Annotated in this window: 53 protein-coding genes, 2 tRNA genes, 1 pseudogene and 1 riboswitch; of the genes and pseudogenes, 23 read left to right on the top strand and 33 right to left on the bottom strand. The window is 64.8% G+C overall.

Annotation, left to right across the window (positions count from 1 at the left end; translation table 11 throughout):
- Positions 1-38: 38 nt before the first annotated feature.
- Positions 39-824: a 2-keto-4-pentenoate hydratase gene (locus SO140_RS25060; protein WP_449380307.1), complete on the bottom strand. Its 786-nt coding sequence runs from the start codon at positions 822-824 to the stop codon at positions 39-41.
- 6 nt (positions 825-830) lie between these two features.
- On the bottom strand, positions 831-1,391 hold the full coding sequence (locus SO140_RS25055; protein WP_449380306.1) for a L,D-transpeptidase family protein: 561 nt from the start codon (positions 1,389-1,391) through the stop codon (positions 831-833).
- A 201-nt stretch (positions 1,392-1,592) separates the two neighbouring features.
- On the opposite strand from SO140_RS25055, the gene SO140_RS25050 reads away from it, so the two are divergent.
- Positions 1,593-2,279, top strand: coding sequence for a response regulator transcription factor (locus SO140_RS25050; RefSeq protein WP_027525091.1), 687 nt, complete (start codon positions 1,593-1,595; stop codon positions 2,277-2,279).
- Between the two features lie 59 nt (positions 2,280-2,338).
- Positions 2,339-2,782 carry a cyclic nucleotide-binding domain-containing protein gene (locus SO140_RS25045; protein ID WP_449380305.1) on the top strand — a complete coding sequence of 148 codons (444 nt, stop codon included), beginning with the start codon at positions 2,339-2,341 and terminating at the stop codon, positions 2,780-2,782.
- Between the two features lie 131 nt (positions 2,783-2,913).
- Here the strand turns inward: SO140_RS25045 and SO140_RS25040 are convergent, their stop codons facing one another.
- The 4 genes from SO140_RS25040 to SO140_RS25025 all read right to left on the bottom strand — a co-directional run bounded on the left by SO140_RS25040 (position 2,914) and on the right by SO140_RS25025 (position 8,581).
- On the bottom strand, positions 2,914-3,729 hold the full coding sequence (locus SO140_RS25040) for an exodeoxyribonuclease III (protein WP_449380304.1): 816 nt from the start codon (positions 3,727-3,729) through the stop codon (positions 2,914-2,916).
- A gap of 138 nt (positions 3,730-3,867) precedes the next feature.
- A complete protein-coding gene (locus SO140_RS25035; protein WP_449380342.1) occupies positions 3,868-4,623 on the bottom strand; it encodes an outer membrane lipoprotein carrier protein LolA in 756 nt (251 codons plus the stop codon).
- A gap of 267 nt (positions 4,624-4,890) precedes the next feature.
- Positions 4,891-7,362, bottom strand: coding sequence for a DNA translocase FtsK (locus tag SO140_RS25030; protein WP_449380303.1), 2,472 nt, complete (start codon positions 7,360-7,362; stop codon positions 4,891-4,893).
- Positions 7,363-7,366: 4 nt separating this feature from the next.
- Positions 7,367-8,581 (bottom strand): aminotransferase class I/II-fold pyridoxal phosphate-dependent enzyme, encoded by a 1,215-nt coding sequence (locus tag SO140_RS25025; RefSeq protein ID WP_449380302.1) that lies wholly within the window; start codon positions 8,579-8,581, stop codon positions 7,367-7,369.
- Between the two features lie 299 nt (positions 8,582-8,880).
- On the opposite strand from SO140_RS25025, the gene SO140_RS25020 reads away from it, so the two are divergent.
- The gene (locus SO140_RS25020) at positions 8,881-9,666 is read left to right on the top strand and encodes a GGDEF domain-containing protein (RefSeq protein WP_449380301.1); all 786 of its coding nucleotides are present in this window, start codon (positions 8,881-8,883) and stop codon (positions 9,664-9,666) included.
- 230 nt (positions 9,667-9,896) lie between these two features.
- On the opposite strand, the gene SO140_RS25015 is transcribed toward SO140_RS25020, so the two are convergent.
- The 7 genes from SO140_RS25015 to SO140_RS24985 all read right to left on the bottom strand — a co-directional run bounded on the left by SO140_RS25015 (position 9,897) and on the right by SO140_RS24985 (position 14,594).
- The gene (locus SO140_RS25015) at positions 9,897-10,301 is read right to left on the bottom strand and encodes a GFA family protein (protein ID WP_449380300.1); all 405 of its coding nucleotides are present in this window, start codon (positions 10,299-10,301) and stop codon (positions 9,897-9,899) included.
- 206 nt (positions 10,302-10,507) lie between these two features.
- Complete coding sequence (locus SO140_RS25010; protein ID WP_254101585.1) at positions 10,508-11,956, bottom strand: ammonium transporter; 1,449 nt, start codon at positions 11,954-11,956, stop codon at positions 10,508-10,510.
- A 37-nt stretch (positions 11,957-11,993) separates the two neighbouring features.
- On the bottom strand, positions 11,994-12,332 hold the full coding sequence (locus SO140_RS25005; protein ID WP_280709846.1) for a P-II family nitrogen regulator: 339 nt from the start codon (positions 12,330-12,332) through the stop codon (positions 11,994-11,996).
- Positions 12,333-12,718: 386 nt separating this feature from the next.
- On the bottom strand, positions 12,719-13,321 hold the full coding sequence (locus SO140_RS25000; protein ID WP_449380299.1) for an ATP-dependent Clp protease proteolytic subunit: 603 nt from the start codon (positions 13,319-13,321) through the stop codon (positions 12,719-12,721).
- A gap of 41 nt (positions 13,322-13,362) precedes the next feature.
- On the bottom strand, positions 13,363-13,716 hold the full coding sequence (locus SO140_RS24995; protein WP_449380298.1) for an SRPBCC family protein: 354 nt from the start codon (positions 13,714-13,716) through the stop codon (positions 13,363-13,365).
- Positions 13,713-14,027 (bottom strand): ArsR/SmtB family transcription factor, encoded by a 315-nt coding sequence (locus tag SO140_RS24990; protein ID WP_449380297.1) that lies wholly within the window; start codon positions 14,025-14,027, stop codon positions 13,713-13,715. Before SO140_RS24990 ends, SO140_RS24995 begins: the two co-directional genes overlap by 4 nt.
- 228 nt (positions 14,028-14,255) lie before the next feature.
- Entirely contained in the window at positions 14,256-14,594 is a 339-nt protein-coding gene (locus tag SO140_RS24985) for a P-II family nitrogen regulator (RefSeq protein ID WP_449380296.1), read from the bottom strand.
- 247 nt (positions 14,595-14,841) lie between these two features.
- Here SO140_RS24985 and SO140_RS24980 point away from each other — a divergent pair, with 247 nt between their 5' ends.
- Positions 14,842-15,738 (top strand): DUF4339 domain-containing protein, encoded by an 897-nt coding sequence (locus SO140_RS24980; RefSeq protein ID WP_449380295.1) that lies wholly within the window; start codon positions 14,842-14,844, stop codon positions 15,736-15,738.
- Positions 15,739-15,874: 136 nt separating this feature from the next.
- Here SO140_RS24980 and tesB read toward each other — a convergent pair whose 3' ends face one another.
- Positions 15,875-16,738 carry an acyl-CoA thioesterase II gene (tesB, locus tag SO140_RS24975; RefSeq protein WP_449380294.1) on the bottom strand — a complete coding sequence of 288 codons (864 nt, stop codon included), beginning with the start codon at positions 16,736-16,738 and terminating at the stop codon, positions 15,875-15,877.
- Between the two features lie 219 nt (positions 16,739-16,957).
- On the opposite strand from tesB, the gene SO140_RS24970 reads away from it, so the two are divergent.
- Positions 16,958-18,178, top strand: coding sequence for a ubiquinone biosynthesis hydroxylase (locus SO140_RS24970; RefSeq protein WP_449380293.1), 1,221 nt, complete (start codon positions 16,958-16,960; stop codon positions 18,176-18,178).
- Positions 18,179-18,316: 138 nt separating this feature from the next.
- On the opposite strand, the gene SO140_RS24965 is transcribed toward SO140_RS24970, so the two are convergent.
- The gene (locus SO140_RS24965; RefSeq protein WP_254101600.1) at positions 18,317-18,514 is read right to left on the bottom strand and encodes a Trm112 family protein; all 198 of its coding nucleotides are present in this window, start codon (positions 18,512-18,514) and stop codon (positions 18,317-18,319) included.
- A 261-nt stretch (positions 18,515-18,775) separates the two neighbouring features.
- On the opposite strand from SO140_RS24965, the gene SO140_RS24960 reads away from it, so the two are divergent.
- Together SO140_RS24960 and SO140_RS24955 are read left to right on the top strand one after the other, a co-directional pair.
- A complete protein-coding gene (locus tag SO140_RS24960) occupies positions 18,776-19,123 on the top strand; it encodes a cupredoxin domain-containing protein (protein ID WP_449380292.1) in 348 nt (115 codons plus the stop codon).
- A gap of 10 nt (positions 19,124-19,133) precedes the next feature.
- Positions 19,134-19,964 carry an FTR1 family iron permease gene (locus SO140_RS24955; protein ID WP_449380291.1) on the top strand — a complete coding sequence of 277 codons (831 nt, stop codon included), beginning with the start codon at positions 19,134-19,136 and terminating at the stop codon, positions 19,962-19,964.
- Between the two features lie 152 nt (positions 19,965-20,116).
- On the opposite strand, the gene SO140_RS24950 is transcribed toward SO140_RS24955, so the two are convergent.
- Positions 20,117-20,650 carry a TetR/AcrR family transcriptional regulator gene (locus SO140_RS24950; RefSeq protein ID WP_449380290.1) on the bottom strand — a complete coding sequence of 178 codons (534 nt, stop codon included), beginning with the start codon at positions 20,648-20,650 and terminating at the stop codon, positions 20,117-20,119.
- Positions 20,651-20,742: 92 nt separating this feature from the next.
- Between SO140_RS24950 and SO140_RS24945 the strand changes: the two genes are divergently transcribed.
- Positions 20,743-21,093, top strand: a complete 351-nt coding sequence (locus SO140_RS24945) for a hypothetical protein (protein ID WP_449380289.1) — start codon at positions 20,743-20,745, stop codon at positions 21,091-21,093.
- A gap of 32 nt (positions 21,094-21,125) precedes the next feature.
- Positions 21,126-21,938 (top strand): SDR family oxidoreductase, encoded by an 813-nt coding sequence (locus tag SO140_RS24940; protein WP_449380288.1) that lies wholly within the window; start codon positions 21,126-21,128, stop codon positions 21,936-21,938.
- A 6-nt stretch (positions 21,939-21,944) separates the two neighbouring features.
- Here the strand turns inward: SO140_RS24940 and SO140_RS24935 are convergent, their stop codons facing one another.
- Both SO140_RS24935 and trxA read right to left on the bottom strand, forming a co-directional pair.
- Positions 21,945-22,622, bottom strand: a complete 678-nt coding sequence (locus tag SO140_RS24935) for an LON peptidase substrate-binding domain-containing protein (RefSeq protein WP_449380287.1) — start codon at positions 22,620-22,622, stop codon at positions 21,945-21,947.
- A 114-nt stretch (positions 22,623-22,736) separates the two neighbouring features.
- Positions 22,737-23,660, bottom strand: a complete 924-nt coding sequence (trxA, locus tag SO140_RS24930; protein ID WP_449380286.1) for a thioredoxin — start codon at positions 23,658-23,660, stop codon at positions 22,737-22,739.
- 275 nt (positions 23,661-23,935) lie between these two features.
- Between trxA and SO140_RS24925 the strand changes: the two genes are divergently transcribed.
- The 4 genes from SO140_RS24925 to SO140_RS24910 all read left to right on the top strand — a co-directional run bounded on the left by SO140_RS24925 (position 23,936) and on the right by SO140_RS24910 (position 27,469).
- Positions 23,936-24,010: transfer RNA gene (locus SO140_RS24925), tRNA-Gly, on the top strand.
- Between the two features lie 77 nt (positions 24,011-24,087).
- A complete protein-coding gene (locus SO140_RS24920; protein WP_449380285.1) occupies positions 24,088-25,074 on the top strand; it encodes an NAD-dependent epimerase/dehydratase family protein in 987 nt (328 codons plus the stop codon).
- Between the two features lie 278 nt (positions 25,075-25,352).
- Positions 25,353-26,627 (top strand): PQQ-dependent sugar dehydrogenase, encoded by a 1,275-nt coding sequence (locus SO140_RS24915; RefSeq protein WP_449380284.1) that lies wholly within the window; start codon positions 25,353-25,355, stop codon positions 26,625-26,627.
- Positions 26,628-26,881: 254 nt separating this feature from the next.
- The gene (locus tag SO140_RS24910) at positions 26,882-27,469 is read left to right on the top strand and encodes a c-type cytochrome (protein WP_449380283.1); all 588 of its coding nucleotides are present in this window, start codon (positions 26,882-26,884) and stop codon (positions 27,467-27,469) included.
- Positions 27,470-27,549: 80 nt separating this feature from the next.
- On the opposite strand, the gene panE is transcribed toward SO140_RS24910, so the two are convergent.
- The 3 genes from panE to SO140_RS24895 all read right to left on the bottom strand — a co-directional run bounded on the left by panE (position 27,550) and on the right by SO140_RS24895 (position 29,861).
- On the bottom strand, positions 27,550-28,473 hold the full coding sequence (gene panE, locus SO140_RS24905) for a 2-dehydropantoate 2-reductase (RefSeq protein WP_449380282.1): 924 nt from the start codon (positions 28,471-28,473) through the stop codon (positions 27,550-27,552).
- A gap of 99 nt (positions 28,474-28,572) precedes the next feature.
- A complete protein-coding gene (locus SO140_RS24900) occupies positions 28,573-29,181 on the bottom strand; it encodes a 2-hydroxychromene-2-carboxylate isomerase (RefSeq protein WP_449380281.1) in 609 nt (202 codons plus the stop codon).
- A gap of 104 nt (positions 29,182-29,285) precedes the next feature.
- Positions 29,286-29,861, bottom strand: a complete 576-nt coding sequence (locus tag SO140_RS24895) for a DUF2239 family protein (RefSeq protein WP_449380280.1) — start codon at positions 29,859-29,861, stop codon at positions 29,286-29,288.
- 151 nt (positions 29,862-30,012) lie between these two features.
- Here SO140_RS24895 and SO140_RS24890 point away from each other — a divergent pair, with 151 nt between their 5' ends.
- Positions 30,013-30,678 (top strand): glutathione S-transferase family protein, encoded by a 666-nt coding sequence (locus tag SO140_RS24890; RefSeq protein ID WP_449380279.1) that lies wholly within the window; start codon positions 30,013-30,015, stop codon positions 30,676-30,678.
- A gap of 11 nt (positions 30,679-30,689) precedes the next feature.
- Here SO140_RS24890 and SO140_RS24885 read toward each other — a convergent pair whose 3' ends face one another.
- Positions 30,690-32,324: a serine hydrolase domain-containing protein gene (locus SO140_RS24885; RefSeq protein WP_449380278.1), complete on the bottom strand. Its 1,635-nt coding sequence runs from the start codon at positions 32,322-32,324 to the stop codon at positions 30,690-30,692.
- Entirely contained in the window at positions 32,278-34,029 is a 1,752-nt protein-coding gene (gene ggt / locus SO140_RS24880) for a gamma-glutamyltransferase (protein ID WP_449380277.1), read from the bottom strand. The genes SO140_RS24885 and ggt overlap by 47 nt, the downstream gene beginning before the upstream one ends.
- A gap of 115 nt (positions 34,030-34,144) precedes the next feature.
- Here ggt and SO140_RS24875 point away from each other — a divergent pair, with 115 nt between their 5' ends.
- On the top strand, positions 34,145-35,533 hold the full coding sequence (locus tag SO140_RS24875) for an MFS transporter (RefSeq protein WP_449380276.1): 1,389 nt from the start codon (positions 34,145-34,147) through the stop codon (positions 35,531-35,533).
- Positions 35,534-35,678: 145 nt separating this feature from the next.
- Here SO140_RS24875 and purH read toward each other — a convergent pair whose 3' ends face one another.
- The 3 genes from purH to SO140_RS24860 form a co-directional block, all read right to left on the bottom strand.
- Positions 35,679-37,271 carry a bifunctional phosphoribosylaminoimidazolecarboxamide formyltransferase/IMP cyclohydrolase gene (gene purH / locus SO140_RS24870; RefSeq protein WP_449380341.1) on the bottom strand — a complete coding sequence of 531 codons (1,593 nt, stop codon included), beginning with the start codon at positions 37,269-37,271 and terminating at the stop codon, positions 35,679-35,681.
- A 36-nt stretch (positions 37,272-37,307) separates the two neighbouring features.
- A riboswitch (ZMP/ZTP riboswitch) is annotated at positions 37,308-37,389 on the bottom strand.
- Positions 37,390-37,448: 59 nt separating this feature from the next.
- The gene (locus tag SO140_RS24865) at positions 37,449-39,164 is read right to left on the bottom strand and encodes a heparinase II/III family protein (RefSeq protein WP_449380275.1); all 1,716 of its coding nucleotides are present in this window, start codon (positions 39,162-39,164) and stop codon (positions 37,449-37,451) included.
- A gap of 157 nt (positions 39,165-39,321) precedes the next feature.
- On the bottom strand, positions 39,322-40,668 hold the full coding sequence (locus tag SO140_RS24860; RefSeq protein WP_449380274.1) for an RsmB/NOP family class I SAM-dependent RNA methyltransferase: 1,347 nt from the start codon (positions 40,666-40,668) through the stop codon (positions 39,322-39,324).
- 194 nt (positions 40,669-40,862) lie between these two features.
- On the opposite strand from SO140_RS24860, the gene SO140_RS24855 reads away from it, so the two are divergent.
- Positions 40,863-41,063 (top strand): DUF1674 domain-containing protein, encoded by a 201-nt coding sequence (locus SO140_RS24855; protein WP_449380273.1) that lies wholly within the window; start codon positions 40,863-40,865, stop codon positions 41,061-41,063.
- A gap of 49 nt (positions 41,064-41,112) precedes the next feature.
- Positions 41,113-41,706, top strand: a complete 594-nt coding sequence (locus SO140_RS24850; protein WP_449380272.1) for a thermonuclease family protein — start codon at positions 41,113-41,115, stop codon at positions 41,704-41,706.
- A gap of 46 nt (positions 41,707-41,752) precedes the next feature.
- On the opposite strand, the gene SO140_RS24845 is transcribed toward SO140_RS24850, so the two are convergent.
- Together SO140_RS24845 and acs are read right to left on the bottom strand one after the other, a co-directional pair.
- Positions 41,753-42,268, bottom strand: coding sequence for a L,D-transpeptidase (locus tag SO140_RS24845; RefSeq protein ID WP_449380271.1), 516 nt, complete (start codon positions 42,266-42,268; stop codon positions 41,753-41,755).
- Positions 42,269-42,715: 447 nt separating this feature from the next.
- A complete protein-coding gene (gene acs / locus SO140_RS24840) occupies positions 42,716-44,668 on the bottom strand; it encodes an acetate--CoA ligase (RefSeq protein ID WP_449380270.1) in 1,953 nt (650 codons plus the stop codon).
- A gap of 391 nt (positions 44,669-45,059) precedes the next feature.
- Here acs and SO140_RS24835 point away from each other — a divergent pair, with 391 nt between their 5' ends.
- Positions 45,060-46,229: a DNA topoisomerase IB gene (locus tag SO140_RS24835; protein WP_449380269.1), complete on the top strand. Its 1,170-nt coding sequence runs from the start codon at positions 45,060-45,062 to the stop codon at positions 46,227-46,229.
- Positions 46,230-46,368: 139 nt separating this feature from the next.
- On the opposite strand, the gene SO140_RS24830 is transcribed toward SO140_RS24835, so the two are convergent.
- Complete coding sequence (locus SO140_RS24830; RefSeq protein ID WP_449380268.1) at positions 46,369-46,827, bottom strand: SRPBCC family protein; 459 nt, start codon at positions 46,825-46,827, stop codon at positions 46,369-46,371.
- 114 nt (positions 46,828-46,941) lie between these two features.
- On the opposite strand from SO140_RS24830, the gene SO140_RS24825 reads away from it, so the two are divergent.
- Positions 46,942-48,024, top strand: a complete 1,083-nt coding sequence (locus SO140_RS24825; RefSeq protein WP_449380340.1) for an adenylate/guanylate cyclase domain-containing protein — start codon at positions 46,942-46,944, stop codon at positions 48,022-48,024.
- Positions 48,025-48,167: 143 nt separating this feature from the next.
- Here the strand turns inward: SO140_RS24825 and SO140_RS24820 are convergent, their stop codons facing one another.
- From SO140_RS24820 to tsaD, 3 genes are all read right to left on the bottom strand, one after another.
- Positions 48,168-48,581, bottom strand: a complete 414-nt coding sequence (locus SO140_RS24820) for an EVE domain-containing protein (protein WP_449380267.1) — start codon at positions 48,579-48,581, stop codon at positions 48,168-48,170.
- Positions 48,582-48,695: 114 nt separating this feature from the next.
- Complete coding sequence (locus tag SO140_RS24815; RefSeq protein ID WP_449380266.1) at positions 48,696-49,676, bottom strand: NAD(P)H-dependent glycerol-3-phosphate dehydrogenase; 981 nt, start codon at positions 49,674-49,676, stop codon at positions 48,696-48,698.
- A gap of 2 nt (positions 49,677-49,678) precedes the next feature.
- Positions 49,679-50,752: a tRNA (adenosine(37)-N6)-threonylcarbamoyltransferase complex transferase subunit TsaD gene (gene tsaD / locus SO140_RS24810; RefSeq protein ID WP_449380265.1), complete on the bottom strand. Its 1,074-nt coding sequence runs from the start codon at positions 50,750-50,752 to the stop codon at positions 49,679-49,681.
- Positions 50,753-50,899: 147 nt separating this feature from the next.
- On the opposite strand from tsaD, the gene SO140_RS24805 reads away from it, so the two are divergent.
- The 4 genes from SO140_RS24805 (at position 50,900) to SO140_RS24790 (ending at position 55,025) form a co-directional block, all read left to right on the top strand.
- On the top strand, positions 50,900-51,646 hold the full coding sequence (locus tag SO140_RS24805; protein ID WP_449380264.1) for a uroporphyrinogen-III synthase: 747 nt from the start codon (positions 50,900-50,902) through the stop codon (positions 51,644-51,646).
- Between the two features lie 74 nt (positions 51,647-51,720).
- On the top strand, positions 51,721-52,974 hold the full coding sequence (locus SO140_RS24800) for a COG4223 family protein (RefSeq protein ID WP_449380263.1): 1,254 nt from the start codon (positions 51,721-51,723) through the stop codon (positions 52,972-52,974).
- A gap of 21 nt (positions 52,975-52,995) precedes the next feature.
- Positions 52,996-54,837, top strand: coding sequence for a heme biosynthesis protein HemY (locus SO140_RS24795; RefSeq protein WP_449380262.1), 1,842 nt, complete (start codon positions 52,996-52,998; stop codon positions 54,835-54,837).
- A 112-nt stretch (positions 54,838-54,949) separates the two neighbouring features.
- Positions 54,950-55,025 (top strand) — tRNA-Thr (locus SO140_RS24790).
- A gap of 43 nt (positions 55,026-55,068) precedes the next feature.
- On the opposite strand, the pseudogene SO140_RS24785 reads toward SO140_RS24790, so the two are convergent.
- Positions 55,069-55,225, bottom strand: a pseudogene (locus SO140_RS24785) (IS481 family transposase); the annotation flags it as partial.

The raw sequence follows: 55,225 nt of genomic DNA, 5'->3' as shown, positions 1-55,225 counted from the left end.
TCGCTTCGCTCCTCGCAATGACGGCGCAGTGTGAGTGACTACCCGAATCTCACCGAGACCTTTCCCAGCGCACCGAAATCGGCGGCGAGATGATCGCCGGCCCCAATCGGCAGCGGCGGATGGCAGGTGCCGGTCGTCACCACCTCCCCCGCTCTTAGTGTGATCCCGAGCGCGCGCAGCTCGTTGGCGAGCCAGGCGAGTGCGACACGGGGATCGCCAAGCACGTTCTTGCCATGGCCGACGTAGCGCTGGCCACGCAGCGTGATCTCTGGCCGCTCCTCCACGAGATCACGCGCGCGCCAATCCACCGTGGTCGGCGCGCCCAGCACGAACAGATGGGCGCACGCATTGTCGGCGATGAGCTGCGCCTCGCCGGCGCTGGCGAAATCGGCAAAGCGCGAATCGGGAATCTCGATCGCGGGATGCAGGCTGGCGACGGCAGCAAGGACCTCTTCGACGCCATAGCTTGAGGATCTCGGCGGCAGGTCGCGCGCCATGCGAAAGGCGAATTCCGGCTCGCCCACCCGCATCTCGTTGCCCTTCATCGAGGCCGTGCCGCCATCGGCGATGACGGTGTCGCTCAGGATGCGCCCGGCCATCGGTCCCCTGACGTTGATGTGCTTTTGCCCGGCCTCGCTGGTTGCCGCGATCTTCCAGCCGAACAGCTTGCCGCCTGAAGCGGATTCGAGCGCGGCCTGGATGGCATAGCCCTCGCTGCGCGTATGCGGCCGCAAGGAGTTTTCGAGCGCGTCAAGCTTGGTGCCGGCGCTCCAATGGCCTGCGAGCACCCGCGAGGCAGCCTTGATCTGGTTCTCGTCGAGCATGGTCCCTCACCCGATGATGATCCTGGTCCGTGGTCCAAGGCGCCGCAACAACTGCACCATCGCTGCTTGCCTCATGGAGACGCAGCCGGCCGTCGGCCCAAAATTGTCGCGCGCCAGATGCAGGAATACGGCACTGCCGCGCCCGGGAATGCGTGGCCGCGTATTGTGGTCGATCTCGACGATGAAGTCATAGAGGTGGTCGGCGCGCGTGAGCCGATCGCCGCCCTGCCCCGCCCCGCGCCGGATCGGCCGGTTGTAATGGCGGTCGGCGGGGTCTTCGCACCAGGCATCGTCGGGCTGAATGGCGCGGGTCGGCAGGAAGGTCTGCGGCCGGTTGTGGCGGTCGCCCCGCCACCAGAGCTGCCGCGGCCGAAAGCTGCCCTTCGGCGTGCCGCCGTCGCCCTCGCGCTTGTCGGCGCGAATGCCGCCACGGCCGAGCGCGACGGGAATCGTCAGGGGTCCGGCGGTCAGCCAGCCCCGCCGCGGATTGCCAGCCGACGCTCTCACCCGGATCGTGGAAAGCGGTCTGTTCTTGGCGTAAGTAATTGAGGAATAAGAATTTTTCATGTGAAGGCGCGGTGTCGGCTTCATTACAGGACATTCATCGAAAAGCCCTGCTATTCTGAGTTAAAGTAGTTCTGGCTTGAGAATCGGTAACAGCCCACTACTTCAACACGAACAACAATAATAACGGCGACCTCTAACTTACCAATCGCAGCTCTGAGGCGGCATGCGCGCGTCGGAGTTCGACCCCAAAAGGATGACCCCATGGCCAATGCCCGCAAGATCCTGATCGTGGATGACGATTCCGATCTGCGCGATACGTTGGTGGAGCAATTATCGCTGCACGAAGAGTTCGAAGCCTCCGCCGTCGATACCGGTGCGAAGGGCGCGAGCGCCGCAAAGGCCAATTCCCCCGATCTGGTACTGATGGATGTCGGCCTGCCCGACACCGACGGCCGCGAGGTGGTGCGTAGCTTGCGCAAGGGCGGCTTCAAGGCCCCGATCATCATGCTGACCGGGCACGATACGGATTCCGACACGATTTTGGGCCTGGAATCCGGCGCCAACGATTATGTCGCAAAGCCCTTCCGCTTCGCGGTGCTGCTGGCGCGCATCCGCGCCCAGCTTCGTCAGCACGAAGCGAGCGAAGACGCGGTGTTCTCGGTCGGGCCCTACAGCTTCCGTCCGGGCTCGAAGATGCTGACCGCGGCCAATGCCCGCAAGGTGCGGCTGACCGAGAAGGAAACCGCCATCCTTCGCTTCCTCTACCGGGCCGGCCAGATGCCGGTCTCGCGCGAGACGCTGCTCCAGGAGGTCTGGGGCTATAATTCCGGTGTCACTACGCACACGCTGGAAACCCACATCTACCGTCTCCGCCAGAAGATCGAGAAGGACGCTGCCAACCCGGAAATCCTGGTCACGGAAGCCGGTGGCTACAAGCTGGTGCCGTGATACGCTCCCAAGGTCCCGCGAATCGTTTGAGATCGCGGGCCTTTGAGCCACGGACCTGAATGTCAATCGACGACGACGTAGCGCTGCTCGAGCGTGTCCCGACACTGCGGCTGTTGGGAGACGCTTCGCTGCGCATGTTGGCGATCGGCTCCGAGCAGCGCGATTTCGTGCGCGGCGACGTCCTCTTCAATCAGGGCGACGACGCGGACGCCGGCTTCGTGGTTCAGCGCGGCGCCTTTCGCGTCGAGGACGGCGCCGGCGCCGAGATGATCGCCGGCCCCGGCACGCTGATCGGCGAGCTCGCGCTGGTGGTGCCGATGAAGCGTCCCTCGAGTGCGATCGCGCTCGAGCACTCCTCCGTCATCCGCGTCGCCCGCAGCCTGTTTCAGCGCGTTCTGGAGAGCGATCCGGCCGCCGCTCTCCGCCTGCGCGATGAGTTCGCGATCCGGTCGAGCCAGATCGCAAGCGATATTCTGACGGCGGGCTCGAAGCTGAATAACTAGCTGCTCCTCATGGTGAGGAGGCGCGTCAGCGCCGTCTCGAACCATGAAGGCCCGAGTGTTGCCCGCGGCTCATCCTTCGAGACGCGCGCGAGCGCGCTCCTCAGGATGAGGGCTTCGGTTGTGGTTGGCGACTACACCTCCAGCGTCACCGTTACCGGCACGTGGTCGGACGGACGCTCCCAGCTCCGCGCATCGCGAAGAATCCTGAAGTCGCTGACCGCATCCTTGAGCGCGCGCGAGACCCAGATGTGGTCGAGCCTGCGGCCGCGGTCGCCGACGGTCCAGTCGGCGGCGCGGTAGCTCCACCACGTATAGACCTTCTCCGACATCGGAATGCGCTCGCGCGCGACGTCGACCCATTCGCCGGCGGAGAGCGCTGCCAGCAGCTTCTCGCATTCGATCGGCGTGTGCGAGACCACCTTCAGAAGCTGCTTGTGCGACCAGACGTCGTTCTCATGCGGTGCGACGTTGAGATCGCCGACCAGGATGTGGCGATCCTCCCCGCGCGGGTGCAGCGGCTCGCACGCCTTCATCTCGTCGAGGAAGCGAAGCTTGTGGTCGAATTTCTCGTTCAGCGCGGGATCGGGAATGTCGCCGCCGGCGGGGACGTAGAAATTGTGCAGCACCAGCGGCTTTGCGATGTTTGCTTTCTCGCCGAACGACACCGAGATGTGGCGTGAATCGATCTTGTCGCAGAAGGTGCGGATGTCGGTTGCCTCGAACGGCAGCTTCGAGACGATGGCGACGCCGTGATAGCCTTTCTGCCCGTTCAGTGCGATGTGCTCATAACCGAGCCGCTTGAAGCGCTTGAGCGGAAAGGCATCGTCGATGCACTTGGTCTCCTGCAGGCACAGCACGTCCGGCCGTGCGCTCTTGAGGAATTTGGCGACGAGATCGATGCGCAGCCGCACCGAATTGATGTTCCAGGTTGTCAGGGAGAGACGCATGAGGGATGCGTCATAGCAAGCTCTCGTGGGGTGGGCAAAGGCGCATGGCGCCGTGCCCACCATCTTCTCTCAATTTCGTACAAAAATGGTGGGCACGCTTCGCTTTGCCCGCCCTACGACACCTACAGCAGCGGAGATCTATCCCGGCGACGGGACGTTGTAGTTGGTGAAGTCGATCTTGAACATGTTCGGATCGAGCTTCTTGGTGCTGTCGAGATTATAGACCGCGAAGGTGGTGTCGTAGCCCTGCGGGTCGGTCACCGTCCATTGCTTCAATTGGCCGTCCTTGGCGCCGACCATCAGCAGCAGGCGGCTGGTGCCGATCAGCGCCTGCTTCTCCTCGATGGTGACGCTGACGAAGAGATCGTCCGCGGTGACGTTGACGACGTTGGTGTCCTTCATCAGGTCGATGCGGTCCGAGAGCAGGAAGCGCAGCGGCGTCTGCGACAGCGGATAGACGTCCTGCGTCGCGAGCTTGCGGTCGCGCACCACGAGCGAGGATCCGTCGGCGATGATGTCGATCGGATTGGGCGGATCGTATTCGACGCGCATCTTGCCGGGCTTCTGGATGTAGAAGTCGCCCTGCGTCTTGCTGCCGTCCGGCCCGACCTGCACGAAATTGCCGACCAGAGTCTGCAGCGACGACAGATAGGCGCTGACCCTGGCGGCCTGTGCCTTCTGCTTGTCGTCAAAGGTCTGGAAAATGCTGCTCGGCACGTTGCGGCGCGGATCCGGGATGATCGGATTGGGCGGCGTCTGGGTGGCGCCGGTCGTGGCGGGCCCGCCGCTCATCTGTCCGCCGTCGCGGCCCTTCGGCGCCGGTTTCGGAACGGGGACGGTCTGCGCGAACGACGTCGCGCTGGCGGCAGCCATCGAGGCGGTGATGACAAGCATGCCCACAAGCCGCGCGCTGCGCGCGGCGAAGGAGGCAGCAAATCGAATATCTGAATTTCCGGTCAACGCGACGTCCTGTGTGGCTTGGCGCCCTTTTACCGTGGTTTCGGGCAAAAGCGGAGATCGTTTTTGCGTGAAAAACTCATTGTGAGGCCAAAGCGCGATGAGATTGGGACGAATCGTCATCGCGCTTAGGTTATTGTTTGAGCATGATCTTTTCGGAAAACCGCTCACACTTTTCCGGATCATGCTCCGGCGCCTTGCGCCTCACATATGGCTGTCCTCTTCCTCGACCAGAATCTCGCGTTTGCCGGCATGATTGGCCGGTCCGACAATACCTTCCAGTTCCATGCGCTCCATCAGCGAGGCGGCGCGGTTGTAGCCGATCTGGAGCCGGCGCTGGATGTAGCTGGTGGAGGCCTTGCGGTCGCGTTTGACGATCGCGACGGCCTGCGAGAACAGGTCGCCGCCGCCATCCGCACCCATGCCGGTGGCGTCGAAAACCGCGCCGTCTTCGCCCTCGGCAGGTTCTTCCGCGGTGACCGCTTCGAGGTATTCCGGCTGTCCCTGCGTCTTGAGGTGACGCACCACCTTCTCGACTTCCTCGTCGGAGGCGAACGGGCCATGCACGCGGCTGATGCGGCCGCCGCCGGCCATGTAGAGCATGTCGCCCTGGCCGAGCAGCTGCTCGGCGCCCATCTCGCCGAGGATGGTGCGGCTGTCGATCTTGGAGGTGACCTGGAAGGCGATGCGGGTCGGAAAGTTCGCCTTGATGGTGCCGGTGATGACGTCGACCGACGGACGCTGCGTCGCGAGAATCACGTGCAGGCCGGCGGCACGCGCCATCTGCGCGAGGCGCTGCACCGCGCCTTCGATGTCCTTGCCGGCGACCATCATCAGGTCGGCCATTTCGTCGACGATGATGACGATGTAGGGCAGCGGATCGAGCGCGAGCTTCTCGTCCTCGTAGATCGCCTTGCCGGTCTCCTTGTCGAAGCCGGTGTGCACCGTGCGGGTGAGCTCCTCGCCCTTGCCCTTGGCTTCGAGCAGGCGCGCATTGTAGCCGTCGATGTTGCGCACACCGAGCTTGGCCATGTTCTTGTAGCGCTCTTCCATCTCGCGCACCGCCCATTTCAGCGCGACCACCGCCTTCTTCGGGTCGGTCACGACCGGGGTGAGCAGATGCGGGATGCCGTCATAGACGGAGAGTTCGAGCATCTTCGGATCGACCATGATCAGCCGGCACTGATCGGGCCGCAACCTGTAGACCAGGCTGAGAATCATGGTGTTGATGGCGACCGATTTGCCCGAGCCCGTGGTGCCGGCGATCAGCATGTGCGGCGTGCGCGCCAGATCGATGATGACGGGGTCGCCGCCGATGGTCTTGCCGAGGCAGAGCGGCAGTTTTGCCACCGTCTCGGTCGCCTCCTTCGCCACCAGCAGCTCGCGCAGGTACACCTTTTCGCGATGCGCATTCGGCAGCTCGATGCCGATGGCGTTGCGGCCGGGCACGACGGCGACGCGCGCCGACAGCGCGCTCATGGAGCGCGCGATGTCGTCGGCAAGGCCGATCACGCGCGACGACTTGATGCCGGGCGCCGGCTCCAGCTCGTACAGCGTGACGACCGGACCCGGATTGGCTTTGACGATCTCGCCGCGCACGCCAAAGTCCCCGAGCACGCCTTCGAGCGAACGCGAATTGGTTTCCAGCTCGGCCTTGCTGAGTGGCTGGCGATCGCCGGCCTTTGGCGCGGCAAGCATGGAGACAGACGGAAGGTCGAACTTGTCGGAGGATTTCTTGGCAGCGGCCTTCGGTGCAGCCTTCTTGCGCGGGGCGCGCGCGGCCGGCGCCTCCTCCTCTTCGTCCTCCTCTTCCTCGCTCTCCTCCTCGTAGTCCTCGTCCTCGGCATGCGGCGAAATCGGGGGTGCCGTGCGGCCGCCAAGACTGGGCTCCTGGCGATCGAAAGTCGCGGCGCGAGGCTTTGACCCGCTCGAGACCAACGAGCGATAGGCGGCACCACAGAGCCAGACGATCCGCGCCTTCGTGCTCATCAGCGCATGGAACAGCCAGCCGAGCGATACCGAGCCGCGCTCCTCTTCTTCCACTTCCTCGAACGGGGTGTCGTCGTCCTCGATCGGCGTCAGCTCGTCGTCGTCACGCTCGCGCGCGCCGAGACCGCAGGCAATCAGGAACGTCGTGGCCATCGCGACGAACAGGATCGTCCCCAAAACCATGCGATAGATGGCGCCCGCGGGTCCGAAAATCACGGCCGGTGCGCGCACCAGCGCGTCGCCGACCACGCCACCGAGCCCGGTCGGCAGCGGCCATGCGCCGCCATGCGGCCAGCAGCTCGCAAAACCCGACGCGATCACCGTGCAGAGGATCCAGCAGCCGAGCCGCAGCGCCTCGCGATCGAACGGGCGGTGGGTCATCATGCGCCAGCCCCACACCGCGACGGTGAGAATCAGCATGATGGCGCCGAGACCGAGAATCTGCATCGCGAGATCGGCGCCGATCGCGCCGGCATAGCCGAGGATGTTGCGGATCGGCCGCGAGGTGGCGTGGCTCAGACTGGGGTCCTGGACCGACCAGGTCATCAGCGCGGTTGCGGCGACGCCCGACAACGCGATCAGGCCAAGACCTGTCAGCTCGCGCACACGGCGCGTCAGCGCGTCACGGATCGAGGGCGGCAGGTGTCCGACCAGTGGGATGACACGTTCGATTGCCGACATGCTCATCCGCCTAACCCAACGTCGCGACGAGCCGGTGCAGCGCTTCGGCGGTGACCTCGCCGTTCTGCACCAGCGCCAGGCGAATGAAGCCTGCGCCCGGATTGAAACCGTCCGGCTGGAGCCGCGCCAGGTAGCTGCCCGGCACGACCCGCACGCCGGCTTCCTTCCAGAGTTTCAAGGTCACGGCCTCGTCGCTGCCGAGCGGCGAGGTATCGAGCCAGACGCAAAAGCCACCTTCGGGCCGGCGATAGCCGTAGCGGTTGCCGAGGATCTGGTCGGCGAGATCGAACTTGATGCGGTAGAGCCTGCGGTTCTCCTCGACATGCGCCTCGTCGCCATAGGCGACGGTGGCGACATGCTGGAGCGGGACCGGAACCTGAGGCGCGGCCACGTTGCGCAGCTCGAGAAACAGGCTCAAGAATTTCTTGTCGCCGGCGGCGAAGCCGACACGCAGGCCCGGCAGGTTCGAGCGCTTGGAGAGCGACTGGAAGGCGACGACGCGGGTGAAGTCGGGGCCGGCGCATTCGAGCGCGCTGCCCGGCGCTTCCCGCGTATAGATCTCCGAGTAGCACTCGTCGCTCAGGATGACGAAGCCATAGCGATCGGCGAGGCCCTTCAGGCGGGTGAAGTAGTCGCGCGAGGCGATCGAGCCCTGCGGGTTGGCGGGCGAGGCGATATAGAACGCCACGGTGCGCGCCAGCGTCGCTTCGTCGATCGCGTCGAGATCGGGCAGGAAACCGTTTTCGACCGTCGTTGGCAGATAGACCAGCTCGCAAGCTGCTGCGCGGGTGCCGGCGCCGTAGACCGGATAGAACGGGTTCGGCATCAGGATCGCTGGCTTGCCGGGGCGCGGGCCGACATAGCGTGCAGCCGTGATCGCGGCGAAGAACAGCCCTTCGCGGCTGCCATTGAGAACCAGGACCTCGTTCTCGGGATCGATCGGCCGGGGCAGCTTGAAGCGATGGCCGAGCCAGCTTGCGGCAGCTTTGCGGAACGGCTCGATGCCCTTGGCCAGCGGATAGCGGCCGAATTCGGCAATGTGCTTTGCGAGCACCGGTCCTACGAAGTCGGGCACCGGATGCTGCGGCTCGCCAACCGCGAGCGTAATCAAGGACTTGCCCGGCTGGTGCGGGGCCAGGAGCTCGTTCAGCCGGATGAAGGGCGAGCGTTCGGTCTCAGAGCTTCCACTGCCCTGCGGCGCACGGGATGAAGCGGTCATAGCCATACGTTGGGGCGCCAGCACTCTTGGAACTGCCGGTTGCAGGTCGCACCGGCCGGAAGCGGTTCAGTTCACCATAGATAGGGCGAGGTTAAGACGCGATTAACCATCGGTCGGTCCCCCCGTCCAGAGCCGAATAATTGCCGCCGTCAACAGGGGATGCGTGGCCATCGACGGTTCCGTTTCCCGGCATTTTAGGCAAGCCCGTTGCGCCCCGTTAACCCCCTCCTCCGAGAAGGTTTTCGCGTTGGCGATTCGCTAGTCTTGCCGGTTTTATGGCTGCTGACGACAAGCGGGGGCGGCGGGTGACCATTCAGATTGCGACACATGGCGATGTGCTTCGCCACACGGCAAGGCGTGCGGCGATCGCCGCAGGCCTGGCCATCGTGATGACCGCATCGACATTGCTGCTGCATCTCGGCACGGATTTCAGCGCCACGGTGAGTGTCGGCTACATCATCGGCTTTTGCCTGTGCGTCGCCACCGCGATCTCGGCATTGCTGTCCGGCGCCCTCAGCTATCGCTCGGGCCTTGTGATGCAGGAATTGACGCTGACCCGCAGAGAGCTCGCGCGCATCTCGCAGACCGACCAGCTCACCGGCCTCTTCAACCGCCGCGGCTTCGACGATGCGGCGGCGCTCGCGCTGACCTCCGCGCGCGAGCGCAGTGTGCCGGTGACGGTGTTCTTGTGCGATATCGACCATTTCAAGTCGATCAACGACCGCTTCGGCCATGACGCCGGCGACGAGGTGCTGGTCGAGGTCGCCGACGTGCTGCGGCAGCTCGCCCGGACCGAGGGCGTGCTGGTCGCGCGCTATGGCGGCGAGGAATTTGCCGGCCTCATGGTCGGCGTTACCCGCGACCAGGCCGAGCGGCATGCGGAGGCGCTGCGCGCGAGCTGCGCGAGCCGCGAAATCCCGATCGGCGAAAACCTCGAGCGCGTCACCATCAGCCTCGGCTTCACGGTGTCCTGCGCCGATGCCGAGCTCGCCGAGCTGATCCGGATCGCCGACCGCGCGCTCTATGCTGCCAAGCGCCGCGGCCGTGATCGCGTCGTCGAGGCCGACGAGCGCGCGCTCGTGGCGGCGTGATCATCTGCCGGTTGGCGCCTGAACGGCATGGGATCAGACTAGATTGCCACGAAGGCGGTGCGCTCCCTCGCCCGCTTGCGGGAGAGGGTCAGGGAGAGGGTGTCTCCGCAACGGGACAATCTCCAAGAGGATAGAGCCCCCACCCGGCGCTTCGCGCCGACCTCCCCCGCAAGCGGGAGAGGTTGAGCGAGCCCGTGGCCCGCATCGATCAAGCTAAAGCCATTCTGCTCCTAATGCGGTGGCAGCTTCTCGAATGTCGGGATGCCCGCGGGGATCTGGTGGAACTCCTGCTTGTCGCAAGTATAGATCGCGATCTGCGGCTTGAACTGCGCAGGATCGTCCAGCGTGCCGACCTTCACGATCGCGGCCGGCAGGCCAGGGACCTTCGTCACCAGATGCGTGCCGCATTCGGCGCAGAATTCCCGTGTCACGGCGCGTTCGAGGTCCTTGCGCGTAAACTGCTTGGGCTGGCCGGTGATGTAGGTGAAGCCGGACGCCGGCATCGCGATGAAGGTGTTGGGCTCGCCGCCCGAGATGTACTGGCATTCGCGGCAATGGCATTGCGCCTGCATCATCGGATCGCCCTCGGCGACGTAACGCACCTCGCCGCAATAGCATCCACCTTCCAGCCGCATGACGACCTCCCTTTTGTTGTTCGTTGAGGTCGGTATTTCTGCGCCGGCCCGCTTGCTTGGCAAGTTTTTCTTTTGTGACACCGCAAAAAGAAAGGGGCTCCAACTTGCGCTGGAGCCCCTCAACGGTCGGGGCATTGCCGGGTATGTGCCCAAACCGCAGTTCTGGATGCGATCTTCCTTCGAAGGTCGCCTCCGGGAGGAGAGCGTTACATGTTGTAGGCGCGTTCGGTGTGCTCGGTGATGTCGAGGCCTTCACGCTCGGTCTCGACATTGGCGCGCAGGCCAACGATCACGTCGACGACCTTGTAGAGGATCGCCGAGCCGATGCCCGACCACACCAGGGTGGTGCCGACGCCCCAGACCTGAGAGGTCATCTGCGCCACGAGGTCGTAATCGGCAACCTTCGGCGGGATCGCGGTGTAGTCGATGATGCCCGCACCACCCAGCGCCGGGTTGACGAGGATGCCGGTGCCGAGCGCGCCGACGATGCCGCCGACGCAGTGCACGCCGAACACGTCGAGCGAGTCATCGTAGCCGAGCGCATTCTTCACCACGGTGCAGAAGAACAGGCAGACGATGCCGACGACGAGGCCGAGAACGATCGCACCCATCGGGCCGGAGTAACCGGCCGCAGGCGTGACCGCCACGAGACCCGCGACGGCGCCCGAGAGCGCGCCGAGCACGGAGGGATGCCCCTTCACGATCCATTCCGCGAACATCCACGCGAGCGCAGCGGCTGCGGTGGCGACGAAGGAGTTGGTCATGGCGAGGGCAGCGCCGCCGTTGGCTTCGAGGTTGGAGCCGGCGTTGAAGCCGAACCAGCCGACCCAGAGCAGCGAGGCGCCGATCATGGTCATGGTCAGCGAGTGCGGGGCCATCAGCTCCTTGCCGTAGCCGGTGCGCTTGCCGATCAGGAGCGCACCAACGAGACCGGCGATGCCGGCGTTGATGTGCACCACGGTGCCGCCCGCGAAGTCGATCGCGCCCTTCTTGAAGATCCAGCCGGCGTCGGCGTTGATCTCATCGAGCTTGGCCTGGGCCGCCGTCTTCGCCGCAGCATCACCCGCAGCAGCCAGCGCCTTGGCAGCGTCCTGGATCAGGTCCGGACCCGGCCAGTACCAGACCATGTGCGCGATCGGGAAGTAGATCAGCGTGACCCAGAGCGGGATGAACAGCGCGACCGCCGAGAACTTCATGCGCTCGGCAAAGGCGCCGACGATGAGGGCGGGCGTGATCGCCGCGAAGGTCATCTGGAAGCAGACATAGACGAGCTCCGAGATGTTGGCATCGACGCTGAAGGTCGCCGCCTTGGAGTCCGTCGTGATGCCCATCATGAAGGCTTTGGAGAAGCCGCCGATGAAGTCGGAACCGCCGGTGAAGGCAAGGCTGTAGCCGTAGAGGGCCCAGAGCACGGTGACGACGCAGACCGTGTAGAAGACCTGGGCGAGAACCGAGAGCATGTTCTTGGAGCGGACGAGACCGCCATAGAACAGCGCAAGACCCGGGATCGTCATCAACAGCACGAGCACTGTCGATGTCAGCATCCAGGCGTTATCCCCCTTGTTGACCGTTGGCTCGGCGTAGGCTGCGGTCGCAGCGAACATGCCGACTGCGAGGGCGGCCAGTCCCGCGCCATAGGGACGCTTAAACGTCATTTCATTTTCTCCTGATTCGATAAGGTTGAGCGCGAAATCAAAGTGCCGCGGCGTCGGCCTCGCCGGTGCGGATGCGGACCGCGTGGTCGAGGCTGATGACGAAGATCTTGCCGTCGCCGATCTGCCCTGTTTTCGCAGCCGACGTGATGGCGTCGATGGTCTTGTCGACCTGCTCGGAAGCGACAGCGACTTCGATCTTGATCTTGGGCAGGAAGCTCACGGCGTATTCGGCGCCGCGATAGATTTCCGTATGGCCCTTCTGCCGGCCATATCCCTTGACTTCCGTCACCGTGAGACCGTGAACGCCGATGGCGGTCAGGGCGTCCCGGACTTCTTCCAGCTTGAATGGCTTGATTATCGCCATAACAATTTTCATGGGTCCTATCCCCGCTTGGGCCCGGTCCGGACGTGGCCGGGCGTTCTCGACTGGTTCACCACGAGGAGAAGCTTCACACCGCGGGCACAGCCGGGCTCTGAGAATCAAATGCCGTGCCAGATCGACGTCGTTGCCTAACGGATTATGAATGCGAGGTTTTTCACGCCTTGCGGGGGTCGCGCTGCACTGCGCTAATAGGTCGCGCCTAAAACGTAGTCATGCCTGCTCAAAACCGATGCACGACAGGCTGCCGACACAATGTTGCTCACGTGTAGGGCAGCGGAAAGGTACCTTGATAGGGCTCGGCGCGTGCTGCAGCGCCGCACCACGCTGGGAGATGTGCATGGAGCAGCCGGATGTAGCGGCCGAAGGGTCCTCTCGGACCCTCAGGTGGCGCTGCGCTCCGCAAAAACCCTGTCGATCAGTCCCCATTCGACCGCCTGCTGCGCGTTCATGAAGTGGTCGCGGTCCAGAGTCCGTTCCACCTCCTGCTCAGGGCGCCCGCAATGTCGGGCATAGAGCTGGATGATGCGCCGCTTGGTTTCCTGCATTTCGGTTGCATGGATCAGGACGTCAGACGCCTGGCCTTGAAAGCCGCCGAGCGGCTGATGCACGTGGAGGCTGGCATTGGGCAGGGCGGCGCGGTGGCCGGGCTCGCCGGCCATCAGCAGGAACGACCCCATGGAGCGCGCGGTACCCATGCAGAGCGTATGGACCGGCGCCTTGATGAACTGCATGGTGTCGTACATGGCAAATCCGCTGGTGACCACGCCGCCATAAGAATTGATGTAGAGATTGATCGGCTTGTTCGGGTTCTCCGCCTCCAGGAACAAGAGCTGCGCGCAGACCAAGCCGGACATTGCATCATTGACTTCGCCGTTGAGGAAGATGATGCGCTCGCGCAAGAGGCGGGAGTAGATATCGAAGGATCGCTCGCCGCGGCTCGACTGTTCGACGACCATAGGGACGAGCTGAAGCATGTCGCGCATCGGCGACCTCCATGTCTGCAGGTGATGAAGTCTGTTTTCCGTCAGGCCGCGCGCATCAGGCAGCAATTCGTGTTGGCCGGCTTCGGCAGCGTTACGCGCTCGTCGCAGGCTTGCTGGATGATGCGAAAGCGGGTGCCGCCGTCCTCGTTCGGCTCGATCCGGAAGATGACATGGCTTTCGCGAAACGGCGGTTCGGGATCACGAAGCCGGTAACGCACCTCTTCGCCTGCGACCGATGATTCGGGCTCGGCGCCGGCGAGGTCGCAATCCGGTAGCCAGCGTTCGCGCAGCGCCGGAATGGTCACGGCGCGCCAGACCTTGGCGGGCGGCGCATCGAAGTCGTATTCGAGCACCAGGGCTGTATCGGCTTGATCAGGCTTCGCTGCGTCGCTCATTGATCCATGTCCTTCAAGAGATCGGCGAGCGCTTCCATGCGCTTCGGCCAGTAGGCACGGTAGCGCGCAAGCCATGTTCCGATGGTGGCGATGCCGTTGGGGTCGACCTCGTAGTTCACAAATCGGCCCTGCCGCTGTTCGCGCACGAGGCCTGCTGCACGCAGAACCGCGAGATGCTGCGACATCGCCGGTTGGCTGATGTCCAATCCGTCGCGCAAAGCACTGGCGTTCAGGCTTCCGCCAGCGAGCTTTTCAAAGACCTTTCGGCGCGTCGGGTCGGCCAGCGCCTTGAAGATGTCTGCTTCGATCATGGTAATACATAAGCATACACTTATGTGTTGCGCAAGCCCGAAGCGGCCTGAGGCTGTTCGGTACCAGGACCAGCGCGGTGGTGACGATCAGGAGCCTGCTTGCGCGCGTCTCGAAGGATGGCCGTGGGTGAGAGCCGGTCCTTCATGGTTCGCCCGGCGATGCGCAGCATCGTCCGGGGCCGCGCGTTCCGCGCTCCTCACCATGAGGGTCTTGCGACATAGTCGAATTCAGAGCGCGTCGCTGTCGGTCTCGCCGGTGCGGATGCGCAGCGCGTGGTCGATCGGCGTGACGAAGATCTTGCCGTCGCCGATCTGCCCGGTGCGCGCCGTCGAGGTGATGACGTTGACGGCCTTCTCGGCGATCTCGGAGGGCACCGCGATTTCGATCCGGAGCTTGGGCAGGAAGTTCACGACATATTCGGCGCCGCGATAGATTTCGGTATGGCCCTTCTGGCGGCCGTAGCCCTTCACCTCGGTGACGGTCATGCCGTGCACGCCGATCGCCGTCAGTGCCTGGCGGACCTCATCGAGCTTGAAGGGTTTGATGATCGCGACGACGAGTTTCATGGTCAGGCCTGTTTCCCGGAGCTTCGCCAAACAATGCGCAGATGGCGCCGCGTCAATCTCGCATCTTTCCGGGCAAATGGCATAAAAATGTTGCAGGTTGAAGAGGGAAAAAGGCGGCGCAACGGGGGATACCGCCTCTGTACAGAGCTGCGGGTCGTCCTTCACAATGCATTTTTGGCATGGTTGCGGTGAACCGAACCGTCCCGGCCGGTACAAAAGTATTTTGGGACTGAAGGGGGGGCATTTCATGGCGAGTTGGTTCTACGCAGCCGAGGGCAAGCAGCAGGGGCCCTATCCGGAAGGTCAATTCCGCGATCTCATTGCCCAGGGCGTGGTCCGCCCGGACACGCTGGTGTGGACCGAGGGCATGGCGGGCTGGCAGAAGGCGGCCGAAATTCCGGGATTGATGGCTGGCGGCGGCGCGCCGCCGATCGTTCCGACGGGTGGGCCACCCACGATGGCTTCTCCCGGGGGCTATAGCGGCGGCAGTTACAGCGGCGGTGGCTCCGCGCTCGCGATCGATTTCGGCATCCTGGAGTTCACCTGGCGCACCATCGTCATGCTGATCGGCACGATGCTGATCATTCCGGCGCCCTGGGTGTTCGTCTGGTACACGCAGTGGATCGTGTCCTGCGTGAAGGTTCCAGGACGACCGAATCTCAACTTCACCGGCAATGCGATGACGCTGGTGCCGTGGTATTTCGGTTTCATTGTTCTCGCCATCGTCGCCTATTTCAGCGGCGTCCAGTTGCTCAACAACCTGCTCTTCATCGCCGAGCTCGTTCTGTACTGGCTGCTGATCAAATGGATGGTCGCGAACCTCGCCTCCAACGGGCAGCCGCTCGGCCTCAGCTTCACGGGCTCGATCTGGGCCTATATCGGCTGGAACCTGCTGCTGGCGATCTCCTTCATCACCATCATCGGCTGGGCGTGGGTCATGGTTGCCCAGGTCCGCTGGCTGTGCCGCAACATTGCAGGAACGCGGCGCGACATCGTCTTCAAGGGCACCGGACTCGAGTTCCTCTGGCGCGCGATCGTGACTGCCATCCTCTGCAGCTTCATCATCCCGATTCCCTGGATGTATCGCTGGATGATGGGCTGGATGGTGTCGCAGACCGAGCTCGTACCCAAGGGGGCGGTCTAATCTAAAGCGCGATGAGATTGGGATGAATCGTCATCGCGCTTTAGTTTGTCGTTTGAGCATGATCTCCGCGCAAACGCGTTCCGCGTTTGTAGCGAGGGAAAACCGCTGCACACTTTTCCGGATCGTGCTCTAGCTCTCAGCCCTTCCGCTCGCGCACGGAGCCTTCCTGCGCGACGGAGGCCACCAACGTGCCATCGGGCTTGAAGATCAGGCCGCGGGTCAAGCCGCGGCCTGATTGCGCACTCGGCGAATCCTGGGCGTAAAGCAGCCATTCGTCGGCGCGGAATGGACGGTGAAACCACATCGCGTGATCGAGGCTTGCCGGCATCATGCGCTTGTCGAACAGCGTGCGACCGTAGCGCGCCATCACCGCATCGAGCAGCGAGAAGTCCGAGGCATAGGCGAGCGCGCACATATGCAGCGCCGGATCGTCCGGCAGCTTTGCTGCAGTCCTGATCCAGACATGGATGCGGCCATCCTCGATCTTCTGGCCGAAATAGCGGCTGAGCTCGACCGGGCGCAGCTCGATCGGACGATCGGATTCGTAATAGCGGCGGATAAACTCCGGCATCTCGCGGAATATCGGCTGCTTCGACACTTCCTCCGCCGTCAGCTTTTCCGGCGGTGGCACATCCGGCATCTTGTCCTGGTGATCGAAGGCGCCCTCCTCCTCGGCATGGAACGAGACCATGATCGAGAAGATCGCATTGCCATGCTGGATCGCGGTGACGCGCCTGGTCGAATAGCTCTTGCCGTCACGCAGGCGCTCCACCTGGTAGATGATAGGCACCTGCGGGTCGCCCGGCAGGATGAAATAGCAATGCAGCGAATGCGGCAGCCGGCCCTCCACCGTGCGGCAGGCCGCGACCATCGCCTGCCCGATCACCTGCCCGCCGAACACCCGCTGCCAGCTCGTTTTAGGGCTGTTGCCGCGGAACAAATTCACCTCGAGCGGCTCGATATCGAGGATGGAGATGAGGTCGATCAGGCTTTTGGACATGGTGGCGCTTTCGAAGGATTTCGTCATTCCGGGGCACGCGAAGCGATGAACCCCATTGCGCATTTGCGCAATGTGGAATCTCGAGCCAATAATCTCTGGATTCCGGGTTCGCGCCTTGCGCGCCCCGGAATGACATGAGGAAACGGCCCTTGTTTCACCGCACTGTTTCGCCCAGCTCAAGTCTGCTAGCAAGGCCAAGAGTTAGCCGGGATCCAGGGTATGTCAGTACAGGGTAGCATTGTCATTGGCGGCGGCGCATTTGCAGGGCTAGCGCTCGCGCTCGCATTGCGCCAGGGCCTCGGTCCAGACATTCCCGTGATCGTCGCCGATCCGGCGCTCGCCACGCGGCCGAGCCGCGATCCGCGCGCCACCGCCATCGTTGCGGCCTGCCGCCGGCTGTTCGAGGCGATCGGCACCTGGGACGATGTCAAGGGCGGTGCGCAGCCGATCCTCGACATGGTCGTGACCGATTCCAAGCTGGAGGACGTGACGCGTCCGGTGTTCCTGACCTTCGCCGGCGATGTCGAGCCCGGCGAGCCCTTTGCTCACATGATCGAGAACCGCCAGCTCATTGACGTGCTGGTCAAGCGCGCCGAAGCCGAAGGCATCGATCTTCGCGCCACTCCTGTTGCGTCCTACGACGCGCGCCCCGATGGCATCGACGTGACGCTCGGCGATGGCAGCGTGGTCGCGGCGAGCCTGTTGATCGCGGCCGACGGCGCCAAGTCGAAGCTGCGCGAGCGCGCCGGCATCGCCACCCATGGCTGGGAGTACGATCAGTCCGGCATCGTCGTCACCGTCGGCCATGAGCGCGATCATGAGGGCCGCGCCGAGGAGCATTTTCTGCCCGCCGGCCCCTTCGCGATCCTGCCGCTGACGGGAAAACGCTCCTCGCTGGTGTGGACCGAGGGCCGCACCGAGGCCGCGCGCATCACGGCGCTGAGCGAGGACGAATTTCACAGCGAGCTCGAGCAGCGCTTTGGCCTGCATCTCGGCGAGATCAAGGCGCTGGACCAGCCGCGCGCGTTTCCGCTGTCCTATTTCGTCGCGCGCTCCTTCATCGCCGAGCGCCTCGCGCTGGTCGGCGATGCCGCGCATGTCATCCATCCCATCGCGGGCCAGGGCCTCAACATGGGTCTGAAGGATGTCGCCGCGCTCGCCGAAGTGGTCGTCGATGCCGCGCGGCTCGGCATGGATATCGGCCAGAGCGATGTGCTGGAGCGCTACCAGCGCTGGCGGCGCTTCGACACCATGGCGATGGGGGTAGCGACCAATTCGCTGAACTTCCTGTTCTCCAACAGGTCGACACTTCTGCGCACCGTGCGCGACATCGGCCTCGGCATCGTCGACCGCGCCCCGCCGCTGAAGAATCTCTTCATCCGCCAGGCCGCCGGCCTCACCGGCGAAGTGCCGAAATTGTTGAAGGGCGAGGCGCTGTAGCAGTCAACAAGGCCATTGACCCTCATCCTGAGGAGCGCGCTTGCGCGCGTCTCGAAGGATGAAGGCCGAGCTGCAGCAGCGGGGCCTCATGGTTCGAGACGGCGCTGGCGCGCCTCCTCACCATGAGGAGTTTCGGCCTCAATCGATCTTCCGCGCCTCCTCCGGCAGCATGATCGGTATGCCGTCGCGGATCGGGTAGGCGAGCTTGGCGGAGCGCGAGATCAGCTCCTGCTTGGCGGCGTCGAATTCGAGCGGACCCTTGGTCAGCGGGCACACCAGGATCTCCAAGAGCTTGGGATCGACGGTGGCTTCGGGGCGTTCGTTTGGCGTGGTCATGAATGGTAGTCTCCGGCGGTGATCCGGCCCTTAGCACGAAAAGCTGCGGCGTGTCGCCGCATAGGGGTCTCACACGCCCTGCGATCTCTGGCGCGACAGCACTTTCCGCATGTCGTCATAACTTAGAATAGCTTTAGAGTAAGTCCTTTTGCGAGAGCGCAGCCTAGCCGCCACGGCCGATATTTGGTTTGCAGGACGTCGGCCCAGCGCAGCGCGCGCTTGCCGTCGATTTTGACCATTTAGCCCGGGACACGCCGATCCATGTTTGCTTCGCTTAACCCAAGGTCTTTCGCCCTCGCCGCGCTCTGCGTTGCCGCGATGCTGCCGCTCCCTGCCGCGAACGCGCAGCAGGCGACCGAACTCCAAATCGTCTATGATGGCGCGTTCCAGCCGAGCGAGCTGCGCGCACCCGCCGGCAAGGCGATCACCGTCAAGGTCAAGAACAACACCGCCAAGGCGATGGAGTTCGAGAGCAAGACGCTGAAGGTCGAGAAGGTCATTCCGTCGAAGGGCGAGGCCGTCGTCAACGTTCGCGCGCAGAAGGCCGGCCGCTACGAGTTCTTCGACGAGTTCAACGAGAAGGCGCGCGGCACTCTCATCGTCGAATAAGGCCTCGCTCGTGCTCGCCGCGCTCATCATCGTCTTCCGCGAGGTTTTTGAGGCCGGTCTGATCATCGGCATCGTGCTCGCGGTGACGCGCTCTGTTAAGCATCGCAATCGCTGGATCGTGGGCGGCGTGCTGGCGGGCGTTCTGGGCGCATGCGTGGTCGCGGCATTCGCGGGCGCCCTGTCACAGCTCTTCGAAGGCATGGGTCAGGAGCTGTTCAACGCGGCGATCCTTGCCGTCGCCGTGATCATGCTGACCTGGCACAACGTCTGGATGGCGCGGCATGGCAAGGAGATGGCGGGCGAATTGCGCGCCGTCGGCCAGGCCGTCGCCGAAGGATCCAAATCGCTGCTGGCGCTTGCCGTCGTGGTCGGGGTCGCGGTGCTGCGTGAAGGCAGCGAGGTGGCGCTGTTCCTCTATGGCGTCGCCGCATCCGACGGCGGCACGGCGATGAGCCTGCTCGTGGGCGGCCTGCTCGGCCTCGTGCTCGGCGGCGCGGTGTGCCTCCTCACTTATTTCGGCCTGTTGCGGATTCCGCCGCGCGCGCTGTTTGCGACCACGACGGTGCTCATCACGCTGCTCGCGGCCGGCATGGCCGCACAGGCGGTCTCGTTCCTCGAGCGCGCCAACTGGCTCACCGCGCTCGACACCGTGGTGTGGGACACGAGCTGGCTTCTCGCCGAGGACAGCATCTTGGGCCGCACCCTGCACACGCTGATCGGCTACACCGACCAGCCGACCGGGATGCAGCTCGTGATCTATGCCGCCGTCGTCCTGGTCACGATCGCCTTGATGCGGCTGGTCGGATCCGAGCCGCCCAGGCGCGCCGTCGCCGCAGGTTAGGTGTGCCCCCTCTCCCGCAGGCGGGAGAGGGTCGGGGTGAGGGCTCTCTCCACTTGGGGATTGTTCACTGTGGAGACACCCTCTCCCCGACCCTCCCCCGCTTGCGGGGGAGGGAGCGCACCTGCTGCGCGGCAGCAATCGAGCTCAATCTCTTAGTTCGAGACCATCCGCAGGAGCTCGTCGATCAGCGCCTCCAGGCGCGCGGCCGGCAGCGGCGTGTTCGACAGTGCAAAGCCGAGAAACGTCCAGTACAGGATTTGCGCACGCGCCTGCGCCATCGCCGAGGCGAACCCGCGTTTTTCGAGCAACCCTTCGATGTAGTCGAGCCGGCGGCGATCGATCGCGCGAACGGCACCTTGTGCCGCCGGCTCGAACGCCGCCCAATTGCGCACCGCGCGTTCCACATCGAGCCGTGCGCCAAAGCTCCGCCGCAACAGCGCACGTAGCGGCTCACCCTCGCTGTCGGCCTCGACATCAGCGATGATCCGCTCGGCCGCGATCTCGCGCCAGCGTTTCAGGATCGCAGCATGGAACGCGCCGAGATCGGCAAAGTGCCAGTAAAAGCTGCCGCGCGACACGCCCATCGCCTTCGCCAGCGGATCGGCCTTCAGCGCCGTGAAGCCGCTCCTCGCCAGCGCCTTCAGGCCCTGCTTTATCCAGTCGTCGGCGGAAAGCTGTTCGGTCATGTCGGGTTCCGTTGGACCAACCATACAGGACTGTATTGACATCTGCCAAGTCCGGCATTATCACCATACATCACTGTATGGAGGGTCAGGCTATGCGTGATCTGCTGCTGCAAGCCGCCGGATTGGCCACGATCGTCGTGGCGCTCATTCACGGCGTCCTCGGCGAAACAAAAGTCTTTGCTCGCGCCAAAATCGAACCGGAACGCTTGCGGACCCTGATCCGCCTGGTCTGGCAGACCTCGACGGTCGCCTGGATCGGCGGCGGCGTCCTGCTGTTCGCCACGCCCTGGATGGCGTCGGAACCCGCGCGCCACTGGATCGTCACCACGCTGGCCATCGTGTTCGGCTTTGCCGCCTTCGCCAACGCCTGGGCAACACGCGGTCGCCACTTCGGCTGGATGGCACTGAGTGCCGTCGTGGCGATGGCGGTTGCCGGGTACTAGAGCATGATCGCGCTTTAGATGAGGACCGAAGCATGCCGCTGACGCTCGTTACCGGGGGCACCGGCCATCTGGGCCAGGATATCGTCGACCGCCTCATCGCCACCGGGCATTCCGTGCGGGTCTTTGCCCGCTCGCCCGGCGCGCGGGCCGATGTCGAATGGACCATCGGCGATCTTGTAACGGGCGCCGGGCTGCGCGAGGCGCTGCACGGCGTCGACACCGTCATCAATGCGGCGACCTATTCGCCGATCGCGCGCCGCGGCGGCTTCAGGCCCTCCGACTTTTTCACGTCGCCGTCCGCGGTCGACGTCGAAGGAACTGAGCTGCTGCTCTCGCTCTGCCAGGAGGCCTCGGTGCAGCACCTCCTGCACGTCTCGATCGTGGGTCTCGACGATGCAACGCTGCCTTACGCACGCGTCAAGCTCAGGGGTGAGCAGCTGGTCCGCAGCTCGTCGGTGTCATGGTCCGTGGTCCGGGCGATGCCCTTCTACTATCTGCTCGACAGGCTGCTGGCCGGCCTCGCCTGGCTTCCGATGTGGCCGGTGCCGACGACGGTGTTCAATCCGGTCGACACGTCCGATGTCGCCGATCACGTCGTGAGCTGTGCCTTCGATGGTGGCCGCGGGATGCGGCCCGAGATCGGCGGACCCGACGATTTCGGCTGCACCGAGTTCGCGCGGCAGTACCAGGAGGCGCACGCCATCCGCCGGCGCATCGTGCCGATGGCTTTGTCGGAAAGGTCAGCGCGAGGCATGGGCTTCGTCGTCAGCCAGGGCGTGCGCGGCACATCATCCTGGGCGGACTGGCTGCGCCGCCAATCGCCGGACGTTCGCCGCGCGGCCTAAGTGCGCTCACTGCAGCGGCGGATCGCCGCTGGTGCGTTTCTTGGCGAGATCCATCTCGGTGACGGCGATCAGGATCTCGGCGCGGGTCTTCAGGTCGGGAGCTTCGAGCATCGCCTGCTTCTCTGCGGGACCATAGGGCGACATCATCGCCAGTGCATTGACCAGCGCCTCGTTGGGTGCGCTCTCGACACCTTCCCAGTCGACCTTGAGGTTGTTGGCCTTCAGGAAGTCGGCGAGCGCCACCAGGAGCGCCTCGCGATTGACCGCGTCCTCGCCCTTGCGGGCGGTGAAATCATCCGTGAAGGCGAAGAAGTTCACCTTGCACTGCCGGTAGGATGTCAGCACCTCGAGCTCCTGGACCACCTTGAAGCGCGCAATCCCGGTGAGCTCGAGGATGTAGCGGCCGTCGCCGGACTCGGCGAGCTGGGTGATGCGGCCGACGCAGCCGACGTTGAACAGCACCGGCCTGTCAGAGTTCTTCGGCGAATGCGCCACGTCGGGCTGGATCATGCCGATCAGGCGATGGCCGTCGCGAAGTGAGTCGTCGACCATCGACAGATAACGCGGCTCGAAGATGTTGAGCGGCATCTGCCCGCGCGGCAAGAGCAGCGCGCCGGGCAGCGGAAACACCGGGATGATCTCGGGAAGATCGGCGGGCCCGCGATATTCGATATTGATCGGCATACCCGCTCCCCGCTGACTTGTGTGGCGCTCAGGCCTTAGAGCATGATCCGGACCCGAAGGGCCGCTTTAGCGAAAAGTGTGAAGCGGTCTTCCGACAAGATCATGCTCCAACAACTACGAGAACAGGATCGTCGACAGCCGCTTGCGTCCCTCGACGGTCGCATCATCAGCGCCGCCCCAGGCCTCGAAGAACTGGATGAGCTGCTTGCGTGCGCCATCATCGTTCCATTTGCGGTCGCGCTTGACGATCTCGAGCAGCTGGTCGGTCGCGGCTGCCCGATTGCCTTGCGCGTTGAGCGCGGTCGCAAGGTCGAACCGGGCCTGATGATCGAGCGGGTTTGCAGCGACTTTCTGCTCCAGTTCAGTGACCGGCCCGAGCGATTCCGCCTGCTCGGCGAGATCGATCGCGGCCTGCACCGCCTTCACCGCGGCATCGCCGTGCTTGGACTCCGGCACCATGGCGAGCGTCTGCTTGGCCTGCTCGATCGCACCCGACGTGACGTAGCATTTCGCAAGGCCCGCGAGCGCGGCGATGTTGGTCGCATCGTGCGACAGCGCCTCGGCATAGATCTGCGCCGCGGCCTCGACGTCGCCCTCAGCGAGCACGGCGTCTGCTTCCCTCACGATCTCTGCGACGTTGACCTCGCCCGGCGCGGTCACGCCCTTGGTCAGGCGCTCGATGAAGGCGTTGACCTGGCTCTCGGGCACCGCGCCCATGAAGCCATCGGCCGGCTGGCCATTGACGAAGGCGATCACGGCCGGGATCGACTGGATGCCCATCTGGCCCGGAATCGCCGGATGCTGGTCGATGTTCATCTTGACCAGCTTGACCTTGCCCTTGGCCGCCTTGACGGCCTTTTCCAGCACCGGGGTCAGCTGCTTGCATGGGCCGCACCACTCGGCCCAGAAGTCGATCAGCACCGGCTGGCGCTTCGATTCCTCGATGACGTCCTTCACGAAGGTCTGGGTGGTGGTGTCCTTGATCAGATCGGGCGCAGCCTGGCCCGCCGCTCCATTGCCCTGGTCAATGATCGTCACGGAAGTCCCCTCGTCTGATGTCCGGAAAGGCGGCTCTTTAGCACGACGCCGTTCCATATGCTGCTGTCCCGGCTCCTAAATTGGGCCGGGACGGCCGAATTTCAATCCATGACCGCTGATTTGGTGGTTCCTGGGCGTTTCGGGTCGCTTTCGACCCTATTCGGGGCTCATTTAGGTCTCCGAAGCGAATAGATGCCGCGGGTAGCTGTTGCATTCGCCGCCCGCTTTTGGCATACGACAGCCGTTGCCGGCGCGTCACGCGACCGGCTCAGGACGCGGGTGTAGCTCAGTGGTAGAGCACGACCTTGCCAAGGTCGGGGTCGAGGGTTCGAGCCCCTTCGCCCGCTCCAATTTCTCCCAGCGTCAAACCTGACAGGACCGGATCGCCCTTTGGGCGGCTCCGTCCGGGACGTACGTTGGACGTGGAATGACAATTCTGGTCACCGGCAGTGCGGGCCATCTCGGGGAAGCCATTTTCCGGGCGCTTCGCGCGCGCGGGTCTACTGTGCATGGGGTTGATTTGAAGAAATCGGAGTTCACCGACCGGGTGGGCTCGATCGTCGATCCCGGCTTCGTGCGGACCGCGATGGCGGGCGTCACCGCCGTCATCCACGCCGCCACCCTGCACAAGCCGCATGTCGCGACCCATACCAAGCAGGACTTCATCGACACCAACGTCACCGGCACGCTCAACCTGCTCGAGGCAGCGCTTGAGGCCGGCGTGAAGAGCTTCGTCTTCACCAGCACCACCAGCGCGTTCGGCTCGCAGCTTCGGCCCGAGGCCGGCAATGCCGCGGTCTGGGTCACCGAGGATCTGCCGTCGGTGCCGAAGAACATCTACGGTACCACCAAGCTGATGGCCGAGAATCTCTGCGAGCTGTTCTTTCGCGAGCATGGGCTTCCCGTCGTCGTCTTGCGAACCTCGCGCTTCTTTCCGGAGGAGGACGACGATCCCTCAGCGCGGGCGAGCTTTGCGACCGAGAACGCGCAGGCCAACGAGCTGCTTTATCGCCGGCTGGATATAGCGGACGCGGTAAGCGCGCATCTGCTCGCCGTCGAGCGCGCACCCAGCATCGGCTTTTCGCGCTATATCGTGTCGGCGACGAGCCCGTTCACGCAAAACCACCTCGCCGCCCTGCTTGAGGACGCCGCGCGCGTCGTGCATGCGCTCTATCCCGATTGCGCCAAACTCTACGCGGCGAGGGATTGGCGCCTGTTTCCGACCATCGACCGCGTCTACGTCAACGATCGTGCGCGCCGCGAACTCGGCTGGCGGCCCGCATTCGACTTTGCCCACGTGCTGAGCAGCCTGCGCGAGAACCACGATTTTCGCAGCGCGCTGGCGCGTCAGGTCGGCTCAAAGGGTTATCATGACACCGTCTTCGACCGTGGCCCTTATCCCGTAGTCTCATAATTCCCGTCGCGCGCATGCGAGCGCTGCCTGCGAAATAGTCGCTAGCCGCGTGATTCCGCGTTGCAGCGAGAACGCACGTGCTCGCATGCTACGCATGCGGAGAAGTTCTCTCTCAATTTTTATTGAGGCTCATCGCGATGCGCCAGCCACGCTTCTCAGCGCTCGCAGATGTGCTAACCTTTTCGCGTCTGCCTCTGTCGACAGACTCCGAACTTCGCCTCTCGAATAGCAAAACAATAACGGTATGGCCGCCACGGCCGCCTTAGGGGAGTGACGCGATGACATCCATATTCCATCGATCCATCTTTGCGTTTGCGGCGGTTGCCCTGCTCGCGGGGACAAGCGTCGTGAATGCGCAGCAGCAGGACAAGAACCGGGCGCTGAAGAAATACGAATCCGGCACCAAGGAGTTTTGGACGCATCCGCCGGATGACTGGTTCTTGGGCGATGAGACCGAGGCGCAGAAGGGTCTTGCGCCGCCGTCCGGCCCGCCGACCGGCGCATCCGAGGCCGAGCTCGCCAACATCGTGAAGAAGATCAAGTTGCCGGCGGGCTTCAAGATCGAGGTCTGGGCGCCCGGCGTTCTCGCCGCGCGGCAGATGGCCTGGGGCGACAAGGGCACGCTGTTCGTCGGCTCGTTCGGCCTCGGCAACGTCTATTCGATCAAGGACAATGGCGGCAAGCGCGAGGTCAAGACCATCCTCAAGGGTCTGAACATGCCGACCGGCCTCGCCTTCAAGGACGGCGCACTCTACGTCATCGCCGTCGACAAGCTGATTCGCTACGACAACGTCGAAGCGAATCTCGACAATCTCGGCGAGGGCAAGGTCGTCTATGACGACATGCCGTCCTATGCCGCTCATGGCTGGAAGTACATCGCGACCGACAAGGATGGCTGGTTCTTCCTGCCGTTCGGACCGCCCTTCAACGTCGGCATTCCGCCGACCAGCGTCTCGCAGATCCGGCGCGTCGATCCCAAGACCGGCAACGCCGAAGTCTGGGCGCTCGGTGTCCGCAACTCGGTCGGCGGCGACGTCGATCCGCGCAGCGGCAAATACTGGTTCACCGAGAACGCACGTGACTGGGTCAGCGATGATCTCCCCAGCGACAAGCTGAACATGATCTCGAAGATCGGCGAGCACTTCGGCTATCCCTATTGCCACCAGGGCGATCTGCCGGACCCGAAATTCGCGATGGGTCACAAGTGCTCGGAGTTCGCGCCGCCCGTGCTGAATCTCGGTGCGCACGTCGCTCCGCTCGGCATGAAGTTCTATACCGGCGACCAGTTCCCCGCCGAGTACAAGAACAACATCCTGATCGCCGAGCACGGCTCCTGGAACAGGCACAAGTACCAGGGCGCGCGCATCGTGCGCGTGATCGTCGGGCCCGACGGCAAGAACCCCAAGCAGGAGGTGTTCGCCTCCGGCTGGCTCGAGGGCGACCAGGGCTATCTCGGCCGTCCCGACGACATCATCCTCGCGAAGGACGGCTCGATCCTCGTCGCCGACGACTGGGCCGGCGCGATCTATCGCATCAGCTACAGCAAGAAGTAGCGCGACGTGAAAGCCTCGGAGGCTGAGGTGGCCGGACCGGCGGCCGCAGCCTCTGTCTTTGAGTTCTGGCCTTTGAGTTCTGGACCCTTTGAGTTCTGGACAGTGTCGTTCCGGACCTGTGCGCCCCTTGCGCGCAAGTCCGGAACCCATAACCACGACTTGGGGTTATGGATTCTCAGATGCGCAATTGCGCATCATACCTCGCCCTTCGGGCGCCCCGGAATGACGGCTTGTTAGAGCGGAATCCTCCAATCATGCACCGGCAGTTTGCTCCTCACGCGATCATCGGACTTGCGCTCACTGCGCTTGTCACCATTCCCTTCGCGCACGCTGCCGACGTCAAGGAGAAGGCGGCAATCTGCGCCGGCTGCCACGGCGACAACGGCATCTCGCAGACCGAGAACATCCCCTCGCTTGCCGGCCAGCCCGATCAGTTCTTGCAGTGGCAGCTCGTGTTCTTTCGTGCCGGCTCGCGCAAGAACGAGCAGATGCAGCCAATCGCGGAAGAGATCGCCAACGAGGACATCCGCAGTCTCGGCGCCTATTTTTCGCAGCTCACGCCGCCGAAGGGTTCGGAGGACAAGGATCCCGACCTGTCGCGGAAAGGCAAGGAAGCAGCCAGCGGCCGCCGCTGCGCCTCGTGCCACACCGACAGCTATGCCGGCACCAAGGCCGTCGCCCGCCTTGCCGGCCAGCGCGAGGAATATCTGGTGAAGGCCCTGCACGACTACAAGGCGGGCCTGCGCGTCGGCGGCGGCGTCGCCGCCATGGCCGACGTCGCCTATTCGCTCAGCGAGGAAGAGATCACCGCACTTGCGCATTACCTGGCGCATTTGCAGTAGCGGAAGGCTGTAAACGGTTACTCAACTCGTCGTCCCGGGCTCGCGCTTTGCGCGCCCCGGGACGACGGCGGAGTGCGAGGCTACCCCGCCCGCTGCTTCTCGTACGCCTTCAAATGCGTATAGGCGATGCGCAGTTTTGGCACCGGCACTTTCGCAGCATCGGCGCGCGCGATGAGGTCGCCGATGATGTGATCGGCCTCGACCGGCAGGTTCGCCTTGATGTCGCGAAACATCGATGCGGTCATCGGCGAGCCTTCGGTGGTGATCAAACCCTTGACCCGCTCGAAGAACGGTCCGCCGGGCGCATAGCCCGACGCGGTCGCAGTCGCGCTGGTCTCGTCCAACATCCCCAGGAGAAAATCCATGCCGCCGGCGACCGCCAGGATGTTGCCGACGGAAGTGCGCATCAGGCTGGTCGACGCCGCGAGCGAGGCGAGAAACACCCACTTCTCCCACATGTCCTGCATGATGTTCTGGCTCGCGCCGGCGCCGGCGATGCCGCTGGTGAAGACTTCGTCGATCGCCTTTACCCGCGCCGACAGTTCTCCGTCGCGCTCGCCGTAATTGATCGATTGCATCGGCTGGAGTTGCACCACCTCGCGCGTCTCATTCAGCGTCGCGGCGATGGCGCAGAGCCCGCCGAGCACGCGCTCGGCACCGAACTTCTGGTCCAGCACGTCGAGATGCCGCATGCCGTTGAGAACGGGAATGATCGTGGTGTTCGGCCCGACCGCCGGCGCGAACGATTTGATGGCATCATCGAGGTCGAACGCCTTGCAGCTCAGCAGCACGACGTCGAATTTTTCGGTGAGCTGGCCCGCCTGCACTGCCGGCGGATTCGTCAGCGTTGCATCGCCGTTTGGGCTCTTGATGACGAGGCCGGCGCTCGCGAGCTCTGTCGCCCGCCGCGGCCGCACCAGGAAGGTGACGTCGCGCCCGGCCTGCAACAGCCTGCCCCCAAAATAGCCGCCGATGGCGCCGGCGCCGACCACGAGAATGCGCATGGGGATGCTCCGTTGTTGTCCTTGGCGAATGGCGAGTACGGAGTAGCGAATAGCAGGGATGATTTCCACTCGCTATTCGCTACCCGCCATTCGCACCTCTCACTTTCCCGACACCATCTCCTCGACCTCGCGCAGCTGCTCCTTGCCGAAGAACATCTCGTTGCCGACGAAGAACGTCGGTGAACCGAACGCGCCACGCGCGACGGCCTCCTCGGTGTTCTCGATCAGCTTTGCTTTCACATCGGGGTCCTGGGCACGTGTGAACAACTTCTGCGCATCGAGGCCTGACGATGCGAGCGCCTTCATCGCAACTTCCGGATCGTCCATCTTCTTCGGCTCGCGCCACATGTGATGGAACGCGGCTTCGACATATTGTTCGAACACGCCTTCGAGCCGGGCCGCGATTGCCGCGCGCATCAGGTTCAGCGTGTTGATGGGGAAGAACGGGTTCCAGACATAGGGCTGCACGTGGAAGCGTTTGATGAAACGCTCGGTCTCGACAGCCTGGAATTCCCGCTTGTTCTTGATGCCGGCGAGCGTCTCGGCCGGCGACTTGTTGTTGGTCGCCTTGAAGATGCCGCCGAGCAGGATCGGCACATACTCGAATTTCACGCCGATCCGCTGCTCGATCGCAGGGATGGCTTCATGGCTGAGAAACGCATTGGGACTGCCGAAATCGAACAGGAATTGTGGGGCCGCGCGCGTCAAAATCGTCCTCCCCCGAGCTCGCTTGCGCACATCTTGGCGCAGCAGCCGCGCCACGTCCACCCGTTTCATGATGGTCATAATACCTTGACCGGGGCGTGTTCCGCCTACGCGCGGTCGCTGCTTGCGAGTTTCAGGACGTGGTCGCGGATGTCGGCGGGCCAGTCGGCGATCTCGGCCGCAAAGCGCCGGCGGTCGCCTGCGAACAGCGCGCGCGAGGCTTCCTCGAAATGCGCGAGATTGCCCGCCATCGCCGACATGAAGTGGTAGGCCGCATCGCGCGCCTGCCGCTCGCGGTCGCGATCGCCGCTTGCGCGCCGCGCCTCATCGACGAGCTTGCGCAGCGCGACCGAGGCGCCGCCCGGCTGTGCGTTGAGCCATTCCCAGTGTCGCGGCAGCAGCGTCACCTCGCGCGCAACCACGCCGAGCTTGGGCCGGCCGCGGCCGCGCGGCGCAGTCGGCGGCTCGATGCCTTCCGCCGGCGCGATCGTCGCCAGGCGGGCCAGCACCTCCTGGTCGTCGCCGCGCAGGTCGAAATCGGCCGCCCGCCCGCTCGAGTCGCTGAAGATCACGATCGGCGAGCCGGCCCCTGCATCCGCGCGCTTGACCGCCAAGGCCACATCCGCGATTGGTCCCGAGGCCAGGCACCGCTGACCGACAAAGGCTGTGAAGGTTTCCTGCATTGAAATCACTGCGAAATTTGACACCGTGTCCTTTTAATATCCGGATGAAATAGAAGCGTCAATATGCCCGGGTAAAATTAACGACCATCCGGCTCGACATTCGCCCGCCGGGCTGGCACCAACGCGTCCGAGACCAGTGGGGGACCTCAAAATGCTGACCGTTCATCACCTCAACAATTCTCGCTCGCAGCGCGTGCTGTGGCTGCTCGAGGAGTTGGGCGTGCCCTACGAGATCGTGCGCTACCAGCGCCAGCCGGACATGCGCGCGCCGAAGGAGCTGCGTGCCATCCATCCGCTCGGCAAGTCGCCCGTGATCACCGACAACGGCAATACCATCGCCGAATCCGGCGCGATCGTCGAATACCTCGTCGGCACCTATGGCCAGGGACGCCTGATCCCGTCGCCCAACACGCCGGAGCGGCTGCGCTACACCTATTGGCTGCACTATGCTGAAGGCTCGGCGATGCAGCCGCTGCTGCTCAAGCTGCTGTTCACCCTGATGCCGAAGCGCGCGCCGGCGCTGCTCCGTCCTCTCGTGCGCAAGGTCTCGAACCAGGCGCTCACGGCGCTCGTCAATCCGCAGCTCAAGCAGCACATGGATTATTGGGAAGGCGAGCTTGGCAAGAGCGAGTGGTTCGCCGGCAACGAGTTCACGGCGGCCGATATCCAGATGAGCTTTCCACTGGAGGCGGCGCAGGCGCGCGGCGGGCTGGAGCAGGGCCATCCCAAGGCGATGGCGTTCCTCGAACGCATCCATGCGCGTCCGGCCTATCAACGTGCGCTGGAGAAGGGCGGGCCGTACCAGGTCGGGCGGTAAGCTCCTTCGCTTCATTCTCGCGTCGCGGCCAGCACTTCCCTGATCAGCCGTTGGACGTCACCCTGGCCGTCGCCGAGACGCACCACAACCAGGTTGCGCGACGGAATGATTGCGACGCGTTGATCGAACGCGCCTGCCGCAAAGAAGGCATCCCGGGGAATCTCCCCCGGCACGTCGGCCCTCGCGTTCCTTTGCTTGCCGCGATTCGTCCAGAAGCCCGCCCCATAGTTGGTCTCGAGCGTAGCGGCAGCGCAAAAATCCACCCAGCCTTCCTGCAGGATGCGTTTGCCGCCGATGACGCCGTTGTTGAGATAGAGCAAGCCGAATCGCGCCCAGTCTCTCGCGCTTGCCAGCATGTTGGACGCGCCCTGCAGCGTTCCGGATGGATCGAACTCGAGCGTCACATGGCGCATACCGAGCGGGTCGAACAATGTGCGCCAGGCAAAGCCCAACGCTTGCTCGGGACCGCCCAGCATATCGCGTATGATCCGCGCCAGCAGCTGTGTCGATCCGCTCGAGTAATGCCAACGCGTTCCCGGTGGTGCGATCAGCGCAGCCTTGGCTGCAAAGTCGGCCATGTCGTCCTTCACATACATCTCGCTGGATTGATCAAAGCCGACGAAGGTCTCATCCAGTGCAAGCCCCGTCGTCATGCGCAAGAGATGCTCGATCTCAATCCGGTGGCGCGGGTCGGACGGCGAATGCCATTCCGGGATCGGCGCCGGCATCGACGGGCTGATCAAGCCCTGGTTCGCCATGATGCCGATCAGCGCGTTGATCACCGACTTGGTCAAAGAGAAACCGAGCAATTGCGTATCAATGCCGACGCCCGGGGCGTAGCGTTCGGCGATCACGTGGCCATTGTGCACCACCACGACGGCCTTGGTTCTCCGCGTGGGCACGGCCCCAGGCTCTTCGAAGGCGTGAGTCAGGGCTGCCCTGAGCGCGTCGTCCCCGGGTTCGACGAGATCCGGCCCGGCGATTTCAGGGAGCAATGGCGGCTCCTGCGGCGCTTTCAGCGCCTGAATGTCGCTCTGCGGCACATAAGGCTGGCGCGATCCATTCACGATCACACAGCCGAATCCTTCGTGAAAGGCGGCGAGCCCATAAGATCGGCCGAAAGCAAAGATTTCGACGGTTCCTGCCGCGCGATCCAGTTGATATGTCATGATCGCCCGCCAGAACCGCAGGCTGGTATCACTCGTGATCTCTGCGAAGGATGTCTCGGGATCAAGTCCTGAGACAAAGCTCTTGGCGCAGACATTGTGAGCGACGACAGCGGCCACGATTCGAAGTGCGCGATCCGGACGAAAGACGGCCGTCAGCACAATAAGTGCCACCAGCAGCAAGGCTGCGATGGAAGCCAGAATCTTGCGGACCACGCATATCTCCTTGCCGAGACACGAGCCTAGTCGTTCCCGCGACATATGGGAATGAGATGCGAAGGGCCCTGTTAGCCTGCATGCAGCGCGCGGCGGCGGGTGTCCGGTAGCGCAACGGTCGCGAGGAAGACCCCGCAGAGGCCGCCGTCGGAGAATTGGCCGGAGGCGAAAACCGATGACCAGCGCCGTTGACCGCGGACCTCCTAAAGGGGAAAGCTTATTGTCCTTCCGCCGCGGCGCCGCGGGTGCGCGGATCAGGCGCACCGAAGGGTCCGTTCGGCGTCACCGCGATCGAGTTGGCCGATGTCTGACCCATCGGCTCGACGACGAGGTGACCCATCGCCTTCAGTTCGAACAGGACATCGTCGGAAAAGCCGCGCTCGACGCGCACTTCATCCGGCAGCCATTGGTGATGCAGCCGCGGTGCTGCAACGGCTGCGGCGACATCCATATGATAGTCGAGCACGTTGACGATCACCTGGAGCACAGTGGAGATGATGCGGCTGCCGCCGGGCGAGCCGGTCACCAGGACCGGCTTGCCGTCCCTCAGCACGATGGTCGGCGACATCGAGGACAGCGGCCGCTTGCCGGGGCCGGGCAGGTTGGCCTCGTAGCCGACGAGGCCATAGGCATTGGAGGCGCCAACCGCCGCGGTGAAATCGTCGAGCTCGTTGTTGAGCAGCACGCCGGTGCCGTCGGCGACGAGGCCGACGCCATAGCTGAAGTTGAGCGTATAGGTGTTGCTCACCGCATTGCCGCTGATATCGACGACCGAGAAATGCGTGGTGTTGCTGCCTTCGCGCGGCGGCGTCGCGCTCGCCACGATCTTGCTCGCTGGCGTGGCACTGTCGGCATTGATGCCGGTGCGGAGTTTTGCGGCATAATCCTTCGCGATCAGGGTCTCGATCGGCGCCTTGACGAACGCGGGATCGCCGAGGTAGCGCGCGCGATCGGCATAGGCGCGCTTCATGGCCTCGATCAGCAGATGCAGCGAGGCCGGCGAGCCCTGCTTCAGATCCGAGAGCTGAAAGCCCTCCAGGATGTTCAGCGTTTCCACCAGCACCGCGCCGCCGGACGACGGCTGCGGCATCGAGACGATGTCGAAGCCGCGGTAGCTGCCGCGCACCGGCTCGCGGATCACGGGCCTGTATGACCGCAGATCCTCCGGAGTCATGATGCCGCCGGCATCGGTGACGGCCTTGGCCAGCTTTTCGGCGACCGGTCCCTCGTAGAATCCGCGCGGACCTTGGGCAGCGATAGCCGACAGCGTCTCAGCCAAATCGCCTTGCACCAGCCGGTCATTCTCTTGCAGCGGCGTCCCGTCCGGTCGCGAGAAGATTTTTGCCGACGCCGGCCAGCGCGCAAATCGTTTGTGCGCGGCCGGCAAGGTGTCGGCGATGTCGTCGCTGATGATAAAACCGTCGCGGGCGAGCGCGATCGCCGGCTCCAGCAATTGCGCCAGCGTGAACTGGCCGGAGCCATATTTCTCCAGCGCCAGCGACAGTCCTGCGACCGTGCCGGGCACGCCGATGCCGAGTGCGGAGTCGCGCGACTTGGCGATATCGGGCTTGCCGTCGGCGCCGAGGAAGATGTCTGATGTCGTCGCAGCCGGCGCGGTCTCGCGATAGTCGATCGCGATGTCTTCCTTGCGGTCGGCGGAATGGATCACCATGAAGCCGCCGCCGCCGATATTGCCCGCGCGCGGATAGGTCACCGCCATGGCGAAACCGGTCGCGACCGCGGCATCCACCGCATTGCCGCCGCTGCGCAGGATGTCTGCGCCGATCCGTGCGGAGATTCTCTCCTGGGCCACCACCATGCCGTGCTCGGCCGCGATGGCGTGAACGGTGTCGAGCGCGGGTGGCTCGTAGAGGCGGCGCGCATCCTGAGCGCGCGCCGGCAACAGGCCGATACCTAGAATCGTGAGGGCAACTACGACTTTTCGTCGTGTCAGGACAAGCGACATCATCAAATTTCCGCCGTGTCTTGTTTCTGTCGTGTCTTGGCGCCGCTCCACAGCCGTCACGGCAATGCTATACCGTTTGCGCCAAGAGCGGCAAAACTGTTCGTGATAAGGAATGCTGATGACGACGATCGCCTCTGATACCGATATGGCCGATGCGGAGCGGATCTATCCGCCGCGCGCTGCCGTCGTCAGCTGGATCTTCTTCGACTGGGCTGCACAGCCCTATTTTACCTTGATCACGACGTTCGTCTTTGCGCCCTATTTCGCCACAAGCGTCGCGCCGGACCCTGCGGCCGGACAGTCGCTGTGGGGATTCGCGATGGCGGCCGCTGGCCTGGTCATTGCCCTGCTGTCGCCGGTGTTAGGCGCCGTCGCGGACGCGGCGGGCCGGCGCAAGCCCTGGATCGCTGCATTCGGCGCTATGCTGGTGCTCGGCTCCTGTGCGCTGTGGATCGGCAGGCCCGGCGATCCCGCCATCATCGCGCCGCTGCTTGCGGCCGTGGCGCTCGCCAGCGTCGGCGCGGAGTTCGCCACCGTGTTCAACAATGCGATGATGCCGACGCTCGTGCCCCCGGAGCGGATCGGGCGGCTCTCCGGCAATGGCTGGGCCACCGGTTATGTCGGCGGCATCATCAGCCTGATCATCGTGCTCGGCTTCCTTGCCGCGAACCCGGAGACCGGGCGTACGCTGCTTGGTTTCAAACCGCTGTTCGGGCTCGATCCGGCAGTGCATGAGGGCGATCGTATCACGGGACCGCTGACGGGCCTCTGGTTCATCGTGTTCGTGACGCCGATGTTCCTGTTCACGCCGGACTATCCCGCCAAGCGGCCGGTGCGCGCGGCGCTGCGCGCTGGCCTTGCACAACTGCTGCAATCGCTGCGCGAACTGCCGCGGCAGAGATCGCTGGCGACGTTCCTGCTCGCCAACATGATCTACAGCGACGGCCTCGTCTCGCTGTTCGCCTTCGGCGGCATCTATGCGGCCGGCACGTTCGGCTGGCACACGATTCAGATCGGCACCTTCGGCATCATCTTGGCGATCGCCGGCACGTTCGGCGCGTGGCTCGGCGGCAAGCTCGACGATCTCCTGGGACCGAAGCGCGTGATCGCCGGCAGTATGCTGGTGCTGCTGCTGTCGCTGGCGGCAATCCTGCTGGTCGACAAGGATTCGATTCTGTTCATCAAGGTCGCTCCGCCCCAGCCGGGCGGCGCCTTGTTCGCGGGCGCAGCCGAGCGCGCCTATCTCGTGCTGGGATGCCTGATTGGCGCGGCTGGCGGCCCACTCCAGGCCGCTTCGCGGACGCTCCTCATCCGCCTCGCCCCGAGGGATCGCATCGCGCAGTATTTCGGCCTGTTCGCGCTGACCGGAAAGGTGACGTCCTTCATCGGCCCGCTCCTGATCGGCGCAATCACGGCCGGGACCGCAAGCCAGAAGGCCGGCATGGGCGTGCTGGTGGTGTTCTTCGCCGCGGGACTGGCGTTGCTGATGCGGGTGAGGGAGAACTAGCTCAAGTGTCGTCCCGGCGAAGGCCGAGACCCATAACCCCAAGGAGAGGTTGTGGCGCGACGCTGTCAATTCCGAGTCTTCGCCAAACTACTCCCTGTGGTTATGGTCCCGGATCTGCGCTCCGCTTGTCCGGGACGACAGGGAGTTAATGCCTGAAATGCCGCGTCCCCGTGAACACCATGGCGATGCCGTGCTCGTCGGCGGCCTTGATCACCTCGTCGTCACGCATCGAGCCGCCGGGCTGCACGACGGCTGTGGCGCCGGCCTCGATGCAGGCGAGCATGCCGTCGGCGAACGGGAAGAACGCATCTGACGCGACGACCGATCCCTTGGTGAGCGGCTCGGCAAGCTTCATTTCGTTCGCCGCGTCCTGGGCTTTCCGTGCTGCGATCCGGGCCGAATCGACGCGGCTCATCTGGCCCGCGCCGATACCGACGGTGGCGAGATCCTTGGCGTAGATGATGGTGTTGGACTTGACGTGCTTTGCGACGCGGAACGCGAATTTCAGGTCGCGCATCTCCGCATCCGTCGGCGCTCGTTTTGTCACGACCTTGAAGGCCATGTCGTCGACCACGGCGTTGTCGCGGCTCTGCACCAGCAAGCCGCCGGCAACGGTCTTGGCGGTGAGACCGGGCGTGCGCGGGTCGGGCAGGGCGCCGGCCAGCAGCAGGCGTAGATTCTTGCGCGCGCCGATGATCGCGATCGCTTCCTCGCTGGCATCGGGCGCGATGATCACCTCGGTGAAGATCTTCGTGATTTCGCGGGCGGTGTCGGCATCGAGCACGCGGTTCATCGCGATGATGCCGCCAAAGGCGGAGGTCGAGTCGCAGGCGAGCGCCCTGCGATAGGCGGTGACGAGATCGGGACCTTCCGCGACGCCGCAGGGGTTGGCGTGCTTGACGATGACGCAGGCCGCGGTGCGCTTGGCATCGAACTCGCCGATGCACTCATAGGCCGCATCGGTGTCGTTGATGTTGTTGTAGGAGAGCTCCTTGCCCTGCAATTGCCGCGCGGTCGAGACGCCCGGCCGCTTGTCGGGCGTCGCGTAGAAGGCGGCGGTCTGGTGCGGGTTCTCGCCATAACGCAGCGCCTGGATCAGCTTGCCGCCGAACGCGCGGTAGTCGGGCGCGTCGATCTCGAGCTGCCGGTTGAACCAGTTGGAGATCGCGGCATCGTAGGCGCCGGTGCGTGCATAGGCTTTTGCGGCGAGGCGCCGGCGCAGCTTCAACGTGGTCGCGCCATTGTTGGCGGCGAGCTCATCGAGCACGGCCTGGTAATCCTGCGCGTCGACGACAACGGCGACATCGTCATGATTCTTCGCGGCGGCGCGGATCATCGCCGGACCGCCGATGTCGATGTTCTCGATGCACTCTTCGAAATCAGCGCCTTTGTCGACGGTTGCCTCGAACGGATAGAGGTTGACGACGAGGAGATCGATCGGCGCGATCCCATGCGCCTTCATCGCCTCGGCATGTTCCTTGTTGTCGCGGATCGCGAGCAGGCCGCCATGCACCTTCGGATGCAGCGTCTTGACGCGGCCGTCCATCATTTCAGGAAAGCCGGTCAGCTCGGAGACGTCCTTGACCTCGAGGCCCGCGCTCGCGATCGCCTTGGCGGTGCCGCCGGTCGAGACCAGCTCAACGCCATGGGCGGCAAGCGCCTTGGCGAACTCGATCAGACCGGTCTTGTCGGAAACGGAAAGCAGGGCGCGGGTGACGCGGCGGGGATGGTCAGTCATCGCATCAGTCATGGGCAAGATCCTCTGTGTGGGGAGTACCTATGCCCAGGCGCGCGGCAGATATGTCCCGCGCTTCCCGATGGTGCTCCATCCAAGGTCGCCAGTCGCGCGAGCGAGGGCTCGTTAGCAGCTTTCGGCGTTCCTCACAACGGCTAGATAGGCGCGAGCCGCGCGCGTTTACAGCGGAAGTTCCGGCTCGCGTCGGGCGTTGCGGCGGGCGTTGGTGACAGCCGGCGAGGCGCTGGAGCGAACAAGGCTCCAGCGGATCGAGGGGGCCTGCCGCGCGTCCTGCCGGATCACGATCTGCGCAGTGCGGCGCGGGCCGTCATTGCCAGCCAAAAACACGCTGTCCTCGAGATCGACCTTGTCGTCCAACGCTTCAAAGGTCCAGACCTCGCGGTTCGGCAGCACCAGCATCACGCCGCGGGCATCCGACAGCCGGCTCGCCTTCACCGCCGGATGCAAATGGAAGCGCAGCGCGAAATCCGCATTCGCACCTTTGAGCCGTCCGCCCTGCGGCGGCGACAGCGTGTCCTCGCCGTCGAGCCGCGCGCCGTCATTGGCGACCATCACCACGCGCCGGTGGATCACGCCGAACTTGGCGAGATAGCCGTCATGCGACGTCGTCAGCAGCGTGCCGTTCTGAACGACCTCGCGAAAATTCTCGACCACGGCCGGCCCCCTGATCACGGGCGCGCCATGCAGCAGCTTCTTCATCGCCGACAGCTCGACGAACTGGCAGGACGATGTTTCGTGATAGGTCAGCGTCGAATGCGCCGCGGTGCCGCGCGCGAATGGCCGCCAATTGTCGCGTCCGGTCGTCGGCATGCCGCAATTGGTCACGATGCGGCTCGTGCCCGACGACAATTCGAACGACAGGCAGCCGGCATGGGCATCGTGGCTGACATTCGCAGGCGGCGGCGCGCCGGTGTCCATGATCAGCGTCAACGCTCCGGCGTCGAGGCGCTGGAAGCCGGTATGCGGCATGGTCGCCATCGGCGCGCCGTGGGTATCGTCATAGGCCAATAGCGTGGCGAGAAGATCCGATGACGTCGCGCTCATGCCGTTGAACAGCGCAAAGTTGCCGTCGCCGTGCCGGAAGAAGCGCAGCATCGGCATCATGCGGTCGATCGCGTTGAGCAGCGCCGGCGGCGGCGCGATGTTGCGCGCTGCAAAGGTCTGGCGCAGTGGCAGCAGGTCGATCAGAAGCTCGATCAACGCGCCGGGATTGCGGGAGACGTGTCCGCCGTCGGGAAGGATTTGGCGCTGCAATTCGTCGGACAGTTTTCGCGAGGCGCTGCGGATGTGGCGCGCCTGGTTGGCGAGACACAGCGAGGCGTAGCAGAGCGCGATCAACACTTGCAGCCGCGGCACCCCGTCCGGGATGTCGACCATGGTGAAACGCAGATAGCGGATTTCGCGCGCCAGCGCCCGCAGGTAGCGGCGATAGAATTTGTTGTCGGTGTCGCCAAGCACAAGCGGCGCCTGCGACAACAGCGAGATCACGCGCCGCGCCAGCACGTCGGCGCGGCGGGCGACCGGGCGCTTGTTGGCGGGATTGGAGATCCAATCTTCGACCAGCGCGCGAGCATTGGCCCGCGTCAGCGCGGTGTCGGCGGCGCGCAAATGGCGCAGCCAACCGAAGCCGAGCAGGGCGACTTCCCAGTCCTCCGACGGCGGCTCGAGATCGAAAATCGAGCGGCCGTGGCAATTGACGATCTTGCCAGCGAAGACGAAGCGCCCGGCATAGATCTCAGCTGCGCGCGTGGCGTCCGCGGTGCGCAGGTCGTGCGGGGCGATGATCAGCCGGTCGGTGCGGCCCGGCCAGAGCCGCGACACCGCCACGGAACCGCCGCTCGCGCGCGCCAGCATGTTCCGCGCGAAGCGGTTCATGACCAACGTCGAGATGCGTCTGCGTTGAGCGACCGACACGCCTTGCCTTGAAGGGGGAGAGGATTCCTGACGAATCCTTTTAATCCCAAAATCGGCCGGCTGACACCACCTTGAAAGGCGGCGAATCAGCATCAGTGGCGCAAAATCCGGTGCAAAATCAGGATTTAACGAGCCGGGCGGCGAAGAACCCGTCGAGCCCGCCGAGCTTCGGGTCGGCGTTCGGCAAATGGCTCGGCAGGGTGCGCAGGTCGCCCTCGGTGGTAATGATCTCGGCTCGGCCCGAGACCTCGGACGGCTGGATCGGCACGCGGCGCAGCGCGGGCTCGGTCGTCAGCAGCGCGGCGATCGCCTGCTCGCCTTCCTCTGGCTCCAGCGAGCAGGTGCAATAGACCAGCGTTCCGCCCGGCCTCAGCAGCGAGACGGATTTCCGCAGCAGGCGCTGCTGAAGCGCCGCGAGCGCCGCGATGTCGGACTCCTGACGCAGCCAGGCCACATCCGGGTGGCGGCGGATCGTGCCGGTCGAGGTACAGGGCGCATCGATCAGGATGCCGTCAAAGCCGTGCTGTGGACCCGCCCATTCCACGGCGTCGGCGACGACGGTTTCGGCCTGCAACGACAACCGCGCCAGATTCTCGCGCAGCCGTGCCACGCGCGCCGGCGAGCGGTCTACGGCGACAACATTCGCGCCGGCGTGCACCAGCTGGGCCGTCTTGCCGCCGGGAGCGGCGCAGAGATCGGCGATGGACTTGCCGGCGATATCGCCGAACAGCCGGGCCGGCAATGCCGCCGCGGCGTCCTGGACCCACCATTGTCCTTCGCTGAAGCCTGGCAGCATGGTCACCGAGCCGTGCAGCAGCGTGCGCACGGTTCCGGTCGGCAGCACCTCTCCGTGCAGGCGACTCGCCCACTGTGCGGCATCCGACTTCACGGTCAGATCGAGTGAGGGCTCATGGCCGAGCGCGAGCGCCATCTCGCGCGCGGTGGTCTCGCCATAATGCGCGCTCCAGCGCGCGAGCAGCCAGGGTGGCAGGTCGAGCGATTGCGTTGCGACTTCCTCCACCAGCGCCTTGCCCTCGCGTGCGCAGCGGCGCAGCACGGCGTTGACGAGGCCGGCATAGCGCGCTGCGCGGCGGTCGGATTGCACCAGGCGGACCGAGAGATCGACCGCCGCGTGATCGGGAACATCCATCCAGAGAATTTGCGCAGCGCCAATCAGGAGCGCGCTTTGCGCGCGCGGCGCCTCGCCAGGGATGCCCTTGTCGAGCAGGCGCGACAGCACGTGGCCCAGCGTGCCGAGCCGACGCAGCACGGTCGCCACCATGCGCCGCATCAGCGCGCGATCGCGATCGGCGAGCGTCTTCAGTCCGGGATGGGCGCCGCCACCGTCGAGCTGATCATCAAGTGTGCGGTGCTTATGCAGGACACCATCGACGATATCTGCGGCGATCCGCCGTGCCGCCAGACCAGGCACTTCGGTGGGTGGAGCAAAACGTTGAGATGGCATGCGGAGGTAAGGTTCTGAGCGAGCGGCAGTTCCGCCGTGAGGGCGCATGCCTGAAGAAGCGCATCTGTGGCATGCGAATATGCCAAATGTAAGAATCGGCTCTGGTTTTTTCAGCCCTGCATGACGATCTCCACCCCTATGCGCGGCGTTTTTTCCGATCGCGCGAGGGGCGCGCCTGGGCTAGGAAGCCAGAGATGAACGACACTCCGTCCAGTCCTCCTCAGCGCAAGGCGCAGACGCCGGCCGCTCAGCGCGCGCTGGCGGAAGCCGAGGCGCGCCGGCGGGCGGCTGTTGCCAATGCCGAAGCCGCACCAAAAGAGCTGCAGGGGCCGAAGGGTCCCGAGCCGACGCGCTATGGCGACTGGGAGCGCAAGGGCATCGCATCGGATTTCTGAGACGGGGCGTCTCTTGCCGGCTCGCCCGACTCAGCCCTAGCGTTGGCCGATGTCTCCCCGCGACCGAATCAATTCGTATCGGCCCTCGTTCAGTGGCACGCCGTTTGGCCGTCGCTTCGCGGGGCTGCTGCCGTGGATGTTCGTGGTTGTTGTCGTCACCGCGGTCGTGCTCACCTTCCGGCACGGGACCAACTGGTCCGCGCGGCATGGCGGTGACGAACGAGCGCAGGACGCCGAGATCATCCTGCAGCAGGCAGGCGATCCCGACATTCGCCAGTCGGTCGACGTCATCCGCACCATCGACGGCGACACGTTTCTCGCGCGTGTGCATCAGCGCAACGGGCGCGATCTCGTCGGGCGGGTCCGCTTGCGCGGCATCGATGCGCCTGAAATGAGGGCGTCCTGTCGGGAAGAGCTGGACAAGGCCGAAGCTGCCACCGATGCGCTACGCAAGCTGCTCGGCCAGGGCGGCGTTGTGATCTACAATCTCGGCCCAGAGAAATACGGGCGCATTCTCGCCGATGTTGCCACCACGCGCACGGCCAACGTCTCGGCTGCGCTGCTCGCGGGCGGTTATGCCCGCAGCTATAATGGCGGCCATCGCGAAGGCTGGTGCGCGCGCAGCTGGCGCTTCTGGCAATAAGAAAGCCGCGTCAGAACGCGGCTTTTCGTCCTGAGGCCCTTCGTTCTCAGCGCGTGACGACCACCGTGGTGCCGACGGGGACGCGGCTATAGAGGTCGGTGATGTCGTCGTTGAGCATGCGGATGCAGCCATAGGAGACGAAGCCGCCGACCGAGCCAGGCACGTTGGTGCCGTGGATGGCATATTCGCCGCCGGCCAGCGTCATCGCCGCAACGCCCATCGGGTTGCGCGGCGAGCCGCCAGGAATCACGTCGGGCATGTTCGGCTTGTCACGCTTCACCTCGGCGGGCGGCGACCAGGCCGGGTTGCGATATTTGCCGTCGATGCGCGTGGTGCCGGCCCACTGCTTGCCGGACTTGCCGACGCCCACGGGGTAGCGCATCGCGTGTTCGCCATCGAGGATGAGATAGAGCCGGCGCTCGTTGGTCCTGACCACGATGGTGCCCGGCGAATAATCGGCTCCGTGCAGCCCCACCATTTCCGGCCGCGCCTCGGCCGCCGTCGACATCAAGATCCCTGCCCCGATGGTGGCGGCCAATGCCACCGCAATCCTCATCGACATTACTTGCTTCCTTATCCGTTGCCCCGAACGGGCCGTCCAAATTGACGCAAAACCCGGCAATTGCCCGCTCGCCCACGCATTCTTAACCGCGCGTGTTAACCGGATGGTTTCCACGCGCCGCGCCTTGGGCCCAGCCGGCAGGGGAACAAAGGAAAAGTTCGAATTAAAGTAAATGACCGGAAAACAACACTTCGCGGGAAAGATACAGGCGCGTTCGCTCACGCCCTGACAAGTGCGTGAGGGTGGTTTGCCAACGGGAAATGCTGTTGAAGCGAGGGACAGTCTCGTGTCCCGGATGCGCTGCAGCGCCTCGGCGCTGCTGCGCTGAGCCGGGACCCAGAAACTTGTCTGCGGCATGGGCCCCGGCTCCGCAGCGCACCGCCGAACTGGACGATGCTTCGCATCGCCAGGGAAGTGCTGCGCTACGTCCGGGGCACGAGAGCGTTCTTACGCCGAGGTCTGTTTCTTGTTCTGGCGATTCTTGACGAGATCGTCGACCACGGCGGGATCGGCGAGCGTCGAGGTATCGCCGAGACTGCCCGGCTCGTCCTCGGCGATCTTGCGCAGGATGCGGCGCATGATCTTGCCGGAGCGCGTCTTGGGCAGGCCGGGTGCGAACTGGATCTGGTCGGGCGAGGCGATCGGGCCGATCTCCTTGCGCACCCAGGTCACGAGCTCCTTGCGCAGATCCTCGCTCGGCTCGACGCCGGCCATCAGGGTGACGTAGGCGTAGATGCCCTGGCCCTTGATGTCGTGCGGGAAGCCGACCACGGCGGCCTCCGACACCTTCTCATGCGCGACCAGCGCGCTCTCGACCTCGGCGGTGCCCATGCGATGGCCGGAGACGTTGATGACGTCATCGACGCGGCCGGTGATCCAGTAATAGCCGTCGGCATCGCGCCGGCAGCCATCGCCGGTAAAATACTTGCCCTTGTAGGTCGAGAAATAGGTCTGCTCGAACCGGGCGTGGTCGCCATAGACCGTGCGCATCATGCCGGGCCAGGAGCGGGTGAGGCAGAGATTGCCCGACGTCTCGCCGTCCAGCACCTTGCCGTCGGCATCGACGATCTCCGGCACCACGCCGAAGAACGGCAGCGTCGCCGAGCCGGGCTTGAGCTTGGTGGCGCCCGGCAGCGGCGTGATCAGGATGCCGCCGGTCTCGGTCTGCCACCAGGTGTCGACGATCGGGCAGCGGTCGTCGCCGACGACGCGGTGGTACCACTCCCAGGCTTCCGGATTGATGGGCTCGCCGACCGAGCCGAGCAGGCGCAGCGAGGCGCGCGAGGTCTTCGTCACCGGCTCGTCGCCGCCCTGCATCAGGGCGCGGATCGCGGTCGGCGCGGTGTAGAAGATGTTGACCTTGTGCTTGTCGATGACGTTCCAGAACCTGGAATTATCGGGGTAGTTCGGCACGCCCTCGAACATCAGCGTGGTCGCGCCGTTGCACAGCGGCCCGTAGAGAATGTAGCTGTGGCCGGTGACCCAGCCGACGTCCGCCGTGCACCAGTAGACGTCGCCGTCGTGATAGTCGAACACGTATTGATGCGTCATCGCGGCGTAGACGAGATAGCCGCCCGAGGTGTGCAGCACGCCCTTCGGCGTTCCGGTCGAGCCCGAGGTGTAGAGGATGAACAGCGGATCCTCGGCGTGCATGTGCTCGGCCGGGCACTCCGTCGTCACCATCCTGGCCGCGTCGTCGTACCAGAGGTCACGCGACGGGGACATCTCGACTTTGCCGCCGGTGCGCTTGACCACGATGACCCAGTCGACGCCTTCGGTCTTGGCGAGCGCCGCATCGACATTGGCCTTCAGCGGCACCTTCCTGCCGCCGCGCAGGCCCTCGTCGGCGGTGATGATCACCTTGGATTTGCAGTCGTTGATGCGCTGGGCGAGGCTGTCGGGCGAGAAGCCGGCGAACACCACCGAGTGGATCGCGCCGATCCGCGCGCAGGCCAGCATCGCATAGGCGGCCTCGGGGATCATCGGCAGGTAGATGGTGACGCGGTCGCCCTTCTTGACGTTGCGGGTGCGCAGGATGTTGGCCATCCGGCAGACCTCGTCGTGCAGCTCCTTGTAGGTGATGTGCTTCGACTGCGAGGGATCGTCGCCCTCCCAGATGATCGCGGTCTGGTTGGCGCGCTTGGCGAGGTGCCGGTCGATGCAGTTCCAGGCGACGTTGAGGACGCCGTCCTCGAACCACTTGATGGAGACGTTGCCGGGCGCGAAGGAGACGTTCTCGATCCTGGTCGGAGCCTTCATCCAGTCGATGCGCTTGGCCTGCTCGGCCCAGAACGCGTTCGGGTCCGAGATCGAGCGGGCGTACATGTCCTTGTACTTGGCCTGGTCGACCCAGGCGCGCTTCGCCCACTCTGCCGGCACGTCGTAGATCTTCTCGGACATGTTTTCCTCCACCAAGCGGCAAGCTCAACGCCACGCCGACATCATTTGAATGATTATGCGTCGGGCTTACCGCGCCCGACAAGGAGGACAAGCTGGACCTTCGGCGGGCATCCGACCATGCGCAGGATCAAGTCGGTGAGTGTGCCTGTCGCAAATCTGAAACAACCGGGGTGAGGGCTCCTCCGCTCTTTACCGAACCTCGCGGAAGCGGCGACGCAGACCCTCCATGCACGGGTTGGAGGTATTTAGAAACCAATCGTCACTGATTCGGGACTCGCAATGCCGTTCGGAACCTCCTAAATGGCCTGACCGGGGTCCAACGAGACCCGCTGGGAACAAAAATCAAAACAACAGCATTGTTCGATAACAGGCGGAGCTAAGGCGTAAGACTATGATGGATCAGCAGAATTTCGGGACAATGCGGCCCGCTTCAGCCGATCCCGCCGCTATTGCGCTCGCCAAAGCCCTCGGACAATGGCCGAAACCGACTGGTTTCAGGCGTCCCAGCCCGAAGAAGACCTTCGACACGGCAGCTGCGACCTCGGTCGAGGCGCTGGCCAAGGAATTGGGCCTGCGGCTCGGCGACCAGAATGAGCTGACCATCCGCCGCATCAAGCGCGGCAAGGGCTATTCCTTCGTCCGCCCCAACGGCGCCCATATCCGCGACGCTCGCACCATCCGCCGGCTCCATGCCATGGCGGTGCCGCCGGCCTATCGCGAGGTGCGTTACTCGGCCGATCCGAGCTCGCATCTCCAGGCGGTGGGTCGCGATGCCGCAGGGCGGCTGCAATATCGCTATCACGCCGACTGGGAAAAGGTCCGCGAGCAGCGCAAGGCGCATCGCCTGGAAAAGCTCGTCGGCGCGCTGCCGAAGATACGGCGCAAGGTCTCGATGTTCCTGTCGGGCGAGGAGCCGACGCGCGAGTTCGCGCTCTCGGCGGTGATCGAACTGATCGCCCGCACCGCGATCCGTCCCGGCAATGAATCCTATGCCCGCCTCAACGGCACCCGCGGCGCCACCACGCTGCTGAAGTCCAACGTCACGCTGGAAGACGACTGCTTCGTGCTGACCTTCAAGGCCAAGGGCGGCAAGGCGGTGCGGAAGGAATGCGACGCGGCCAAGCTGGTCCGTGCCATCGGCATTCTGCGCGGCGTGCCGGGCAAGCGCATGTTCCAGTATCGCGATGCCTCCGGCACCGTGCGCGCCGTGAATACCACGCAGGTCAACGCGTTCCTGCGCGAGATCGCCGGCATCAAGATTTCGCTGAAGGATTTTCGTACGCTGATGGCCTCGGCCGTCGTCGTGGAATCGCTGTCGCGGATCACGCCGGCGACCAGCCAGCGCGGCCGCAAGCGTCAGGTGCTGGATGCGATCCGTGCCGCTGCCGACCAGCTCTCCAACACGCCGGCGATCTGCCGCAGGAGCTACGTCCACGACACCATCGTCACCGCGTTCGAGGACGGCATCCTCGAGCGTTTTGCCGCGACGATGAAGGGTCAGCGCTCACAGGCGAGGCGCGAGCAGCTTCTGGCGCAGGTGGTGGCGACGGCTGCGGTATAACCAATTTGCCCCGGGTGGGGAAAGGCGCGAAGCGCTGTGCCCACCATCTCTCCGCGATTGCGAAAGAAAAAAAAGTGGTGGGCACGCTTCGCTCTGCCCACCCTACGAATGCCTACCGAATTCCACCGAGTAACGCCGGCTACATCTTGCTCTCAGGCTTCATCACGTCGGGTCCGGGATCTCGGCCTCCGGCCACGAGGCTCAACCGGCGCAGATAATGCGCCCAGCCCTTGCTATGGGCGTCGCATTGTTCTGCGGTCGGCAGGCCGCTATGCGTCATGCGGAGCAGCGTGCCGCCATCGCGTTCGATCAGGTCAATCTCGATCAGGCTCGAGCCGGGTGGCACTTCCTGACCGCCTTCCCAACCGAACGTGTAGGCGAGCCGATGCACCGGCACGACCTCGCGAAACGCGCCGCGGGCGACGCCGCCGCGCTGGCCAATACCCTTCAGCAGGTAAAGCCCGCCAGGCTGCGTCTCGAACGTCGCCTCCGAGCCCATCCAGTTCACGATTTTGTCGGGGTCGGCGAGGTAAGCGAAGACAGTGGCACGCGGGGCGGGGATATGGGTCTCGCGGCGGACTATGAAGGGCTCAGTCATCGGCGTCGGTTCCCTGGCTGCATTAGGCAGATGGCGCCGCTACGGTGCCTCTTCAAGGCCCGCCATCGAGGATAGGTCGTGACAAAAAAGGCGCGCAGACCGCATGATCGCGCCATGCAGTTGTCCTCGACGCTCGCCTGGCTCGTCGATGCCGCCGCTGAGACCACGGGCGCCGACCGCTTGCTCGCGGATCTCGGCAGGCATCTGGTTGCGGATGGATTGCCGCTCGTCGCGGGCAGCCTGACCCTGGACGTCCCGCATCCCCTGATCGCACAGCGAACCTGGCTGTGGCGCGCCGACAGTGGCGAGGTCGTCGAAGCTCTCGGTTTTGCGCCGGGGGCTGCCGCGCTCGCGCCACGCAACGATGCCGGCCGGCGCTGGCTGAGTGCAACAGCCACCGGCATCGTCCACGAGGACGTAATCGGGCCGCGTCCGGACGGGCCGTTGCTCGGCTGGATCGGGCCGCGTCCGTTCACGCCGCGCGAGATCGACGATCTCCAGCAAGCCGCGCGCTTCGCCGCCGCACCGCTCGCCGTGCTCGCCGCGCGTGCCACGTTGGCGGCAGCGCTCGAAGCCTATCTCGGCCGGCGCAGCGCCGAGCGCGTGCTGGCGGCGCCGCTGCGCCGCGATCTCGGCGAAACCATCCAGGCTGCACTGCTCTATGCCGACCTGCGCGATTTCACGGCCTTGTCCGAAGGCAACCCGCCGGCCGCCGTCATTTCAGCGCTCGATGCCTGGTTCGATCGCATCGCGGGCGCGGTGCACGCCTTTGGCGGCGAGGTGCTGAAATTCATCGGCGATGGAGTGCTGGCGATTTTTCCGGTTGTGGGCGCATCACCGCGCGAGGCTTGCGGCGCCGCCTTGCGCGCGGCGACCGCGGCGCGCGCCGGCATGATGCACCTCGATGACGAACGGCGCCGCCAGGGATTGCCGTCGCTGTCGTTCGGCGCCGCGCTTCATCTCGGCGAGATGCTGTGGGGCAATATCGGCGCAGCCAATCGGCTGGATTTCACCGCGATCGGTTCGGCCGTCAATTTGGTCAGCCGGCTCGAGGGATTGTGCAAGCCGCTCGGCAAGACGGTTCTGGTGTCGGGTGCGCTCGCCGCCGAGACCGACACGCCATTGCTGCCGCTTGGAATGCATCCGCTGCGTGGGATCGTAGAGCCATGCGAAGTGTTCGCGCTGCCGGACGGTTGATGGAATAGTTGGCTGCCGGTGGGCAAAGGCGCGCGCTTCGCGCGCCGTGCCCACCATCTCTCAATGCTTGCTCTCAATGCTTGCGAAAGAAGAGGTGGGCACGCTTCGCTTTGCCCACCCTACGATTCGGACTACGGCAGTAACTACAGCCCGCCCATCTTGCAGACGAGCTTCCATTCGTCCGCCGTCACCGGCTGCACGGAGAGGCGCGAGTATTTCACCAGCGCCATGTCGGCGAGCTTCTTGTCGGCCTTGACGGCAGCCATCGTCACCGGCGTCTTCAATGGCTTGTCGGCCTTGATGTCGACGCAGACGAACTTGCCGGTCTTGTCGGTCGGATCAGGATAGGCCTCCTTGATGATTTCCGCGATGCCGACGATCTCCTTGCCCTCGTTGGAATGATAGAAGAACGCCTTGTCGCCCTTCTTCATGCTCACGAGATTCTGCCGCGCGGTGAAGTTGCGTACGCCGGTCCAGGCTTCGCCCTTGGTGCCCTTGGCGACCTGCTGGTCCCACGACCAGACGGACGGTTCGGATTTCACCAGCCAGTAATTCATAACGTGTCCCATCCGTTCGTCATGGCCGGGCTTGTCCCGGCCATCGACGTCTTTGCCACGTACTCAATATCAAGACGTGGATGCCCGCGACAAGCGCGGGCATGACGTCGGAAATCATTCCTCTGCCTTGAAGGGGCGCGTCAAAAGTCCGGATATTGCGGCGTCGATCGTGCTCTTGCCGCTCAGGATCGCTGCGACGGCTTCTGATACCGGCATCTCGATGTTTTGCAAAGATGCGAGCTCGATCAGCACGGGTGCGGTGAATTCGCCTTCGGCGAGCTTGCCGGCTGGCGCCGTCTCGCCGCGCCCGAGTGCAAGCCCGAGCGCGAAGTTGCGCGATTGCGGGCTCGAACAGGTCAGAATCAGGTCGCCAAGGCCGGACAGCCCTGCAAGCGTCTCGCTACGCGCGCCGAGTGCACGGCCGAAGCGGGCGAGCTCGGCAAAGCCGCGTGTGGTCAACGCGGCCTGCGCGGAAGCGCCGAGCTTGCGGCCAACGGCAATGCCGACGGCGATCGCCAGCACGTTCTTGGCCGCGCCGCCGATTTCGACGCCGCGCACATCGGTCGAGTGATAGGGCCGGAATGTCGGCGAGCCCAGCGCCTGCACCAGCGCGCTGGCGAGCTGCTCGTCTTTTGCAGCCAGCGTCACCGCCGTCGGCAGGCCGCGCGCGACGTCGTCGGCGAAGCTCGGCCCCGACAGGATCGCAGGCTGCGCCATCGGTGCGGCTTCCGCGATCACGTCGGTCATGAATTTATGGGTGCCGTGCTCGATGCCCTTGGCGCAGGCGACCACCGGAGTTGGCTTGGTCAAATGCGGCGCCAGCGTGTTGATCGCGCCGCGCAGGTGCTGCGCGGGCGTCACGATCAGCAGGATATCTGCGCGCGCCGCGAGCGCCAGCTCGCTCGTCACCACGATGTCGGGCGACAATTTTACGCCGGGCAGCCGCGGATTTTCTCGCGACGAGGCAATCCGGCCTGCGTGCTCGGCGTTGCGGGCGCGCAGCGTCACTGTTCTTCCCGCCCGTGCGGCGACCGTCGCCAGCGCCGTGCCCCAGGCGCCCGCACCGATCACCGAGACGGACTGAAAGGATGTCATCGCTAAAATCCTGCGCGCGTGTTGGCGTAGCCTTTGGGCGCCGTCGCGTTGGCATCGAGCAGCCACCGCGCGCGGGGCTGGGCATCCATCGTGTCGGTGAGGCCGAGCGCGAGACGCTCGGCGCCGGCCCAGGCGATCATTGCGCCGTTGTCCGTGCAGAGCGCGGGCGGCGGCATGATCAGTCGCGTCCCGGCCGCATCCGCAACGTTCTGCAACGCGCCGCGGATCGCCTGATTGGCCGCAACTCCGCCGGCCGCGACGAGCGCCTGCGGTGCGCCGAACTGCTCGCGGAACAGCCTGAGGCCCATGCTCAGGCGGTCGGCGGTCGAGTCCAGCACCGCGGCCTGAAAACTCGCGCAGAGATCGCTGATGTCCTGTGGCTCGAGCGGCGTGATCCGGCTCGCTTCGTTGCGCACCGCCGTCTTTAGTCCCGACAGCGAGAAATTGGCATCGCGCCGTCCCTGCATCGGCCGCGGAAACGCGAATCGCGCTGCATCGCCGTCTGCCGCGGCGCGCTCGACCTGCGGTCCGCCGGGATAAGGCAGCCCGAGCATCTTCGCGACCTTGTCGAAGGCTTCGCCGATCGCATCGTCGACGGTGGTGCCGAGCCGAATATATTGTCCGACGCCGACCACGGCGACGATCTGGGTGTGGCCGCCCGAAGCCAGGAACAGGCAATAGGGGAATTCGAGGTGATCGGTCAGCCGTGGCGTCAGCGCATGCGCCTCGAGATGGTTCACCGCGACGAGGGGGGTGTCGTGCACCATCGCGATCGCCTTCGCGGTGGTGAGCCCGACGATCACGCCGCCGATCAATCCCGGTCCGGCAGCGGCCGCGACACCCGACAACTCTGCGAAGCCGACGCCGGCCTCTTTCATCGCGCGGTCAATGATACCGTCGAGAAGGTCGACATGGGCGCGCGCAGCGATCTCCGGCACCACGCCGCCGAAGCTGGCGTGCTCCTCGATCTGCGAGCGCACGATGTTCGAGAGAATCCTGCCGTCGCCGTCGCCCGCGCGCGCGATCACAGCAGCGGCGGTTTCGTCGCAGGTGGTTTCGATGCCCAATACCAGCATTGGCGAATTGTTATCCAATTTGCGCCCTTGCGCTCTTCCGCAAAGCAGAGTTCTGGTACGTCCGGTAGCATTCCGAGGTCGTCAAAGGCAATCGCGCCTTGAGGGCTTCTGGAACACCGGGTCGCGGTGCGCCGGAGAATAGAGATCATGGCCATTCTTGTCACACGGCCGCATCCCGACAATGAGGCCACCGCGGCAGACTTGCGTGCCCTGGGCTATGTGGTGCTGCTGGCGCCGGCGCTCAAGTTCGAGCCGGTAGCGTTTCGCGACGAAAGCGAGGCAAGCTATGGCGGCATCATCGTCACCTCGGCGAACGCGATCCGCGCCATCGCGCCGCAATTGCGCGAGCTTCGTCTGTCACAACTGCCGCTGTTCGCGGTCGGCGAGCACACCGCGAGCGCCGCGCGCGAGGCCGGCTTTACCGAGGTCATCGTCGCCGGCGGCGATGCGGCGGTGTTAAGGGACAAGGTGCTGCAAAGCGCGCGCGACAAGGTCGTGAAGAAAAAGGGCGCGCTGCTCTATCTCGCGGGGGCTGATCTGTCGCGCGATCTTTCGGCCGAGCTCGGTGCGGAAGGATTCAACGTGGTCACGCAAACCATCTATCGCATGGTGCCGGTCAAGCATCTGCCGCGCGAGGTCTGCGAAGGTTTTGCTGCCCATGGCATCCGGGCCGTCTTGCACTATTCGCGGCGCAGCGCGCGCGCCTTTTTGGATGCGGCGCGCGACGAGGGCGTCGAAATCTCCGCGCTGTCGATTCCGCAGTGCTGCCTGTCCGAGAGCATCGCCGGCGTGCTCCGTGAGGCCGGCGCGACGCAGGTTGCGGTCGCGGCCTCGCCGGACGAAAATGCCTTAATTGAGACCTTGGCGCGTGCTTTGCGCACCCGTTTGGCGTAAGAGAACGGGCCGAATCCTTCGCGAAAGGGGTCCGGTCCGAGTACGTTGCTTGCAATTGTGAGGGAAACGTCACGATGGCCGAAGACAAGCCTGAAGACGCAGGATTGGCCCCCGAGTCAGGTCGTGCCAAGCGCACTCCGCCCACCATCGATCTCGAGGCGACCGAGGTGTCCACCCAGCCCCAGCAGGCGCCCGACGAGGCGCAGCCGGAGCCGGCCGAGGTCGATGCGGTGAAAGCCGAATCCGTCGCGGCCGAGGCAACCAAGCCCCAAGCAGCCAGGCCAGAAGACGAGCCGGAACGCGCCGAGGCCCGGGCCGAGCTCCCTCCGACGTCCAAGCCGGTGTCCCCCTGGGTCATCGCGCCGCTGTCGGGCGCGGTCGCAGCCGCACTGGTGATCGCTGTCGGGTGGATGCTGGGCTGGCCCCAAGTCGGCCAAGAACCCGTGCAGGCTCCATCAGCGCCGCAGGTTACGACTGCGACGGTCGATGCACTGAGCGGACGCCTCGCCGTTGTCGAGACCAAGGTCAACAAATCAGCGGCACCTGCGGCAGACCCGGCCGCAGCGGCGCGGCTTGACGCGCTGGACAAATCCGTCACCACCCTGCGCAGCGACATCGCGAGCCTGCGCACGCAATCGGACAAGCTCGGCAGTGCACTGAACGACGTGAAGTCGGCGCCGCGCGACGCGGCTGCCGCGCCGGATTTGTCGGATATCAACGATCGCATCGCGCAGCTCGAGCGCACCATCAAGGCCGAGCGTGCCGAGCTCGCACAGCAGGGCGAGAAGATCGCCGATGCAAAGTCGACCGACGACAAGGCAATGCGTCGCGTCGTTGCGGCGGCGCTGCTCGACGTGGCCGTTCGTCACGGCGATGGCTATGCAGCGCAGCTTGCGGCAGCGAAATCCTTTGCGCCTGATCCCCAGGCGTTGAAGCCGCTCGAGACGTTCGCATCCGCAGGCATTCCGTCTCCGGTCTCGCTGAGCCGCGAGCTCCTCAACATCGTGCCAAAACTGTCGCCACCGGCGGAGGCGCAGCCCAGCGGCGGCATTATCGAACACCTTCAGGCGGGCGCCTCAAAACTCGTTCGCATCGAGCGCACCGACAGTGGCGGCAATGATCGCGGCGCGATCGTCGGGCGGGTGACCGCGGCGGCGCTGCGCAACGATTTCGACACGGCGCGGCGCGAGTTGAAGGGCTTGCCGGAAGCCGATCGCGAAGCTGCGAAAGCCTGGCTCGACAAGACCGATGCGCGCGATGCCGCGCTCGCCGCGTCCCGCAAATTCGCCGACGATGCCATGGCGGATCTCGCCAAACCCGCGCAATAGGCCGCGCCTGAAGGGATCACCATGCTTCGCGTCGTATCGTTCCTCATCCTCATCGCACTTGCCGCGGCCGGCGCGGCCTGGGTTGCCGATCAGACTGGCGATGTCATCCTGACCTGGGGCAACTTACGCGCCACGACGACGGTGCCGGTGTTCGCGTTCGGGCTCGGCCTTGTTGCGGTGGCTGCCATATTCGCCTGGAGCATTTTGAGCGGGATCTGGCGAACGCCGGCGCGGATGCGTCGCCGTCGCCACGAGAAGCGCCATGCGCGTGGCCGCCACGCCATCACCCATGGCCTGCTGGCGATCGGCCATGGCGACAGCGCGCGTGCGCGCCGCCATGCGGAAGCCGCGCGGCGGCATGCGCCGGACGATCCTTTGGCGCTGCTGCTGCATGCGCAGTCGGCGCAGCTCGACGGCAATCGCGACGAGGCGCAGCGAGCTTTCCGCGCCATGGCCGAACGACCCGACACGCGGCTCCTCGGCCTGCGCGGCCTGTTCATCGAGGCGCAGCGCGCCGATGACGCCGTTTCCGCAGTGATGATCGCGGAGGAGGCAATCAAGTTGTCGCCGTCCTCGACCTGGGCCTCGCAGGCGGTGCTCGGTTTCCGCTGCGCGCGCAGCGACTGGAGCGGCGCGCTTGCGATCCTCGATTCAAATCTCTCCGCGGGCCTGATCGACAAGAAGACCTGGCGCCGGCAGCGCGGTGTCCTGCTCACCGCGCGCGCGCTGGAGCTCGAGACCATGGACCGCGACGTGGCGCGCGAGAGCGTGATGGAAGCGGTGAAACTCGCACCGACGCTGGTGCCGGCTGCAGCCCTCGCGGCGAAATTCGAGAGCGAGGCGCATCAGGTGCGTCGCGCCATGAAGCTGGTGGAAGCTGCCTGGCTCTCCCATCCGCATCCCGATCTTGCGGACGCCTATGCGCATGTGAAGCTCGGCGATTCCGCGCGGCAGCGCCTGCAGAGGATCGAGACGCTGGCGGCCAAGACGCCCGGTCATGTCGAGGGCCAGCTCGCGCTCGCGCGCGCCGCGATCGATGCATCCGAATTCGCCCGCGCGCGCGAGGCGCTGGCACCGCTGGTCAACGATCCGACCCAGCGGGTTGCGCTGCTGATGGCGGAGATCGAGCGCGCCGAACATGGCGACAGCGGCCGCGCGCGGGCCTGGACCTTGCGCGCGGTGCGCGCGCGTCACGACCCGGCCTGGACGGCCGACGGCTATGTCAGCAACCGCTGGCGTCCGGTTTCGCCGGTTACCGGCCGGCTCGACGCCTTCCAATGGCAGACGCCGGTGGCGAGCCTGCCCTCGGACAAGGGCACGACGATCGAGGCCTCCCCGTTCGAGGAGGCCATGCTGGCTGCCCCGCCGCCGAAGCGGATTACCGTGAGTAGCGAGGCGCTAGAACCGATCCAGCCGGCGCCTGCGCCAGCCGCGCAGGACAACCTGCCGCCCGCACCCAAGCCTTTGGAGATCAAGCCTTCGGAGGCCAAGATTTCGGAAGCCAAGCCTTCCGAGATCAAGGCGCCGGAGGCAAAGACAGAAGCCAAGACGGTCGACGTCAAAATGTCCGAAGCGAAAGTGTCCGACGCGTCAGAGCCGGCCACGGAGACCACTGAGCTGGCCAAACCGGCCGAGGGGCCCGCCGAATCAGCCACCATTGCGGCCACACCCATGTTCCGCGCCCGGGCCGACCTCGGCAAGCCGGTGTCTTCGCCGATTCCCGCCGTCATCCCGATCATCCGCGCACCCGATGACCCCGGAATCGATGACGAGGGCCCCAGCGACGAATTTACGGAACAAATCGGCACGCCGAAGGCCCAGGCCGGCGGTTGGCGGGGGTTCTGGTCCCGCTGGGGCCGCTGATCGGCAAGTTCGGCCCGGCTTGTCCTTGCCAATTCCGGCCATGCCCGATATCAGGGGCGCGCGTATTTGGGGCCGCGGGTCGTGTCGGCCCCCAAGGATCTCCCAAGGGTCCGCCGCAATAGCTCAGTTGGTAGAGCACGTCATTCGTAATGACGGGGTCGGGGGTTCGAGTCCCTCTTGCGGCACCACCTTCTCCCTGTCCGGCCCGAAGACATGGGTAACGGACCGTACCTAAGACATGGGTGACAGCCTCGTGCCGAACGGGTTGTCGAGGGGTTGCAAGGTTCTCTGCTCCAGGTCGAAATATCCGGGATCATAGTGCATGAAGCTGACGAGCCAAATGCCCTCGTCGACTTCCCTGATTCCGAGCTTTTGGCCGGCCAGCGCG

Source organism: Bradyrhizobium sp. UFLA05-108, from assembly GCF_059803455.1.
The sequence above is the reverse complement of the archived record's forward strand: the minus strand, read 5'-3'. Positions and strand labels throughout refer to the sequence as shown.

Excerpts from the sequence above, each read along its gene's own strand:
- SO140_RS25060 (WP_449380307.1), bottom strand. The coding sequence starts at position 824 with ATGCTCGACGAGAACCAGATCAAGGCTGCCTCGCGGGTGCTCGCAGGC.
- SO140_RS25055 (WP_449380306.1), bottom strand. The coding sequence starts at position 1,391 with ATGAAAAATTCTTATTCCTCAATTACTTACGCCAAGAACAGACCGCTT.
- SO140_RS25050 (WP_027525091.1), top strand. The coding sequence starts at position 1,593 with ATGGCCAATGCCCGCAAGATCCTGATCGTGGATGACGATTCCGATCTG.
- SO140_RS25045 (WP_449380305.1), top strand. The coding sequence starts at position 2,339 with ATGTCAATCGACGACGACGTAGCGCTGCTCGAGCGTGTCCCGACACTG.
- SO140_RS25040 (WP_449380304.1), bottom strand. The coding sequence starts at position 3,729 with ATGCGTCTCTCCCTGACAACCTGGAACATCAATTCGGTGCGGCTGCGC.
- SO140_RS25035 (WP_449380342.1), bottom strand. The coding sequence starts at position 4,623 with ATGCTTGTCATCACCGCCTCGATGGCTGCCGCCAGCGCGACGTCGTTC.
- SO140_RS25030 (WP_449380303.1), bottom strand. The coding sequence starts at position 7,362 with ATGAGCATGTCGGCAATCGAACGTGTCATCCCACTGGTCGGACACCTG.
- SO140_RS25025 (WP_449380302.1), bottom strand. The coding sequence starts at position 8,581 with ATGGCTATGACCGCTTCATCCCGTGCGCCGCAGGGCAGTGGAAGCTCT.
- SO140_RS25015 (WP_449380300.1), bottom strand. The coding sequence starts at position 10,301 with ATGCGGCTGGAAGGTGGATGCTATTGCGGCGAGGTGCGTTACGTCGCC.
- SO140_RS25010 (WP_254101585.1), bottom strand. The coding sequence starts at position 11,956 with ATGACGTTTAAGCGTCCCTATGGCGCGGGACTGGCCGCCCTCGCAGTC.
- SO140_RS25005 (WP_280709846.1), bottom strand. The coding sequence starts at position 12,332 with ATGAAAATTGTTATGGCGATAATCAAGCCATTCAAGCTGGAAGAAGTC.
- SO140_RS25000 (WP_449380299.1), bottom strand. The coding sequence starts at position 13,321 with ATGCGCGACATGCTTCAGCTCGTCCCTATGGTCGTCGAACAGTCGAGC.
- SO140_RS24995 (WP_449380298.1), bottom strand. The coding sequence starts at position 13,716 with ATGAGCGACGCAGCGAAGCCTGATCAAGCCGATACAGCCCTGGTGCTC.
- SO140_RS24990 (WP_449380297.1), bottom strand. The coding sequence starts at position 14,027 with ATGATCGAAGCAGACATCTTCAAGGCGCTGGCCGACCCGACGCGCCGA.
- SO140_RS24985 (WP_449380296.1), bottom strand. The coding sequence starts at position 14,594 with ATGAAACTCGTCGTCGCGATCATCAAACCCTTCAAGCTCGATGAGGTC.
- SO140_RS24980 (WP_449380295.1), top strand. The coding sequence starts at position 14,842 with ATGGCGAGTTGGTTCTACGCAGCCGAGGGCAAGCAGCAGGGGCCCTAT.
- tesB (WP_449380294.1), bottom strand. The coding sequence starts at position 16,738 with ATGTCCAAAAGCCTGATCGACCTCATCTCCATCCTCGATATCGAGCCG.
- SO140_RS24970 (WP_449380293.1), top strand. The coding sequence starts at position 16,958 with ATGTCAGTACAGGGTAGCATTGTCATTGGCGGCGGCGCATTTGCAGGG.
- SO140_RS24965 (WP_254101600.1), bottom strand. The coding sequence starts at position 18,514 with ATGACCACGCCAAACGAACGCCCCGAAGCCACCGTCGATCCCAAGCTC.
- SO140_RS24960 (WP_449380292.1), top strand. The coding sequence starts at position 18,776 with ATGTTTGCTTCGCTTAACCCAAGGTCTTTCGCCCTCGCCGCGCTCTGC.
- SO140_RS24950 (WP_449380290.1), bottom strand. The coding sequence starts at position 20,650 with ATGACCGAACAGCTTTCCGCCGACGACTGGATAAAGCAGGGCCTGAAG.
- SO140_RS24945 (WP_449380289.1), top strand. The coding sequence starts at position 20,743 with ATGCGTGATCTGCTGCTGCAAGCCGCCGGATTGGCCACGATCGTCGTG.
- SO140_RS24940 (WP_449380288.1), top strand. The coding sequence starts at position 21,126 with ATGCCGCTGACGCTCGTTACCGGGGGCACCGGCCATCTGGGCCAGGAT.
- SO140_RS24935 (WP_449380287.1), bottom strand. The coding sequence starts at position 22,622 with ATGCCGATCAATATCGAATATCGCGGGCCCGCCGATCTTCCCGAGATC.
- SO140_RS24920 (WP_449380285.1), top strand. The coding sequence starts at position 24,088 with ATGACAATTCTGGTCACCGGCAGTGCGGGCCATCTCGGGGAAGCCATT.
- SO140_RS24915 (WP_449380284.1), top strand. The coding sequence starts at position 25,353 with ATGACATCCATATTCCATCGATCCATCTTTGCGTTTGCGGCGGTTGCC.
- SO140_RS24910 (WP_449380283.1), top strand. The coding sequence starts at position 26,882 with ATGCACCGGCAGTTTGCTCCTCACGCGATCATCGGACTTGCGCTCACT.
- panE (WP_449380282.1), bottom strand. The coding sequence starts at position 28,473 with ATGCGCATTCTCGTGGTCGGCGCCGGCGCCATCGGCGGCTATTTTGGG.
- SO140_RS24895 (WP_449380280.1), bottom strand. The coding sequence starts at position 29,861 with ATGCAGGAAACCTTCACAGCCTTTGTCGGTCAGCGGTGCCTGGCCTCG.
- SO140_RS24890 (WP_449380279.1), top strand. The coding sequence starts at position 30,013 with ATGCTGACCGTTCATCACCTCAACAATTCTCGCTCGCAGCGCGTGCTG.
- ggt (WP_449380277.1), bottom strand. The coding sequence starts at position 34,029 with ATGATGTCGCTTGTCCTGACACGACGAAAAGTCGTAGTTGCCCTCACG.
- SO140_RS24875 (WP_449380276.1), top strand. The coding sequence starts at position 34,145 with ATGACGACGATCGCCTCTGATACCGATATGGCCGATGCGGAGCGGATC.
- purH (WP_449380341.1), bottom strand. The coding sequence starts at position 37,271 with ATGACTGACCATCCCCGCCGCGTCACCCGCGCCCTGCTTTCCGTTTCC.
- SO140_RS24865 (WP_449380275.1), bottom strand. The coding sequence starts at position 39,164 with ATGAACCGCTTCGCGCGGAACATGCTGGCGCGCGCGAGCGGCGGTTCC.
- SO140_RS24860 (WP_449380274.1), bottom strand. The coding sequence starts at position 40,668 with ATGCCATCTCAACGTTTTGCTCCACCCACCGAAGTGCCTGGTCTGGCG.
- SO140_RS24855 (WP_449380273.1), top strand. The coding sequence starts at position 40,863 with ATGAACGACACTCCGTCCAGTCCTCCTCAGCGCAAGGCGCAGACGCCG.
- SO140_RS24850 (WP_449380272.1), top strand. The coding sequence starts at position 41,113 with ATGTCTCCCCGCGACCGAATCAATTCGTATCGGCCCTCGTTCAGTGGC.
- SO140_RS24845 (WP_449380271.1), bottom strand. The coding sequence starts at position 42,268 with ATGTCGATGAGGATTGCGGTGGCATTGGCCGCCACCATCGGGGCAGGG.
- acs (WP_449380270.1), bottom strand. The coding sequence starts at position 44,668 with ATGTCCGAGAAGATCTACGACGTGCCGGCAGAGTGGGCGAAGCGCGCC.
- SO140_RS24835 (WP_449380269.1), top strand. The coding sequence starts at position 45,060 with ATGATGGATCAGCAGAATTTCGGGACAATGCGGCCCGCTTCAGCCGAT.
- SO140_RS24830 (WP_449380268.1), bottom strand. The coding sequence starts at position 46,827 with ATGACTGAGCCCTTCATAGTCCGCCGCGAGACCCATATCCCCGCCCCG.
- SO140_RS24825 (WP_449380340.1), top strand. The coding sequence starts at position 46,942 with ATGCAGTTGTCCTCGACGCTCGCCTGGCTCGTCGATGCCGCCGCTGAG.
- SO140_RS24820 (WP_449380267.1), bottom strand. The coding sequence starts at position 48,581 with ATGAATTACTGGCTGGTGAAATCCGAACCGTCCGTCTGGTCGTGGGAC.
- SO140_RS24815 (WP_449380266.1), bottom strand. The coding sequence starts at position 49,676 with ATGACATCCTTTCAGTCCGTCTCGGTGATCGGTGCGGGCGCCTGGGGC.
- tsaD (WP_449380265.1), bottom strand. The coding sequence starts at position 50,752 with ATGCTGGTATTGGGCATCGAAACCACCTGCGACGAAACCGCCGCTGCT.
- SO140_RS24805 (WP_449380264.1), top strand. The coding sequence starts at position 50,900 with ATGGCCATTCTTGTCACACGGCCGCATCCCGACAATGAGGCCACCGCG.
- SO140_RS24800 (WP_449380263.1), top strand. The coding sequence starts at position 51,721 with ATGGCCGAAGACAAGCCTGAAGACGCAGGATTGGCCCCCGAGTCAGGT.
- SO140_RS24795 (WP_449380262.1), top strand. The coding sequence starts at position 52,996 with ATGCTTCGCGTCGTATCGTTCCTCATCCTCATCGCACTTGCCGCGGCC.